Source organism: Candidatus Merdisoma sp. JLR.KK006 (assembly GCF_036941035.1).
In the GTDB taxonomy this organism is placed as follows: domain Bacteria; phylum Bacillota; class Clostridia; order Lachnospirales; family Lachnospiraceae; genus Laedolimicola.
The window spans coordinates 1-57,671 of record NZ_JAYMNS010000014.1; the positions used below are offsets into that span (position 1 = coordinate 1).

Genomic DNA, 57,671 nt, shown 5'->3' on the forward strand with positions numbered 1-57,671 from the left:
AACTAGATCGGAAATGCTTGAAAATAAGTGATGATTCTGCTATTATGATGACATCGCAACATATCTGTTTATTCTGAATCTTCAGATACGTTTTGATTCAACCGCTTATGGCCGGTCGCCATAGTTTTCATTCAAATCATAATAGCAGGATCATACATATGAAATATCATCTGCTTTGCAGACAATGCGATTCCATTGCAGCTATTTCTATTTGTGAATCCGGAAAAGGAGGGTAAGTGGGTAAGAATAGAACCCGGGACGAGAAACAGACAGATGAGAAGCTTTTAGAGGAAGAGAGCATGTTTCCGGATCAGCTTCCGGAGGAGGTACTTAGAGAACTGAACCCGGACATTCGGAGACAGTATTTCCTTTGGGATGAGATACTAAAGAGAGAGGTGGAGCTCTATCCATGGCTAATCTTGCCGCTGATAGAAGAAAATTTCCACAAAAAGTACCGAAAGAATACAAGGCTACAGCTACTTTCCACAGAATATACCGTAAGCCGTATTCACAAAAAGGGAGTGAAACTGCTGCATTCCATTCGTGCGGATTTACTGCTTCGGATTGGAATGGATCTGTACCATTTTGAATGTCAGATGAAAGCGGACAAAACCATGGCATTGCGGATGCTAGAGTATGATACTCACGTTGCTCTTGTACATGGGGCCGGCAAGAACCGGCTTACCTTTCCGAAATCCGTAGTACTGTATCTGAGCCACTCAAAAAACATGCCGGATTATGAGCAATGCACGCTTCATTTTCAAGATGGATCCAGTCATTTATATCAGGTGCCCGTAATGAAAGTGCAGAGCTATTCCCTGCACAGGATAGCGGAAAAACATCTGAACATTCTGATCCCTTTTTTGCCGATCCGTTTTATGAGACGTATAAGGACAGGGAAAGGAAAGAGCAGAAAAAGACTGAAAGAGGATTTGACAGAATTCCTGGCAGAATGTATCATGATATTGAATCATGAAAAGGAAAGCGGAGTGCTGACAGAGAATGCACAGAATGATATAGCGGAATTTTTGTATAAAGCATGTGAACATCTGTTGGCAGACGAACCGGAGCTGCTTGGGGAGGTGTTTGAAGCTATGGAGCCGGCAATTAAGTTGAATCGGGAAATTATAAAGGAATTGCAGGATGATAAGAAAGAATTGCAGAATGAAAAGAAAGAATTGCAGAATGAAAAGAAAGAATTGCAGAATGAAAAGAATGAATTGTGGCATGACAAAGAGCAACTTCAGCAAGATAAGATTCAATTAAGCAGACAGCTTCAAATCAAAGACAAGAAATTGGAAAAGGGAATTGTAAATTTGATTCAAAGAATCAAAAACGAGGGAAAAACACCAGCAGATGCTGAGTGCGCCCTGGAGGATGTGTTTTCTCTGGACAAAAAGGAAGCGAAAGATAAAGTGATGCTTTACTGGGAAAAGAAGTAAACATAAAAAGGCACGGTGCACTCATAGTACGGGAATAGGGCAGCCTATTCCCGATTTGCCGCAATAAAAAAGGATTTCGTTTAGACAGCAGAACTATTTTGGGAGTGACAAGAATGGCGTATAAAATACTGGCTGTTGATGATGACAGAGAATTACTGAAAATGCTGAAAAACTATTTTGAATTGAAAGGCTACCTGATGGATACCGCCCCAAATGGCCAGGAGGCGGTAGATAAGATTTGGAATGGCTATGATATGATTCTTTTGGATATTGCCATGCCTAAAATGAACGGCCTTGAAGTGTGCAGAAAAATCAGAGACAGTATAGACTGCCCCATCATTTTCCTTACGGCAAAATCAGAAGAGCAGGATAAGGTGAACGGTCTGCTGTCAGGAGGAGATGACTATATTGCCAAGCCCTTCAGTATATTAGAGCTGGAAGCACGTATGATTGCTCATTTAAAAAGAGAAGAACGTCATCAAAAACGGCAGAAGCTGGAGATGGGAATTGTCATAGATTATGTGAAAAAGGCTGTCTTTATCAATGGAAAAGAAGCAGATTTTACAAAAATAGAATATAAGATTATAGAATTTTTATCCATGAATCCCCAGCAGGTGTTTGACAAAGAAAGAATATATGAAGAAGTGTGCGGATATGACGGGGAGGGAGACAGCAGGGTGATCACGGAATTGATTTACAGAATACGGAAGAAAATGAAAGATTTGTCTATGGAGAACCATATTATTACCGTATGGGGAATGGGGTATAAATGGAAAAAATAAAAAATCTGTCTATCAGAAAAAGCATTGTTCTCTATATGGGCATAGCAGTGACTGCCAGTTTTCTGCTGTCAATGCTATGCATATGGTCCGCTCATAAAGTCCAGCAGAATATTTGGAGAAAGTATACGGTCCCGGAAAAAAACAAGCTGGAGCTTTACACGGATGATCCCGGACAAATCATCTATGATTTTCCCAGAACAGTAGAAAGAATCAGCGATGACGCCATGTCATCCTCCGATGCGTTTAAATCAAATATATGTGATTTTGTGGATACATGGTGTATTGCGTTTATTTCTATGGCATGTTGTGTGATATCCACATGTCTCTTTTATGGAAACAAAATAAAAGTGCCTTTAGAGCTTTTGGAAGATGGTTCTAAAAAAATATCTGCTCAATGTCTGGATTTTCAAATACGGTATGACAGAACAGACGAGATGGGAAGACTGTGTGCGGAATTTGAAGCAATGAGACAGGAATTGGAACATAACAATAAAAAGATGTGGAGGATGATTGAAAATGAAAAAACCATGCGTGGTGCAGTCACCCATGATATAAGCTCTCCCCTTGCAATTATAAAAGGATATCAGGAAACCCTTAAGGTTTTCATTCCCTTAGGCAAATTAAGCGAAGAAAAAATGCTGGAAATCGTAGAATCCTGCTTAAAACAGGTAGACAGGCTGGATCAGTTTGTAAAAACAATGAAGCAGTTATCTGGGATAGAAGAAAGAACCGTGAAAAAAGAAAAGATTTCCCTGAGCACTTTATGCAGGCATATGGAAGATACGGTAATCTTTCTAACCTCACCTGTGAGGATCGGGTATCAGTTTCTTCACGCCGGGGAAAGGGAAATATATGCAGATCAGAACATGATTTATGAAGTGTTTGAAAACATTTTATCGAATGCCCTCAGGTATGCGAGAAAAGAAATCACAGTCAAAGTAAATGCCAAGGATTGTGAATTGGAGATATATGTGGAAGATGATGGAGAGGGCTTTGGCGAGCATGCAAAAGAAATGGTAAAAGCATTTGCTCATGACGGCACCGGGGAAGATGGCGTTCATTTTGGACTGGGGTTATATATATGCGACGTATTCTGCAAAAGGCATGGCGGAGAGCTGTGTCTCAATAATTCTGAGAGTGGGGGAGCAGGTGTAAGAGCAAAATTTAAGGTTGATTAAATGAGCCGCCCTGCCGAATCCTTTCCTTCGGGGGCTGTCGGGAAATAAGACATCAGCCATTTCTATACCCTTAGCAATAAGGAATCCTCCCACCTTGTGGGTCCCTCCTTATTACAAGGTTCGGACGGTTTGTGTACATTCTGTCTGCTCTGTACGGACATTAAAAAGCAATATCCGTACGTATCAGACAGTCTGTACACAAACAGCCGGACACTGGGTATCAGAAAAGTCTTCTGTCTTATTTCCCGACAGCCCCTTTTTTAGTGTTTCGTTGATTTTGTGTTGATAAACGGGTGATATACTGAACCAAAAGGAACAGGAGCGTGAAAGGTATGGCAATGGTGGAGGCAAAGCATTTAACAAAGACATATCAGGCACATGGAAATCCGGTAAAGGCCGCTGACAATATTAACTTAGAGATAGAGAAAGGCGAATATGCGGCAATATGCGGACAATCAGGAGCAGGAAAAAGTACACTCATGCACTTATTAGGCGGGCTGGATGAGCCTGACAGCGGCGAAGTTATCATTGACGGCATTTCCTTTTATGCCTTGGATAAAGAACAGAAAGCTATATTCAGGCGAAAAAAGATTGGGTTTGTATTTCAGACCTTTCATCTGCTTCCCTATCTGTCTGTTTGGGAAAATATTATTTTACCCCTCAGTCTGGATCACAGAGAGGCAGAGCTTCCTTTTTTAGAGCATATCTTAAACACATTGGGACTTGAAGATAAAAAGAACAGCCTGCCAGAGGAACTGTCTGGGGGACAGCGGCAGAGGGCAGCGATTGCAAGGGCTTTCATAACAAGGCCATCCATATTGATCGCCGACGAACCCACCGGGAATTTAGACAGCAGGTCAGGTAAAAATGTGATGGATTTATTAAAGAAGTCACATGAAATATATGGGCAGACCTTACTGGTGGTAACACATAACGAACAAATCGCAAATGAAGCAGATCGGATTATCCGAATATCCGATGGGAAGATCTTAGGAGGCGGTTCATGAAAACAAAAATGAGCATTCCCTACTTGTCATGGAAAAGCATGAAATATAACAGGCAGAAAACAGTATTTCTCATATTGACGGTATCACTGGCAGTATGCTTAATGACAGTATTTTGGCAGTATCTGTACAGCAGCAGGCAAAGAAGTGCGGAAATTGCGGCATTGGAGGCAGGGGCTTATCATGCGGAATATGGAAATCTAAGCAATTGGCAGTTAAGCCGGTTAAATAATTGTAAAGCAATCAGGGAGGTAATGCCGGTACAAAGTAAAGACGGCGTAGATTATGTAAAAATTATATTGAAATCAAATATAAACTGTAAAAATACATTAAGGGACATTGAAAATAAATATGGGATTCAGGAAAATCAAATTCAATGGAATATCCCATATCTGGATTCAATCAACATAGGAATTGAGGAGATATTGCAGGCTTTTTGTATCATAGCAGGATTAATTTTTGTATCCGGTATTGTTGTTTACAATATCTATAATATCTACATGATTCAAAATATTCAGATATTGGGAGCTATGAAAGCAGCAGGATTTGACAGCAGGCAATTAAAATTATTTTTAAAAACGGAAAGCATAATCATCGGAATAACAGGGAGCCTGGCCGGGATCATATCAGGAGAATGTGTCAGCTTTCTATTGATTCCCATGCTGGGAAATGCGGAAAATATAAGCGTCGGCCTTAAGGTGCGGACAACGCCGGGGATTGCAGTACTCTCATTTGCAGTAGGGGTACTGATCGTGCTTCTTGGGATTCAAAAGCCTGTAAAAACAGCGGCGGAAAAATCAGTAATAGAAATGATACGATATGTTCCGGCATATAATCCCTGGCGGGCAGGGAGAAAGGACAATGGTAAAAAGCGGATTACCTTGTGGGATTTTTGCAAAATAAATTTGAATCGGAATCAGAAAAGAAACCGCTGGGTTGTGTTATCTTTGACAGTAACCGGGGTATTGTTTCTGGTGACAGCAAGCATTATTGACAGTATGAATATAGAGAATCTATTGAAATTAACCATTCAGGGAGATTACAGCATCGGGCTTAAGGATGAAGCCGGAAGAAATAAAAAATCAGGGATTCGTTTGGATGAACATATATTGGAGGAACTGCAAAAACAGGATGGAATCGAAGAATTGCATCCAATTATGTATGACAGACTGCTCTGGACAGAGGAAGATGCAAAAAAGTATGCCAGGATTACGGAGGAATTTCGGGAATTAGGAATCGGATATGAGGATATGGATTCCATCATTTATGGGTATGATGATGCCTATATGGAAAGGTGCCTTCAGTTAACAGGCAATGAAATATCATTAGAAGATATTAAGGAGCAGGATTATATCATCCTTGTCCAAAAGGGAATTTCTGAATTTCATGCCGGAGATACCATTCATTTTCAGATTGATAATGGAGCGTCAGGGGATGTAATCGAATTTAAAATTGCAGGCGTTTTGAAAAATAATATTACTTACAGAGGGTACAGCGGAGCCGGAAATGATTTTATTCTTCACCAAAAAAGATTCGAGGCATTTAATCTGGACAGCCGGATACAGAGGGTATCTGTTACCGTGAAAGAAACCGAAAAAGAAAATGTGGGAAGTTATCTGGAAAAACTGACGGAAAATAATCAAAATATGGAATTGGAGAGCTTTGATGAACAAAAAGAAGAATATACGGCTCAAAAAGAGGCATTGGAGAGGGGAAGCTATTCCGTACTGATATTTTTATTTTGCATTTCAGCCGTAAACCTTATAAATACCAGTTTAAGCAATATCTTATCACAAAAAAGAGAATTAGGCATACTGGAGGCTATTGGGATGACCAGAGGGCAGGAAAGCCGGCTGCTTCAAATGGAAAGTGCAGCCCTTACATTTTCCGGCGGGGCAATTGCCTGTCTCATTGGAATCCCTCTGGGATATATGGGATTCTGCCTGTTTCGCCAATCGGCTTCCTATGCGGTTTACAAAGCTCCGGTTATGCAGTGCTTTCTATTGATGATGGGATATATTGTTATTCAGGGGCTTATAGCAGCGATGATTCAATATGGGCTTGATAAAATCAGTATTACAGATAAAATCAGACAGTAGAGCCTGCGATATCATGAAGCTAAGCTTTAAAAGCTTACAAAGGCTTCTATCCTTTAGGATAACTCCTTAGCGGGGCGGCCCTCTTCCCTGCGTCAGTAATTTTCCGAAGCTTAACTTCATGATTTTGGCAGAGCTTATAAGGAGACGTAAAATGAAAAAAGTCAAAATTGTGCTGGGCAGCATATTCGTTATCATGGCAGGCATTTTTATAATTGGCAGGTTTATGCCGGAACCGTCAGAAGAAATGCTGGTCTATGAAAGCAAAGGGGCTATGGAAACGGTGATCGATCTTGCGATACAGGGACCGGACAATATCCTTTACCTGGGAAAAATAAAATTAGTAACGGATAATCCTACGGTTGGTGATATAATTCAGGCAGTTAATTCCAGTGATGAGGGTATCAATATAAAACTGGGGGAAAATGGGGAAATTGTACAAATCGGGGATTACCTGTCCGGCCAGCCGGAGCATTGGAATGTTTTGATTGATAACAAAGAAGCGGGTGAAACGAATGTATGGAATATTCCGGTAAAGGAGTATCAGGGAATTACATTTCTTTTTGAGCAAGAATGAAATTTACGCATAAAGCTGATTTCCATGGCATTCAGGGACAAAGAGAGCTATAATGTAAAAGATATGGAAAGGCACATGTTCATCCCTGTTGACAAATTGCCAACCATTCTTGGTAGCTTTTCAGTCTCCAAGATCCTATACTCACATCATCAAATAACAGCAGACCTCAAAACAGAGCCGGAATTATTTCAAACACTGTACTTGTGACCGGAACTTATTCTATATAAGAGTTAATCGGAAGAGGGCTGTAAAATTGGAATCCGCAATGTATGAACCATTGCAAAAATGGAATAGGAGGCATGGAAAATGAAATTTAATGAAAAGCTGTTGGATCTGCGAAAAAAACAGGGCTTATCCCAGGAAGAGCTGGGATTGGAGCTTAACGTATCCCGTCAGACTATCTCAAAATGGGAAGCAGGCCAGTCTTACCCGGATTTTCAGCGGCTTGTGATGCTCAGCGACTACTTTGGTATGTCTCTGGATGAACTGGTAAGAGATCTTGATGTGCGGGATGTAAGGGAGAGAAGCTTAACGGATGAAAGGGTAGCTTCCCTGTATTTTGATGCGGAGCGTGGAAAAGAGCTTTTGCAAAAATGCATCAAATGCATCTGCTACGCAGGTTTGTTTTTTCTTGCGTTTGTTGTGATCGCTTTTGTGATTCATCTGATTTTCCCGGAGATTACCTGGCTTTGGAGGACCTATTAAAAGGGCACGGGCTGTTTGACTTTCGGAAGTGTTCCATGTATAAGATACCGTAAAAACGCAGATTCTAACAAAAAATGAAAGAGGCGGTAAGCTTGAGCAATCGATTACAATATGAGACAAGTCCCTATCTTCTCCAGCACAAGGACAATCCGGTTGACTGGTACCCATGGTGTGAGGAAGCCTTTTTAAAGGCCAAATCAGAAGATAAACCCATTTTTTTGAGCATTGGTTACAGTACATGCCATTGGTGCCATGTGCTTGCCCATGAAAGCTTTGAAGATACGGAGATTGCGGGGCTGCTGAATCAATATTTTATCTCCATTAAGGTGGATAAGGAGGAACGGCCGGACATTGACAGCGTGTATATGTCGGTATGCCAGGCCTTTACAGGAAGCGGAGGCTGGCCCACCAGTATCTTTATGACTTGGGAGCAAAAGCCTTTTTTTGCGGGGACCTATTTTCCAAGAACCACCCGGGGCGGCAGGATCGGATTTAGAGAGCTTCTTATAACAATACATGAAAAATGGCAACAGGACCGTGAAGCCCTTTTGCAGCAGTCGGAGCGTATCGTGGAACATTTGAACAAATCCGATTTGGCAGACGGTGCAGCTTCACGGCAGCTTGTCCATTCCGCCGCAGAGAATTATGAGCATCTCTATGATTCAAAATACGGCGGTTTCGGCCAGGCACCCAAGTTCCCGACACCCCATAACCTGCTGTTTCTGCTTGGCTATTATGAGCGTTATAAAAAGGCTTCCTGCCTTAACATGGCGGAGCATACCCTTTTGCAGATGTATCGGGGCGGTCTGTTTGACCATATTGGTTTTGGATTTTGCCGTTATTCTACGGACAGGATATTTCTTGTTCCCCATTTTGAAAAAATGCTGTATGACAACGGGCTGCTGATTCTCGCCTACTGCAAAGGATATGTGGCGACTAAAAATAGTTTATATCTTGAAATAGCCGAAAAAACAGCAAACTATCTCATAGAAGAGATGGCAGATCCAAAAGGGGGCTTTTACAGCGCCCAGGATGCGGACAGCGATGGCGAAGAGGGGAAATATTACCTGTTTACGCCGGATGAGATTCTTAAGGTGCTGGGAAAAGAGAAAGGCGAGGCATTTAACAGGCATTATGGGATAAGTAAAAAAGGGAATTTTGAGGGGAAAAATATTCCCAACAGGCTGGCGGGATCTTTGGAGGATAAAGCCCTTGAAGCTTTTCTGCCCCAATTAAAGAGCTATCGGAAAAAGCGGCATACGCTCCATCTGGACGACAAGATTTTGACGGCCTGGAACAGTCTTGTGATTGGGGCACTGTGTGAACTATACCTTGCCGGTAAAAAGGAACAGTATCTTCAGGCGGCAATGGAAGCGGATGCTTTTATACAAAAATATCTGCTGGAAAAGGACAGCCTGTTTGTCAGCTTCTGCAAGGGAAAGCGTGGCGTCAGGGGATTCTTAGACGATTATGCAGGATATATTTTCGCACAGCTCGCCCTGTATAGGGCAACTCTGAAGCAGGAATATCTTAATCGGGCAGAAAGGCTGTGCCGCAAGGTCATGACTGATTTTAGCGGCAGCGGCGGCGGGTTTTATCTGTATAGCCGGGAAAGTGAGGAACTTATCCTGCATCCCAAGGAAACCTATGACGGTGCCATTCCAAGTGGCAATTCTCTGATGGCGTATAATCTTGTCAGAATGTCAATGCTTACAGATGATGAAAAATATCAAAAAGCGGCAGAGGAACAGTTAAATTTCCTTGGGACGGACGCAGAGCGGTATCCGCCCGGTTATGGCATGTTTTTGACGGCGTTTTTAGAGTATCTGGAGCCCCCAATGAAAGTGACAATCGTACCGGATGAGCAGGAAAATAGAGAAAATCTGCCTCTTACCATACCCCCGTATGCTGTAGCTGTCCTTTTACAGCATCCTACGGCAGAATACCCACTGAAAGACGGCAAAACCACTTACTATGTCTGCCGCAACCATAGCTGCCTGCCGCCTGTTCATGCCTTGACGGACGAAGTCCGCCAGCCCTGAAAGGGCATGAATTACGGTGTGCCCGTAGGGTATACCTTGACGGACGAAGTCTTTTCATAAATATCTTTTCTGGGGCTGAGGGAGGAGAGAGAAGTGCTCTCTTCCTCTGGCTTTGGAAGCTCTGATTTTGCGGACTTAAGTTCCCGGGAGATTTCTTCCAGCTTTTCTTCCAGAGCTTTCTGATTCTCCGGCGACATTTTGCTGCTGTCTGAGCCTGTGGATTTCATGAGAAGCAGGGTATTTTGAAGCTGCTGCTGTTTGCTCTGCAGTTCTTTTATTTTACCTGCCTGATCCCTTGTGCCTGCCGATGCCAGCCGGAGCTTCTGATTTCTGTTTGTGTTCATCATAGTTAAAGGGTTGACATAATTCTTTCTGATTTCCATAGACATTTGGTATACCTCCCATTTGGATTTCATAAATGTATGAAAGTTTTGTGTTATATAGGTATATCGCAAAGATGAGAGCGGAAAAGAAGACTTTTTGCGTGGGTGGCTGTTACTGCTTCGCAGACGGCCTTATGGGGGAACAAAGCAGCACGGTAATCCGAAAACGCCCGTTCTCTTTTTCAAATTCCACAGCTCCCTGATATTTTTCCGCAAGGATTTGGATATTGCGAAGACCAATGCCGGGGGTGACGGGGGAGGAAAAGGATGTAGTATTTGTTTCCTCAATAACAAGAAAATGGGCCTTAGTCCTGGTGGAAATGGATAGATGCCGATTTTCAGAAGATTCATTCATACAGGCATGAATGGCATTATCCAGAAGATTGGAGAAAATGACACAGAGATCCATGGGATCTGCAAAAAAGGTTTTGGGAACACGTACATGACACTGGACTTCAATGCCATTCTGCTTTGCAAAGCTTAACTTTTCACGAAGCAGAACATTAAGAGCGGGGCTTCCGGCATCAGGCGATATAAGAAATGAGTGATTCTTTTTGTACAGCTTTTTTGCGTATTTCCTCGCTTCTTTGTAGTTTTCCTCCTGTAGAAATCCCGTAAGAACTAAGAGGTGATTATCCAAATCATGCCGAAAGGAGGCATATTGCTCCTGACGCTTCTCTGCCTCCTGAATGTAAGCCTTTTGTCCCTCAAGTTCTTTGGAAAGTAATGCCATCGTCTGATTTTGTTCTGTCAGGGCAATCATTTTACCGAATACGCTTAGGATTAGGAGAAAAAGCAGAAAGGCTGCTGTCATGAGAAAGAGAATCGTATAAGCGGCATTTTTCCCGAAGGATGAGAGATATGACGCAAAGCCGGGGGTGTCCAGCCTTAATCCGTAACGAATGGACAGGACCAGAAAGGCACAGGGGAGAAGAAGAATGTACAGGCAGGAGGACAGAGGATGCCAAAGGGCTGTGGAATATTTTCTTTTTATACAGCTTAGCAGGACAAACAGCAGAAGCGGCGGCAGGGCGGAGAGAAAAATCTGAATCACAGTCCATTTTTCGTCTAATCTAAGATTTGAAGAGAGATAAGACAGAATTAAGGCTGAAAATCCCTCCAAAAAGGTATGGAGCGTAAAGAGTATGGCAATAGGAGCAGAGATAGTATTCCAGGAAAGCCTTAGGATGTATTTGGCGAAAAGCAGTAAAAGTACCATATGGAAGAAAAACATGCCTGATACATGGTTCCTGGTGGAAAACAGAGTAAGGCCGCTGGTAATGATGAGCCATGGAATGATAGAGCTTCTGTCGGGGCGGTTGGCAATACAAAGCAGAAAATGAAGCTCCAGGTAATGGGTACAGCCATTAATGATAAGCCACCAGCTATAGAAAAAGAAAGGTTCTGTTATCATAGGTATATGGATTCCTTTCCCATTGCTCAGGGCATATAAGGCCAAGAACAATTTTAAATTTAATCGTTGTCATGTCCATTTCCGTTTTACGGTTTATGAACAAATTATGGTATCAAAGGTGCTATACTCTGCAGGCATTTAAAAGGCGTCTGGTAAATTCCTGCTGTTTTCTTCGGGCAATGAGAACTTGATGTCCGCCGGTTACCAGGGCATATCCATCTGATTTATTAATAACAGCGTCCATATTTACAAGATAACTTCTGTGACAGCGGAAGAAACGGGCATCCAGTCTTTGCTCCAAAGCGTCCAGGGTATCAAAGAGCCGGAAGCTTTCATCAAGGGTATGGATAATAATTCTATGGTCAAATACCTCGCAGTAGAGAATTTCGCTCATAGGAATACGCAGGATTATTCCGTCCCTAGGCAGGAGAAGTGCCTTTTCCTGAACAGAATTTGTGCGTTTTACAGCCTTATCGAGAGCCATGAACAGCTTTTTGGTCCGTACTGGTTTTAAAAGATAGTGGACAGCGTCCAAATCAAAGGCATTTAAAGCATAGTCCTCATAGGAGGTAACAAAGATGACCTGTCCTTTCCTATTGGAAGAGTGCAGATGTTCTGTGATTTCCATACCGTTTTTTCCGGGGAGACGGATATCCATAAGAAGAATATCCGGCGACAGGCCGGAGTATAGAAGCTCTTCCCCAGTGGAAAATAGAAGGATTTGCCCTGCCAGATTTTTTTCTTTCAGATATTTGGAAGTCATTTTTTTCAGTTTTTCTGCAAAATAGGCTTCATCGTCACAGATTGCTATAAGAAGCATGGGAACGGCTCCTGTTCTTTTAATTTTGTAAAGGAAAGTGCTATTAGTTTAATTCTAGCAGAGATGAGAGAGAAAGGCTATTTCTGATTTCGCAGATGGTTGTTTTTACTGCGTGAATGGCAGGTCTGTAATACCCTCTAAACCACATAAACCACATCTAAACCAATGGTAGAATTATCCGCCTAAACCACAAAGCGGTTGTCATAACCGACACAATCTTTTATACTGATGATAGATGAAATGATGAAATCAGTATTTGCAAAGTGGGGGATAAGCCGATGGAAAGTGAATGGAATGGGAATGAAAAAATGGGAAGGTTCATTTCTGAGATGAGGAAAGAAAAGGGACTGACTCAGAAAGAATTGGCGGAGCAGTTGGGAGTTACGGATAAGGCTGTCTCAAAATGGGAGCGTGCTGTCAGCAGTCCGGATATCGGGCTTTTGATTCCGCTGGCAAAGATTTTGGGAGTATCCGCCGGGGAGCTGCTTGGCGGTGAGAGAGCGGAACACTCCGCAGAGAACATGGAAAAAGATACGGAGGATATGGTGGAAGAGGCTCTGAATTATTCTCACAGGACAAGCTTTCTTAAGCAAAGGAAGATGCAGGGTCTGCTTTTTGCGGGAGTGTCAGGTATCTTCTTGACAGCATGCATGGTGTGTTTGATTTGTGATTATGCTATTTCGAGAAAGCTCTCCTGGTCCTTGGTTGTGGCAGTGTCTTTATTTGCCGCATGGATTTTGCTGTTTGCGCTTTTTAGGGCAAAAGAATACCGGATTCGAAAAGGGCTGCTTGCATTAAGCGTGGAGATATTTCCTTATTTGGCAGTGCTGAGTATTCTTTTGCGGGTTCCGCTTCTTTGTACAATGGGGATGTGCATCGGGGCTGCGGCAGTTCTGGGGTTGTGGGGGCTTTACATTGTCATTATTCATGAGTGGAACAGCAGGAGGTATTTTGCATTTGGAATGATATGCTCCATTTTGGCTGCGGAAGAATATGGAATTAATCTTATTATATCCGGATTTTTGGGAGCTGCATCCACAGATAAATCATTTGCTTTCCTAAAATGCATGATTATGCTTTTGCTGGCAGCGGCTGGTTTTGGCATAAGCTGTTACAGGGAGTATAAAAAAGAATATAAAGTTTGAAGAGGAAGCCGTAAAATAAGCCTGTGAGGTTTGTTTTACGGCTTACTATTTTGCAAAAATAATCTACATGCGCCTCATTTCCGCACCATCATAAATCAAATTTGGCAGTGTCGCATGGGGCATCCATGAAATTAGTTTTTTGCTATGTACAAGAGGAACTTTTATGAGCGCACTTTCGAATGAAAATTTCTCTCACAGGTGTGTGCTGAAGTGACTTTACCCTTTCGTACCGCTGCGCAGCAACTTAATAAGGAAAGGCTTGCTTTAACCTGAAGGTTCATATACAATAGGAACATATTACAACAAATTACAAATGCAGAGCTTTATATTAGCAAAAAGAACCACAAAAAGAAAAGGGCAGGTGAATTCTTATGTATAATCCTCAGTTGGACACATTTCTGCGCATGGCAGATGCAGGAAGCTTCAACAAGGCGGCAGAGGATGCCTATATTACGCCGACGGCGGTGATTAAGCAGATCAATCTTCTGGAAGCCAGGATACAAAATACATTATCCAGTATTGTGAGGATTCCGTAGTTCGGGCCAGGAATGCCATGCAGGCGGATGGATTTGAGGTAATATGATAAAAATGTGAAAATATAAGGGAGATTATTGTAATGAGAGAAGGTGGAAGTACCAATGCGTTGCTGCATGCGGGTAGATCCCGAAGCAGCTTTTCCGGGAAAATGGGTTATGTTCTGGCGGTTGCCGGGTCAGCCGTAGGACTTGGAAATATCTGGCGTTTTCCGTATTTGGCGGCAAAATACGGCGGAGGAATTTTTCTTCTGGTGTATCTGATTTTAATGCTGACCTTTGGCTATGCGCTCATTATGTCAGAGACGGCACTGGGACGTATGACGAAGAAAAGTCCGGTGGGGGCATTTGGGACTTTTGGAAAAGGCATTGCTTTTCGGTTGGGAGGATGGATCAATGCGGTGATTCCCATGCTGATCGTACCTTATTACAGTGTTATCGGCGGATGGGTGGTAAAGTATCTCTTTGAATATCTGCGTGGAAATACAGGTATTTTGGCGGCGGATGGATATTTTACCGGGTTTATTGCAGAGGGTGTCAGTGCGGAGCTTTGGTTTCTGCTATTTAGCATAGCTGTTATTGCGGTGCTTTTTGCCGGAGTTAAGCAGGGGGTGGAGCGTGTCTCTAAGGTAATGATGCCGGTGCTGGTTATACTGGCTGTTTTTGTTGCAGGTTATTCTATGACCAGGCCGGGAGCTTTTGAGGGCGTAAAGTATTTTCTTGTTCCCAATTTTGAGAATTTTTCCTGGATGACAGTGGTGGCGGCCATGGGACAGATGTTTTATTCTCTGTCTATTGCGATGGGAATTTTGTATACTTATGGTTCCTATGTAAAGGAGGATGTTGATATTGAGAAGTCCACGAGCCAGGTGGAGATTTTTGATACGGCCATTGCCATGCTTGCTGGGCTTATGATTATTCCGGCGGTATTTGCGTTCTCCGGAGGGGATCCGGATACCTTGCAGGCGGGACCCTCCCTGATGTTTATTACGATTCCAAAGGTGTTTGCAAGTATGGGCTTTGGGACCGATGCTGGGATTTTGTTTTTCCTTTTGGTGCTTCTTGCGGCATTGACCAGTGCCATTTCTCTGGCGGAATCCGGTGTTTCTACCTTTGAGGATCAGTTGGGATGGAGCCGCCATAAGGCTGCGCTTTTGATGGGAGCCGTTATGGTTGTATTTGGCTCGGCTTCGGCTCTTGGTTTTGGGGTACTGGATTTTATTACGATACTTGGGATGTCCATTCTTGACTTTTTTGATTTTCTCACTAATTCTCTCATGATGCCCATAGCTGCGCTGGCTACCTGCCTTCTGGTTACCCGTGTGGTGGGGATTGATAAAATTGCGAAAGAGGTGGAGCAGTCCTCAGGATTTAAGCGTAAGGGGATGTATAAGCTGTTTATGAGGTATCTGGCTCCTGTCTGTATTGTGGTGATTCTGCTTAGTTCTGTTGCGAATGTGTTGGGGTGGATTTCTATGTAGAGGTGCTAAATAGTATAAATATTTGGTTTGCTGCCTCTTTTCTACAAGCAGGACCAGGTTAGTGCTGCTTCACACCTTAAGGTATAAAAAGATGAATAAATAGAAATTTCTGTTAATATATTCTTTTATTCCTGTGGGCAACGAGCCAAGCGGACGTGCTTGCACGTCCGTTTGGCGACTGCCGCAGGGGTCAAATACCCCACAGCTCTGCTGTGCTACAAGCTTGATGCCCCGCCAGCTTGCTGTGGGGTATTTGACATATACTGATACCAGAAAACCTGCTATTCCCATGCTATAAAAATTTTAGAAAAGAAGAAAATTTTATGGTATTTACAATATTGAACAATGGTATGAGGATGTTCCTAGAAGGCTTTGGGAGTGTTTCAGGTTTCCGGACTTTAGATTTGTGAGAAGTCCATGCTAGTAGTCCGTATCGGAAATATGCACAAGGATTTCCGGTACGGACTACTAGATGCTGCATAGCGGGAAAATTTATAATTAGTAGTCAAGAGACTTTATAAATTTAAACCTCGCAGCGTTCACAAAAAGAAATGTTAACGCATCTGCTTGGCTGATTGCTCACGGTAATCCCCTGAGAGAATATAGTTATAAAAATAGATTTTACAGGCATCCTATATTTGAATCATGGTAGTTGAGCAGGATTCAAATATAAGATGTCTTTATTTTGTGGCAGAAAATCTATAGTATGTTTTTTCTTGAAAAGTGGCACGATTAATATACGTTCTCAAAATCTATGTAAAATTTCAAAAATCCTATATATAGAATTAACATTCTTAATAAATCCAAAAGGGTATTGACAAAGATACCTGATAGGGGTATATTGAAAGCATAAGATACCCAATGGGGGTATTTAACCACGAAAGGAGTGAAGCATATGAACCAAGAGGTTACGCTGATTATAGAAGGCATGACCTGTGCATCCTGCAGCGCAGCAGTAGAACGCGTGACGAAAAAGCTGCCCGGCGTTGAGAGCAGTCAGGTAAACCTGGCCACCAACCGGGCAAGGATTGTATATGACCCGGAGCAGGTGAACATAGAAATGCTGTGCCAGAAGATTGAGCGGGCAGGCTTCGGAGCCCGGGAGGAGAAAAAAGCAGCCGCAGAGAATCAGGAGATTACCCTGAATATCGAGGGTATGACCTGTGCATCCTGCAGTGCGGCAGTGGAGCGTGTGACAAGGAAGCTGCCCGGTGTTATCAGCAGCGAAGTAAATCTTACCACCAACAAGGCACATATTGTCTACGACCCCTCTCAGGTGAAGCTGGCAGACATAAAGCTGAAGATTGAAAAAGCAGGCTTTGTACCAAAGGACATAGAAAAGGAAGACCGGAACGAAGAGCTTAATGAACAGATGGAGAAGCTGCGCAGGCAGAAGCAGAATCTGATTGTAACCATCTGTCTTGCCGTTCCCTTGCTCTATATTTCCATGGGACATATGATTCCCATTACACTGCCACTGCCGGATTTTCTTCATATGCACAGCCACCCGCTGAACTTTGCCCTGGCACAGTTGATTTTGACCGTGTTAATTCTCTGGCATGGGAGGAAGTTCTATGTTGTAGGCTTCAAGACTCTGTTCCGGGGCCATCCCAATATGGATTCCCTTGTGGCAATCGGAACGGGAAGCGCTTTTTTCTACAGCCTTGCTATGACCATTCAGATTCCCTCAAATCCCGCCAGTGTGGAGAATCTTTATTATGAGTCGGCAGCTGTGGTTGTAACCCTGATTATGCTGGGTAAGTATCTGGAAGCGAGAAGCAAGGGAAAAACCTCCGAAGCGATCCGGAAGCTGATGGAACTGGCGCCGGATACGGCAGTGCTTCTGCGTGAGGGACAGGAAGTAGAAGTTCGGGTAGAGGAAGTTGTTCCGGGAGATATCCTTTTGGTAAAGCCGGGAAGCAAGGTTCCGCTGGACGGAACAGTGATTGGAGGATCCAGCAGTGTGGATGAGTCCATGCTCACAGGAGAGAGCATTCCGGTAGAAAAGGAAGCCGGAGACACGGTGATTGGCGGCAGTATGAACTTCAACGGAGCTATGGAGGTCCGAGTGACCCATGTGGGCGCCGACACCACCCTTTCCAGAATCATTCAGATGATGGAGGATGCACAGGGGAAGAAAGCACCCATTTCCAAGCTGGCGGATACGGTGTCCGGGTATTTTGTACCTACGGTTATGGGAATTGCTGTTGTGGCAGCTCTAATCTGGGCTTTACTGGGCCATGATGCGGCCTTTGTTCTGACTATTTTCGTATCAGTTCTTGTAATAGCCTGCCCCTGCGCTCTGGGTCTGGCTACGCCTACGGCTATTATGGTAGGAACAGGCCTTGGCGCCAGCCATGGAATCCTGATTAAAAGCGGAGAGGCGCTGGAGACTACCCACAAGATCCAGGTAGTTGTATTGGATAAGACGGGAACCATTACCGAGGGAAAGCCCAGGGTGGTGGATGTGGTATCCCACGAGATGGAAGCGGATGAGCTTCTGCGTCTGGCGGCAAGCTGTGAGCGCTCCTCCGAGCATCCCCTTGGAGCGGCCATTGTGGAGGGCGCACAGGAAAAAGGCCTTGAGCTGGAGCAGACAGAGGGCTTCCAGAGTGTAACCGGAAAAGGCATCGAAGCAGTTCTTAAGGGACATTACTTCCATATCGGAAACCGACGGATGCTGGAGGGAAAACATGTGGAATTGGGAGCATACGAGGAAGCGGCAAAGACAGCGGCAGGCAAAGGGCAGACACCTATGTTTGTAGTTATGGATGGTAAGCTGTCCGGCATGATCTGCGTGGCGGATACCATCAAGGCAACCAGCAGGGAGGCCATTGCCCAGATGCGGAGCCTTGGCATCCGGGTGGTGATGCTCACAGGAGACAATCAGCTGACGGCAGATTACATCGGCAGCCAGGTAGAGGTAGATGAAGTGATTGCAGAGGTGCTTCCCGGCGATAAGTCTCAGGTAGTGTCCCGTTACCAGAAAGAGGGCTTTTGCGTAATGATGGTAGGGGACGGCATCAACGATGCACCGGCTCTTGTGCAGGCGGATGTGGGCGTGGGCATCGGAAGCGGAAGCGATATTGCGCTGGAATCCAGCGACATTGTACTGATGAAGTCGGATTTAAAGGATGTGTATAAAGCTGTCCGTTTAAGCCGGGCCACCATACGGAATATTAAGCAGAATCTCTTCTGGGCATTCTTTTATAACAGTTTGGGGCTTCCCATTGCGGCCGGATTGTTGTATGCTTTAGGTGGGCCTTTACTGAATCCTATCTTCGGAGGGCTTGCCATGTCCTTTAGCTCTGTGTCCGTAGTCAGCAATGCCCTGCGGTTAAAGAGGCTGAAGTTGTAGTGAGTGAAAGAAACTGGAATACAGCATCCTTTAGACAGTGCCAGATGGATTTACGGATGCAGAATTAAGCGGCCGGGAATCCGTCTAAGAGAAAGGTGCTGGAGAAAGGATGCGGAACTGGAATAAAAAAATATGGAAAATGAAAAGCGAAAAGTAAACTGCAGCTGTCAGGAGGGCTGCTGCGTAAAAACCAAGCATCGGGACAGCGACGAGTATAAGAGCCTGATCCACCGTCTGAACCGCATTGAGGGACAGGTCCGGGGGATACGGAGCATGCTGGAGGAAGAGCGCTATTGTGTGGACATTCTCACCCAGGTATCCGCCATTCAGTCAGCCCTCAATGCCTTTAATAAGGAGCTGCTGTCCAATCACATCAAAACCTGTGTGGTGGAGGACATCAAAAGCGGGGATGAGACAGTGGTAGATGAGCTATGTGACACCATCCGAAAATTGATGAAATAAGCTATTACAGTAAATTGCTGTTAAATATCAGATGCAAAATACACCTTGTCTCAAGACATGATAAGACAACGTGTATAGATAGAAGCAACTCAAAAAGCAGCGGAACCGGGGCAGTCCATGCACCGGTTTCCAAAAATCAAAAATTAAGGAGGAACAAAGAAATGACAGTATTAAAAGCAGAGGACATGCATTGCGAGAAGTGTGTGGAGCGCATCACAAAGGCCCTTACCGGAGCCGGACTGGATTTCAAGGTAAGCCTGGAGGATAAGACCGTAACCATCGACGGCTGTGAGAACTGCGTGGCAAAGGCAAAGGAACTGATGGATGAGCTTGGATTTGACACAGTTGAGGTATAAGCATGGAGACAAAAGCATATAAACTCAGAGAAAACTTTTACTGGGCTGGAATTTTGGACGATACCCTCCGGGTATTTGACATTATTATGTATACGGAATTTGGAACCACCTATAATTCCTATGTATATCGGGCAGGGGACAAAACCATCCTCTTTGAGACCGCAAAGGCGAAATACTTTGATGCCTACTTAAAGGAACTGGAAGAGATTGTGGATATAAAGTCAATCGATTATCTAGTGGTAAATCACACGGAGCCGGATCACGCAGGAAGCGTAGAACGGCTTTTGGAACTGAATCCGGGGCTTAAGATTATTGCAACTCCTACGGCCATTTCATTTCTGCAGAATATCGTAAATAGGGATTTCTGCAGTATCGCTGTGAAAGACGAACAGGAAATGAAGATAGGAAACCTTACCTTACGCTTCCTTCATGTTCCCAATCTTCACTGGCCGGATACCATGTACACCTATCTGGAGGAAGAGCAGGTGCTGGTGACGTGTGATTCCTTTGGTTCCCACTATTCATTCCCGGAGATTGTGTACAGCAAGGTAACGAATCAGGAGGACTACTGGAAAGCAACACGCTATTATTTCGACTGCATTATCGGACCATTTAAACCCTTTATGCTGAAAGCCCTGGATCGCATCCGTGATTTGGATATTTCCATGATCTGTACCGGACACGGCCCTGTTCTGGATTCCGGCATTGATCGGATGCTGAACACCTACCAGGAGTGGTGTACCGTAGTCAACCCCAATCCACGGAAAACAGTGGTAATCCCCTATGTAAGTGCTTACGGCTACACGGGAGAACTGGCAGAGCAGATCAGTAAAGGTATCAAAGACAGCGGGGACATTGATGTGCGCAGCTACGATCTGGTGACAGCAGACCAGGGAGAAGTGCTGAGCGAGCTTGGATTTGCAGACGGCATATTATTCGGAACACCTACCATTGTGGGAGAAGCCTTAAAGCCCATCTGGGATTTGACCACCTCCATCTTTGCGGGGACCCACGGAGGAAAGCTTGCAAGCGCTTTTGGAAGCTACGGCTGGAGCGGCGAGGGAGTTCCCCACATTATCGAGCGTCTTCGTCAGTTAAATATGCGTGTGGCAGAGGGCTTCCGGGTACGGTTTAAGCCCGGTGAGGTAGACCTTTTAAATGCCTATGAATACGGATACAACTTCGGCTGTACTCTTTTGGAGAAAGAAAATCCCAAGAAAGCAAAAGGGAAAACAACCCTTGTTAAATGCCTTGTCTGTGGAGAAATCTTTGATTCCTCTCTGGAGATTTGCCCGGTCTGCGGCGTAGGAAAGGAAAACTTCGTTCCGGTGGAAAGCGAGACAACGGAATACCGCAAAGATACCAACAATCTCTATGCCATTCTTGGAAACGGAGCCGCAGGACTGAATGCGGCCAAGGCCATTCGGGAACGTGACAAGACCGGAGGCATATACATTATTTCCAATGAAGAATATCCGGCCTACAACCGGCCCATGCTGACCAAAGCCTTGGTGTCAGGCCTTGACGGGGATCAGATAGGGATTCAGGATGCAGCCTGGTATGAGGAAAATAATATTGTCCAGATCCTTGGAAAGCAAATAAAAACCGTGGATACAAAGGAACGGGAGATTCTCACGGAGGACGGGGCCAAATTCAAATATACAAAGCTGATCTACGCCCTTGGATCCGAGTGCTTTATACCGCCCATTCCCGGTGCGGATAAGCCGGAGGCCGTGGCCATCCGCCGTTTGTCCGATACTCGTAAAGTGACGGAGCTTCTGCCCCATACAAAAGAGGCTGTTGTGATCGGCGGAGGCGTATTGGGACTGGAAGCCGCATGGGAGCTTAAGAAAGCTCACTGCAAGGTGACGGTTCTGGAGCTTGCCCCAAGGCTTATGGGGCGGCAGCTTGATGAGGGAGCCAGCCAGATGATGAAAAGCATCATTGAGGCCCAGGGAATTGCCGTACACACGGGCGTGCAGATTTCCGCTGTCGAGGGTGAAGAGCATGTAACGGGCGTTCGCTTAGGCGACGGGACTTTACTGCCGGCCCAGCTTGTGATTCTTTCCTGCGGCGTGCGCTCCAACATTGGAATCGCTAAGGAAGCGGGAATAGACACGGATCGGGCCGTGATAGTGGACAGTCATATGCTCACCAGCAATGAAGACATCTATGCCTGCGGCGACTGTGCCCAGTATGAGGGCATCAATTACGCCATCTGGCCCCAGGCAGTGGAGCAGGGTAAAGTAGCCGGAGCAAATGCGGCGGGAGAAAGCCTTACGTACACCACCGTTCCGGCGGCCCTTACTTTCCATGGTATGAATACGGCTCTGTTTTCCATCGGAGACAATGGCGGCAATCCGGATCTGGTTTATCGAACTGTGGAATTTAAGGATGTGTCCCGAAAGCAGTATGAGAAATACTACTTCCGCAATAATCACCTTTGCGGCGTGATTCTCATTGGAGATGTGTCAAAAATGGGAGAGATGAGCGACGCAATTGAACGCAGAGCCTCCTTTAAGGAGCTGTTTGGCAGATAAAAATAGTTTAAGCTTATCATAAAAAACCTCTTTTTGGAAATCCTGTAAAGAAAAGATTCTGCATGTTTCTCTCACAGAAAGCTTTTGGCGAGGGGACAGAGGAAGTACAGGAAGTTTCAAAAGCAATGTCATTAAGTCTTTACAAGCTTTCAATGTTTATCTTAGCGGCATTGCTTCCAAAAGGAGGTTTTTTAATGCTGATTCTTGGAGGCAGGATATATACCATGGAAAATGCAGTGTATGATCCTGGCTATATTAAGATTGAAAACGGAAAAATACTGAATTTGGGGACGGAGCGCAATGCTCCGGCGCCGGAGGAGAGAGAAAAGGTTCTTGAGGTAAAGGGCTCCTGGGTGCTTCCGGGGCTCATTGAAGCCCATGGGCATATCGGTATAACGGAGGAAACCAGGGGAGCCATTGCGGACGACTGCAATGAGACCAGTGAGCCGGTACAGCCTTATTTGCGGGCCATTGATGCCATAAATCCCATGGATCCGGCCTTTCATGATGCAATTATGGCGGGAATTACCTCGGTAATGACAGGACCGGGCAGTGCCAATGTGGTGGGCGGTCAGTTTGTATTTATGAAAACACAGGGACGTTGTATGGATCGGATGATTGTGTTAGAGCCGGCAGCTATGAAAGCAGCATTTGGCGAGAATCCCAAGACTGCTTATGAGTCTCAGGGAAAATGTCCCCTGACAAGAATGGGAACGGCGGCTCTTTTACGAGAAGAATTGTTTCGAGCCAGACAATATGGAAAACAGAAGGAAAACGGAAAGCTAAAGGAGGAAGACTTTCGCCTGGAGCCGTGGCTTCCCGTGCTGCGCCGGGAGATTCCTCTAAAGGCACATGCTCATCGGGCGGATGACATTTTGACAGCCATTCGGATAGCAAAGGAATTTGAGATAGATATTACCATTGATCACGGCACGGAAGCCCATCTCATTGCCGACGAGGTTGCGGCCTCCGGTTTTCCGGTGATTGTAGGAACGGATCTGACCTCCCGCTCAAAGCTGGAGATACAGAATCTCAATTTTAAAACCAACCGGATTCTTTATGAATCCGGAGTGACCATTGCCGTGACCACGGATCATCCGGTGGCTTTGATTCAATATCTTCCCTTGTGTGCCGGACTTGCGGTAAAGCATGGTTTGCCTATGGAAGAGGGGCTGAAAGCGCTGACCATCAATCCGGCCCGTATCTGCCGGGTTGAGGAACGGGTAGGGAGCTTGAAGCCGGGAAAGGATGCGGACATTGCCATATTTTCCGGGAATCCTATGGAGGTGTTTACGAAGACTCTTTATACGATTATTGACGGGGAGATTGTGTATGAGGATGGAGAGCAGGGAAAAAGGGAATTTTTATAAGTAAAAGTGTAAAAAGCAAAATAACAGATAATTATTCGGTGTTTGTTAAAAAAGTCTGTTTTTAACAATAAAAAAGGTCAATATAAAAAAAATAATTTTTTTTAAAAAAAAGCTTGCCAAATAAGGAATTATATTATATACTAAGCAAGTCGGCAGGAAAAGCCGGTATGGTTCCTTGGTCAAGCGGTTAAGACGCCGCCCTCTCACGGCGGAAACAGGGGTTCGATTCCCCTAGGGACTGTCAAAAACTCCGAAAGCAGATGAACAGGGGCTTTCGGAGTTTTTTGTGTTATATAAATGCAGGAGACTGGAAAGCTATATGAGAACCGGGACAAGCAGAGGAGAAGAGAGCCGTAAGAGACGGCTCTGTTTGCCGTTAAGTAGAAAAATCAGACAATGTTCAAAGCAGCAGAGAGCTCAGAGAATAGTTCTCTTGTTTGCGTTTCTGTTTCTTTGTATTCTGCCTGTTTGTTCACAGTACAATAAGACAGGTCCCAGAGAAATATGGATTGATGTGGAGCATGTGAAGAGAGGCTCTTTGATTCCCGTTCAATTTCGGAATATAGCTCCTTCAGAGGTAGAGGCCTGCACCTGGTATGTAGGAGAACGCCAGGTATCCAAAACAAAGGAGATTACTTCGTTTACGCCCAAAGAAGGAGATGAGGAACAATTTATCCGTGTAGAGGTTGCCTTTACAGATGGAAGTATTTGCGAAGATTCTTTTTACTACAGTATTCTTCCCGTACTTTATTTAGAAAGCGAAATGGGGTATAAAGACGTTTACTGGCAGGAGGGCATCTATGCTCAAATACGGCTTGCCGCAGGAGAAGGGTATCTGCCCACGGAAGCATATGAGGGGGGAGCCTTTATTCACCTGAGAGGCAATTCTACTAATGAATTAGATAAGCGGCCTTTTAAATTGAAGCTGGATAAGAAAAGCGATCTGCTGGGAATGGGAAAGTCAAAGCATTGGATATTACTGGCGAATGCGATTGATGCCACCCTGCTCCGCAATAGATTGATGCAGGAGTTTGCACGAGATATCGGAGCGGATGTCTGGATGGACTCGAAAAATGTAACCTTGATTTACAATGGAGAATATCAGGGTGTTTATGAGTTGTGTGAACAAGTGCGCATTGATGAGAACAGAGTGGATGTTTATGATTGGGAAGAAGTCTGTGAACAGGCAGCCAGAGGAATTGCAGGGGATTTGACAGAACAGGGGCTGGCGACAGAGGAAGAGAGACCATTTCTTGAAAAAATGATAGAAGCGGATTTGACCATGGATTTTTCATGGATGGAAGAGGCGGCATTTACATCTGATTTTTTGAATGACTTGAATGAAAGTACTGGAAGGAATCTTCCGGTTTCTTATGATCTGCATAAATTCATAGATATGCAGAAACTTCCGGAAGCTGTGGGAGGCGTACTTATGGAGATGAGCCAATATCATAAAAATGATGCGTCCCTTAAGACCAATTATGATATGCCCATCTATTTCAACAGGCCTTCCCAGGGAGCAACCTATAGGGAGCTTCTTGATTATATGCGGGAGTATCTTCAGACTTTGGAATATGCATTTCATGAAACTGATTTTACGTATCATGAGGATTCGCCTCATTATCAAATGTCTGATCCCGGATGGTATGATCAGGAGAAAAAAATGCGTTTGGGTGTGGAATATAAGCTGGCATCTTTTTCAGCAGAGGAGTATGACGGGCTTCATTATTCAGAGCTGATCGATTTTGACTCCCTTTTGATCAATTTTTTGATATGCGAATTTTCGGTAAATTATGATGGCATGAAAAATAGTGTTTTCTTTTATAAGGATGTGGATGGAAAGCTTTTTATCGGTCCGCCCTGGGATTATGACTGGGCATGGGGCAACAGCTACAGCGACCGTACCATACAAACCTGGTGTACGGATATCTGGCAGACTACAGATGAATATTTTGGAAGAGAGAACTATTACCAGAGCGTTCAGTGGAACCGCTGTCTCATTCGGGATCCTTATTTTGTGGCAAGAGTTTATGAAAAGTATTGGGAGATTCGGGAGACAGTTATAGAAGAAATGGTACGTGAGGGCGGTCTGATTGATACGTATGCAGCCGAGCTTAAGCCGGCGGCTGACGCCAACGATGCGAGATGGGGAGGAAGCATGGGGGATTATACAGGCAGAAAATTTAATGACTCCATTGCAGATGTGAAAAGCTTTCTTAAGCAGCGGATTTCCTGGCTGGATGAACAGTTTGCTTCTGTAGAGACCTTGTGTGCCTCTCTGGGGTATTACCAGGCATCAGATAACCTGACTGTGCAGAAGATTGACACAGCTTCCCGCAGAGGTATGACCAGGATACAGGTAAGTGTGGAGCTTCCGGAATGTAAAGAAGTGGCGTTTCAGATTAATGGCGCCTACATCCGGCGCTCAGAGGTGCAAAATGGCATTGCAGAGCTTTGGGTATCCAATCGGGAGCTTCGGACAGGGAAAGGAGAGCTGAATGCAGTTCAGGTACGGGCAGTGGATAAGCAGGGAGAATATATACGGAATTCGGAGGGCACAGTAGAGGGAGAGTATTGCAATGCTGTCTCTAATTATGGATGGTTTGTTTGGAATCCATAAGTTTTATAATCAAAAATCTTAATTGTTTTCCAAAACTTGTCCGGTGTGGAAACAAGGATGCTTCGCATACTAAAAATGAAAAGATACCCCCAAATATGGGCGAAACAAGGAGGTTTTCATGCATAAACGGTATGCGTTTTATTCTTTGTGTCTGATTTTCCTTTTGACTTTCCTGATGGCATCAGGTTTCCAATTAACAAGCACCAATTTTTCCGTTATCGGCAGCCGGGGCGGACGGCGGATGGCGTTTCTGCTGTGGGGGGCTTTGACAGGAAATTATTTTTATTTGTATACAAAGATGCTCATGGAGCTGGCAGACTGCCGGGATTGGATTATGGAGAGCTTTCTTTTGTGCGCCCTGCTTTTTTTTGTGACGGCTGTGGGAATTCCCTATATTCCGGAGCAGGTTCCGAGAATGTCCCGCCTGCATGTGGCGATTTCCTTTCTTGCTCCTTTATTTCTGGGACTGGCCCAACTGCGGTTTCTTCTCCTGCTCCAAAAGAAAATCAGCGGAAGCTTTCGGATGCAGTGGCTTCTTTTGTCTATTTTAGGCTTTGGTTCGGCCGTTCTGCTTTTAACCGTAGGCATTGTATCAAGTCTTCTGGAAATATTTCTTATCATTGGAATCTGTCTCTATCTTTTGCTTTTATATTGTAAATTAAATAAATTGATGAGTTTTGTATGAAATAATAGGAAAGAAATGTTTTACAAACTACAAACTCTTGTGCTATACTACCCCCAGTGGACAAGGGGACACACGGTTTTGCACCATGAATTTGCGATTCTGCTGCGTTACTGTCGCTCAGCGTACGTCCAGTACGCTTCGTTCCAGTGCCTTGCAGAATCACAAATTCATGGTGCAAAACTCCTTTGGACCCCAAGTACCGAATTTTGGTGGCTGGCAAGGCAATGGAATGAGGCGTACTGGACGTACGCCGATTGACAGTAACGCAGCCAGCCTCCAAAAGACGGCACTTGGGGCGTGTGTCCCCTTGTCCACTGGGGGTAGCTAAGACTGAAAAAAACAGAACATCCATTCGGATAGACACCATATAGGAACGAGGAAAATAGTGATGGCAAAGAAAAATACCTACGACGCAGACAGCATAGCAGTCCTGGAGGGCCTGGAGGCCGTGCGCAAACGCCCGGGCATGTACATTGGCAGCGTGTCACGAAAAGGTTTAAATCATTTGATTTATGAGATAGTGGATAACTCCGTGGACGAACATCTGGCAGGCTTCTGCTCAAAGATCTGGGTCACACTGGAGCGTGACGGCTCCTGTACCGTCAGCGACGACGGCCGCGGCATCCCGGTAGATCTCCACGCAAAGGGCATTTCCGCAGAAAGGCTGGTATTCACCACCCTCCATGCAGGCGGAAAGTTTGACGATTCCGCCTATAAGACAAGCGGCGGTCTCCACGGAGTAGGCTCATCTGTAGTCAACGCTCTGTCTACCTACCTGGACATAGAAGTGAGCCGTGACGGAGCCGTTCACCACGACCACTACGAGCAGGGCATCCCCACCATTGAGCTAAAGGACGGTCTGCTCCCCATACTGCGAAAAACAAAGGAGACAGGAACCCGGATCAATTTCCTGCCGGACCCGGAGATCTTTGAGAAGACAAGATTTCAGGCAGAAGAGGTGAAAAGCCGTCTTCATGAGACTGCCTATCTGAATCCGGAGCTGACCATTTATTTTGCAGATCGGCGGACAGAGCCGGCGGAGGAAGCAACTTTCCATGAGGAAAACGGAATCATCGGCTTTGTGGAGGATTTAAATAAGAAAAAAGAACAGATCCATGATGTGATTTATTTTAAGGGAGAAGCAGAGGGCATTATCGTAGAGGGCGCATTTCAGTATGTAAACGAGTTCCACGAAAATGTTCTGGGCTTTTGCAATAACATTTACAACGCAGAGGGCGGCACCCATCTGACCGGTTTTAAGACCGTATTTACCACCGTGATCAATAATTACGCCAGAGAGCTGGGCATCTTAAAGGAGAAAGACACCAACTTCACCGGAGCCGACGTGCGCAACGGCATGACGGCCGTAATCTCCATCAAACATCCCTCTCCCCGGTTTGAGGGTCAGACCAAGACAAAGCTTGACAATCAGGATGCCTCCAAAGCTACAGCAAAAGTAGCGGGAGACGAGATCGTCCGCTACTTTGACCGCAACCTGGAGACTTTAAAAGGCGTCATCGGCTGTGCAGAAAAAGCGGCTAAAATACGAAAAACCGAGGAACGGGCCAAGACGAACCTCTTAACCAAGCAGAAATACTCTTTCGACTCCAACGGAAAGCTGGCAAACTGCGAGAGCCGGGATGCCTCCAAATGCGAGATTTTTATCGTAGAGGGAGACTCCGCCGGGGGCTCCGCAAAGACCGCAAGAGATCGAAACTTCCAGGCCATCCTGCCAATCAGGGGAAAGATCCTGAACGTAGAAAAAGCCAGCATCGACAAAGTGCTGGCCAATGCAGAGATCAAAACCATGATCAATGCCTTCGGCTGCGGCTTCTCCGAGGGCTACGGCAACGACTTTGACATCACAAAGCTCCGCTACGACAAGATCATCATCATGGCCGATGCGGACGTAGACGGCGCACACATTTCCACCCTGCTTCTGACCCTCTTTTACCGCTTCATGCCGGATCTCATCTATGAGGGACACGTATACATTGCCATGCCGCCCCTCTATAAAGCCATGCCCCAAAGAGGAGAGGAAGAGTATCTCTACGACGATAAGGCCCTGGAGCGCTACCGGAAGCGCCACAAAGGAAGCTTCACCCTCCAGCGCTACAAAGGCTTGGGAGAGATGGATGCCGAACAGCTCTGGGAGACAACCTTAAACCCGGCTACCAGAATCCTGAAACGAGTAGAGATCGAGGACGCACGCATGGCCTCCAACGTAACGGAAATGCTCATGGGAACCGAAGTGCCCCCCAGACGGGCATTCATCTACGAACACGCCTGCGACGCAGAGCTGGACGTATAGACCTGAAGATACATTGTCATACCTTACCGAACGAAGTCCTATAGGAACATGCATTCATGCCTGCTCGCAGGGTATGAATAAAAAACAAACCTAAAATATAGATACAATATCAGCCGCCGGGAAACAGAAAATATCTTCTTTCCAGGCGTGTCAGCCCTGTGGGCGGAGCAGGGAAAGAAGATATTTTCTGTTTCCAGGCGGCGTCCGTTTACCAACACAATAAAACAAATCACACCCAAAGTAAAAAAATGCCATAAACAAAGCTAGGAGAAAATAGTAGAACAATGGAAAAGCAGATAGAAGAACAAATTATCCGCACCGAATACTCAGATTTAATGCAGAAATCCTACATCGACTACGCCATGAGCGTAATCATAGCCAGAGCACTCCCGGACGTAAGAGACGGCCTGAAGCCCGTACAGCGGAGAACCCTCTACGACATGTACGAGCTGGGTATCCGTTTCGACCGCCCCTACCGGAAATGCGCCCGTATCGTAGGTGACACCATGGGTAAATACCACCCCCACGGCGACAGCTCCATCTACGAAGCCCTGGTAGTCATGTCTCAGGACTTCAAAAAAGGCCTCCCCCTGGTAGACGGCCACGGCAACTTCGGATCCATTGAGGGAGACGGAGCCGCCGCCATGCGTTACACAGAAGCCCGTCTGGAAAAAGTGGCCCAGGAAGCCTTTTTATCCGATCTGGACAAAAACGTAGTAGACTTCGTTCCCAATTTCGACGAAACAGAAAAAGAACCCTCTGTACTGCCGGCAAAGTTTCCCAACCTGTTGGTGAACGGATCCGACGGAATCGCAGTAGGAATGGCCACCAGCATCCCGCCCCATAATCTGGGAGAAGTCATAGACGCGGCCAAAGCCTATCTGAAAAATCCGGAGATTGCCACAGAAGCCCTACTAAAGCTGATGCCCGGTCCGGACTTCCCTACAGGCGGCATTGTAGTAAACAAAGACGAGCTTCCAGCCATCTACGAAACGGGAGCCGGCAAGATCAAAGTCCGGGGCCGCATAGAGGTAGAAAAAATAAAAGGCGGCAAAGAACAGTTAGTCATCACAGAGATTCCTTATCCCATGATAGGAGCCAACATCGGAAAATTCTTGAATGACATTGCCACACTCATCGAGTCTAAAAAAGCGCCGGAGATCGTTGACATCTCCAACCAATCCTCCAAAGAGGGCATCCGCATTGTACTGGAGCTTAAGAAAGGATCTGACACTGAGAACCTGAAAAATATGCTCTACAAAAAGACCCGCCTGGAGGACACTTTCGGCATCAACATGCTGGCCGTCGCAGACGGAAGACCGGAGACCCTGGGCCTGAAACAGATCCTGGAATACTACATTGAATTCCAATACGAGCTGGCTACAAGAAAATACCAGACTCTTTTAGCCAAGGAGCAGGAAAAGCGGGAAATACAAGAGGGACTCATAAGAGCCTGCGACGTTATAGACCTTATCATCGAAATCCTCCGGGGCAGCAAAAACGTCAAAGACGCCAAAGCCTGTCTCATAGAGGGAAAAACCGAAAACATCCGTTTCAAATCAGAGGCATCAAAAAAAAGGGCTTCCAAGCTGCGCTTTACAGAGCGTCAGGCCTCGGCCATCTTAGAAATGCGTCTCTACCGACTCATCGGCTTAGAGATTGAGGCTCTGATGGCAGAAAACGCCCAAACACTGAAAAACATAGTCACTTATGAAGACATCCTGGAAAACCATGCCAGCATGACAAAGGTCATCATCAAAGAAATGGATGCCATCAAAAAAGCTTACGCAAGACCAAGGCGGACCTCCATAGAAAACGCCGCCGAGATCGTATTTGAAGAAAAGAAAATCGAAGAAATGTCGGTCATGTTCCTGATGGATCGCTTCGGTTACGCCAAAACCATAGATTTGGCCGCCTACGAGCGCAACAAAGAAGCGGCAGACAGCGAAAACAAATATGTCTTCTCCTGCATGAACACCGGCCGCATCTGCGTATTTACCGACACCGGCCGCATGCACACCATCAAAGTCCAGGATCTGCCTTTCGGCCGGTTCCGGGACAAAGGCGTCCCCATAGACAACTTCAGCAACTACAACAGCGCCGAAGAGCAGCTGGTGGGAATCGGAAGCATGGAAACCCTAAAAGTCCAAAAACTAATCTTCGCCACCAAAGACAGCATGCTGAAAGTTGTAGACGGCAGCGAATTTGAAACCAGCAAACGTACCGTAGCCGCCACAAAACTAAGCGAAAACGACAAAGTCCTATTAGCAGAACCCACAGACGGCAGCGAACAAATCGTCCTCCAAAGCAAAGAGGGCTATTTCCTGCGCTTCCCAATATCCGAAGTCCCGGAAAAAAAGAAAGGAGCCGTAGGTGTCCGCGGCATGCGCCTGGGAAGCAATGACCACCTGGAAGCCGCCTATATCTATCAAACCGGCAAAGAACAAATCATCACCTACAAAGAAAAGCAGCTAATCCTCAACAAACTAAAATCCGGAAGCAGGGACACCAAAGGAGTAAAAGTAAGAACATAATCTTGCCAACCCCCACCCGTTTATGATATGATTTTCCCAATTACAAGTAACATACAGAAACATCTGTACACGAGGAGGAAGTTATGGAAACCGAAGTAATCAGCAAAAACTTTATAGAACAAATGATAGATAAAGATCTGGCAGAGGGCGTCTACGAAACCGTACACACCCGTTTCCCTCCGGAGCCAAACGGCTACCTGCACATCGGACATGCCAAAGCAATCCTTTTAAACTACGGCCTTGCCCAAAAATACAACGGCAAATTCAACATGCGCTTCGATGACACCAACCCCACCAAAGAAAAAGTGGAGTTCGTAGAGTCCATCAAAGCCGACATCAAGTGGCTGGGCGCAGACTGGGAAGACCGCCTGTTCTTTGCTTCCGATTACTTTGAAGCCATGTACGAAGCGGCGGTCAAGCTCATTAAAAAAGGAAAAGCTTTCGTCTGTGACTTGACGGCGGAAGAAATCCGATCCTACCGTGGAACCCTGACGGAGCCGGGCAAAGAAAGCCCTTACCGTAATCGAAGCGTAGAAGAGAACCTGGAGCTTTTCGAAGCCATGCGTGCCGGAAAATACGCAGACGGAGAAAAAGTACTCCGTGCCAAAATAGACATGGCATCCCCCAACATCAACATGCGTGATCCCGTCATCTACCGGGTAGCCCATATCTCCCACCACAACACAGGAGACAAATGGTGCATTTACCCCATGTATGACTTCGCACATCCAATAGAGGACGCTATTGAGGGCATCACCCACTCCATCTGCACCCTGGAGTTCGAGGATCACCGTCCCTTATACGATTGGGTCGTAAGAGAACTGGAATATTCCGTTCCGCCCCGCCAGATCGAGTTTGCCAAGCTCTATCTGACCAACGTAGTAACAGGAAAACGCTATATTAAAAAGCTGGTAGAAGAGGGCATCGTAGACGGCTGGGATGATCCCCGTCTGGTATCCATCGCAGCGCTTAGGCGCAGGGGCTTCACTCCGGAATCCATCCGCATGTTCGTGGACCTCTGCGGCATTTCCAAGAGCCAGTCCTCCGTAGACTATGCCATGCTGGAATACTGCATCCGGGAAGATTTAAAGCTGAAGAAACCAAGGCTGATGGCAGTTTTGGATCCCATCAAGCTCATCATAGACAACTACCCCGAGGACCAGGTAGAATATCTGGACGCAGCTAACAACCTGGAAAATGAGGACCTTGGAAGCCGAAAGATTCCGTTCTGCCGGGAGCTGTACATTGAACGTGAGGACTTTATGGAGGAGCCGCCCAAGAAATACTTCCGTCTCTTCCCCGGCAACGAAGTGCGCCTGATGCATGCCTATTTTGTAAAATGCGAAAGCTTCGTAAAGGATGAGAACGGCCGGATTACGGAGATACACTGTACCTACGATCCCGAGACCAAGGCAGGCAGCGGCTTCACGGGCCGGAAAGTAAAGGGAACCATCCATTGGGTGCCGGCTCCCTATGCAATGACTGCCCAGGTGCGGTTATATGAGAACATCATTGACGAAGAAAAGGGCGTATACAATGAGGATGGAAGCCTGAACTTAAATCCCAATTCCCTGACCGTAGTAGAGCAGGCATATCTGGAACCGGGCTTTGAGGGAGCCAAGCCCTATGACAGCTGCCAGTTTGTGCGCAACGGCTTCTTCTGCGTTGATGCCAAGGACAGCACGGAGGATAAGCTTGTCTTTAACCGAATCGTGTCATTGAAGAGTTCCTTTAAGCTACCAAAAGCATAAAAAGAAAAGAGCAAGGGTCAAATAGCCCGCAGCTTGCTGCGTTACAAGCTTGCTGCGGGGTATTTGACTGAATGACATCTGACGTAAGAAGCTTTCGTTATATTTTTTGAATCCGGAAAGTGTGTGAGCTTATGCGTGAACTGACAATCAGCTTAAATCCCAAAAGCAAAACCCCTTTATACGAACAAATCTACAATTACATCAAACAGGACATTCAAAAGGGCCGTATTAAGGCAAAAGAAAAGCTTCCCTCCAGCCGTTCCCTTTCCGCATATCTTGAGGTCAGCCGCAGTACCGTGGATTTAGCATACGAACAGCTCCTGTCAGAAGGGTATCTGGAGTCCGTTCCCTGCAAAGGCTACTATGCCTGCCAGATAGAAGAGCTCTATCATTTTTCTCCTGACAGGTCGGTGAAAGAAAAGGCGGTTTTTCAGGAGAAAAACTCCTATCCCTATGATTTCACTCCCCGGGGGATCGATCTGGACAGCTTTCCCTATGGCATATGGCGCAAAATCACACGGAACATTCTTCTGGATGACAAAAAAGAACTTTTCCAGCTGGGCGATCCCATGGGAGAGCGGGAACTAAGGGAGACCATCTGCAGCTATCTTTATCAGGCCCGGGGTGTAAACTGCCGTCCAAAGCAGGTGGTAATCGGGGCGGGAAATGACTACTTGCTGCTTCTGTTATCAACAATCCTGGGGAAAAATCGAAAAATCGCAATGGAAACGCCAACCTATAAGCATGCTTACAAAATTTTTGAGCAGCTTGGCTGCTCCCTTTGCACCATCCCCATGGATGCCCAGGGAATGCAGGTATCAATGCTTCAAAGCTCGGGAGTGGATATAGCCTATGTAATGCCCTCCCACCAGTATCCATTGGGAATCGTAATGCCTATCAAACGCCGCCTGGAGCTGCTTTCCTGGGCGGCCGAAGAGGAGGGGCGCTATATTATCGAGGATGACTATGACAGTGAATTTCGTTACAAGGGAAAGCCGATTCCGGCCTTGCAGGGAACAGATCAGAGAAACAGCGTGATTTACATCGGCACGTTTTCCAAATCCATTGCCCCGGCAATCCGGATCAGCTACATGGTGCTTCCGGATCGGCTTTTGCAAAAATGCGAACATCAAATTCTTCGTTTTTCCTCCACGGTGTCCAGAATCGATCAGATGATCCTGAATCAATTCTTAAAAGACGGATATTATGAACGCCATCTGAACCGGATGCGCATTATCTATGGAAGAAGACACGACATTCTTTTGGGAGAGCTGAAAAAAATACCGGGCTGCCGTATAACGGGGGAGAATGCCGGCGTGCATCTTCTGGTAGAATTTATAAATGGCATGACCGAAAAAGAAGCGATAGAAAAGGCGGAAAGGGAGGGGATAAAGGTATATCCCCTGTCCGAATACGAGATTGGAGAGCAGGAGAAAGACATAACAGGAGAACAGAAAAAATGTACGGTAATACTGGGATATGCCACCCTTTCGGAACCGGAGATCCTGGAAGCGGCCCGCAGGCTTAAGAGGGCCTGGGACCGGCAATAAAGAGTGGCATTAAAATAAGAATGGAGAAGAGCCATTTTTCATAAAGGAGCAAATCCCTATGGAGCAGTCGCTTTTAAAGCAGCTATCAGTCATTACGGAAGAAGAAAAAGAAATATTGGCGGGAAGAGACGGAATCGACAGAAGCCTTTATATGGCAGGGGATTCCTATGAGATTGACAGCAGCCTGCTGCTGGAAAAGGGAAAGCTTATTACTCTGCGTCCCCACACCCGGTTTGTCTATTTCCCAAAGCACACCCACAATTATATGGAAATGATATATATGTGCAGAGGAAAGACAAGGCACCGGATTAATGGGATTGATCTGCTTTTGCAAGAGGGAGAGCTTCTGCTCTTAAGCCAGGGTGCGGTACAGGAGGTATTTCCGGCAGGAGAGGAAGACATAGCGGTAAATTTCATTATCTGGCCCCAGTTTTTTGACATGACCCTTAAGATACTGGGGGAGGAGGAAAATCAGATCCGTGATTTCCTGGTAAATTGCTTAAAAAGCAAAGATGCCGGAACCGGATATCTGCATTTTAAAGTGTCGGATGTTCTGCCCATTCAGAACCTGGTGGAGAATCTGATTTGGACCCTTACAAGTGAGGGTGCTAATAAAAGGAGAATCAGCCAGTGGACCATGGGCCTGCTGTTTCTGCAGCTTGTGAATCATACGGAGAACCTGTATACGGATCCCAGATTTTCCGAGCAGCAGCTTATGCTTCGGGTCCTCCGCTACATTGAAGAGCATTACTGTGACGGGGAGCTTCGGGACCTTGCGAAAGAGCTTCACTACGAGATGACCTGGCTGAGCAGGGAGATAAAGAAGCAGTCCGGAAAGACATTTACGGAGCTTCTCCAGGACAGACGCATGAACCAGGCAGTCTTTTTGCTGAAGACGACAAAAATGAACGTGGCGGAGATCAGCGAAAGCATCGGATATGAGAATTTCAGCTATTTTCATCAGCTCTTTAAAAAACGGTACGGTACCTCGCCCCACAAGTACCGGCATGCAAATAACGACAGTTTTTTGAACAACCCACCCTCTTTTTTTCCCCAGTGAGGAAGTTATAATAAAAGGCAGAGTGTTAATTTAAAAACTATTATGTATGCCGATAATCCGTATACTGGCACCTTGGAATCAGATGAACAGGAGCGTGTCATTACACCGGACGGCGGAAAGGAGATTTATATGTTAGTAAAGACAAAAGCAAAGGTAGGGGTTTTCTCCATCGCATTGGGAGCGTATCTGCCCCAGTTCCCGCAGCTTGTACCGGAGTTCGAGAGCCAGTTTGAAGCTTTTAAGAAGACTCTTCCCGATACGGTAGAGGTGATTGACGGCGGCATGGTGACCACAAAGGAGCAGTCCCAGGCGGCAGGCGATTTGTTCCGGGCGGCAGACGTTGATCTGGTATTCCTGCAGCTTTTGACTTATGCCACATCCTACAATATGCTTCCCGCAGTAAAGGATCTGGACGTTCCAGTAGTCCTTGTGAACATTCAGAAGCTGAAAGCCCTTGACTATGATCACACGGATATTGCATCCTGGCTTGGAGAGGGCTATGCCTGCGGCGCCGTGGGTGAGATGGTAGCGGATCTTGAGAGATACGGAAAGAGACATGCCGTGATCACAGGCGTAGTAGAGGGCGGTGATCCGGGCGTGCAGGCAGAGATTGAGGACTGGTGCAAGGCAGCCCAGACCAGAAGACGCTTCCGTGACACCAATCTTGCACAGGTAGGAAGACCTTATCCGGGCATGATGGATCTTTACATAGACGAGTCCAATCTGTACAGAAGAATGCATCTTTACACCAAGCAGTTTGACTGGGAGAAGATGTGGGTAATCGCAGACAATATTACGGACGAGGAAGCGATCCGTGCAAAGGCCCAGGACATTCTGGATACCTTTGACATTGAGGGCGGCGGAACCATCGAGAAAGTATGGGATATGGCAAAATATGTAGTAGCTTTCGAGAAGTGGTGCGAGGATGAGAAGCTGGGACTTATCGCATCCCACTATGACGGCTTTGCAAAGGGTCAGGCAGGCGTTCTTGACAGTATGCTGATTCCGGCATTCTCCATGCTGATTAAGCAGGGCGTGGCCTGTGCGGTAGAGGGTGATATCAAGGTTGCCATGGCTATGAGCATCTTAAAGACCATCTCCGGAACGGGACAGCTTGCGGAGATGTATTCCATTGACTTTAATGATGATATTGCCATTATCGGCCACAGCGGATCCGGAGATGCGGATATCTCCGACAAGAAGCCGACCATGAAGATCGTGGAGGTATTCCACGGAAAGACAGGCGGCGGCTATCTGACACAGTTTTATCCATATACCGGCCCGGTTACCTATCTTGCAATTACCCAGGACGGAGACGGTCACTTTAAGTTTATTGCGGCAGAGGGCATTAACGAGGAGGGCAAGATCCTTTCTTTCGGCGATACCAACATGAGAACCCGCTTCACCTGCGGCGCAAGAGAGTTTGTGAACCGCTGGAGCGAGTGCGGACCGACCCACCATTTTGCGGCGGCTGCAGGCAGGCATATTGATACCATTTTGAAAGTTGCAAAAATCTTTAATGTACCGGTAGAGATTGTTACCAGATAAGGATAAAAGAAAGCTGCGGTGGGGCTGCCGGGAAATGGCTGATGGCTTATTTCCCAGCAGCCTCATATATATGTGTTGAAAATCTGAATCAGTAACGCTATATTAAGATAAGCCTGGTTTTGTGTAAATAGCACAAAAACCAGGTTTTGTTTTTTGTATCTGAATCGAGTTGCACAATTACAACTGAGATAAGTGAAATTAATTTCAAAAACCATGCAAATAATTGACGAAGTTTCATTTGTACCTTATGATGATCCTAACATGCATGGGACAAAAGAAATACTGAAAACAAAGGAAAGGGTTTACAGGGTACAAAAGAGTACTCTACACAAGAAAGTAGGGAAGAGATGAATATTATAACAAACATTTGGAACGTGATGTTCAATAATATCCTGTCGCAGCCGGCGATTTTTATCGGCCTTATCGTTGTTGTGGGATATATCCTGTTAAAGAGAAAATGGTACGAGGTTGCAGCCGGATTTATCAAAGCTGTGGTCGGATATCAGATCTTGCAGTTAGGCGCTTCTTCGCTGAAGAATACCGTAGACCCCCTGCTGAAAGGAATTCAGCTCAAATGGTCTGTGGAAGCGGTGGTCATTGATCCGAACTTTGGGCTGACGGCCGCAAACAGTGCTTTGGAGAGCATCGGCGTTACTACCTCATTTGCCATGATTACACTTCTGATTGCGTTTATCTGGAACATTGTGCTGGTATTTTTTCGCAAATACACCAAGGTGCGGACCCTGTTTACCACAGGCCACATTATGGTAAAGCAGTCCACCGTAGCCACCTGGATTATTTTCCTGCTGATTCCGGAGCTTCGGAATATGGTCGGAATCATATTGATTGGCCTTTTGTGCGGAACCTACTGGTCTGTATTTTCTAACCTGACCGTAGAAGCCACCCAGGAGCTGACGGAAGGTTCGGGCTTTGCGGTAGGCCATCAGCAGATGCTTGGCGTATGGTTTGCCTACCGGTTCGGCGGACTTTTTAAGGGGAAAGACAAAAAAGAAGAGAGTAAGGAATTAAAGCTTGGGGGCGCATTAAAGGTTCTGGATGACTATGTGGTATCCACTACGCTGATTATGCTGCTGTTCTTCGGTGTGATCATGGTTATCCTGGGACCGGAGATGATGAAAGAGGTGGATGCGGGCAATTTCGGAAGCCTTGCTTTTCCGGTATACATATTCCAGAGATGTACTTCCTTTGCCGTATCGTTGGTTGTATTAAAGACCGGCATCCGGATGTTTGTAGGAGAAATGGTAGAATCCTTTGAGGGAATTTCCGGTTCAATCCTGAAAGGCTCCCTCCCTGCGGTAGACTGTGCGGCGACATACTCCTTTGGAGATCCCAATGCGGTTACCTTAGGCTTCCTCTTCGGCGCCGTAGGCCAGATTATCGCCATTGCAGGTCTCTTGATCTTCAAGTCCCCGCTGATGATTATTCCGGGCTTTGTACCTTTGTTCTATGATAATGCCACCATTGGGCTTTACGCAAATATGAAAGGAGGCTTTAAGGCGTTGGTTGCCTGCTGCTTAGGATCCGGCCTTATTCAGATATTGGGAAGCGCCGCAGCCATAATGCTGTTTCAGATGGGACCCTTTGGCGGATACGTTGGAAACCTGGACTGGGCGACCCTGTGGCCGGCTATGGGAGCATTGATGAAGTATCTGACCGTTCCGGGAGCGGTGATCTGCATCATCGGAATGCTCGTGATACCTCAGATACAGTATCGAAAGAACAAAAAAGATTACTTTACTTTGGGCATGGAGGAATGAAAACAGTAACGCTTGAAAGGTGCACAGAAGAATTTACAGACACATGCATCTGCAGCTGGAAATTCTTCTAGGAGAAGGTGTACATTTCAAATGTTACGGAACTAAAACAGTAACACTTGAAAGGTGCACAGAAGAATTTACAGACGCATGTATCTGCGGCTGGAAATACTTCTAAGAAGAGGTGTATCTTTCAAGTGTTACGGAACTATAAATAAGAAAGGAAATTGAAAATTATGATTAAAGTATTAGTTGCATGCGGATGCGGAATGGGAAGCTCTCAGTTATTAAAGAAAAATTGCTCTACGGTATTAAAAAATCTCGGCATTGAACACACGATTCATCATACCAGCATTGACGAGGCAAAGTCCACGGCACATGATTACGATCTGATTGTAGTAGGAGAAAACTTTGTGAGCCATTTGAAAGTAAAGGACGACACAACCGTAATCGGCCTGAAAAACCTGATGAACAAAAAAGAATTGGAGACCAAGCTCAGAGAAAGCGGAATCGTAGAAAACTAAGAACGGGAATGGAGAAAGAACAATGAGACAGATGGATGAAGATGAGCTGGCAGTGATTGCAGAGGTGGCAAGAATGTACTACATAGAGGGAATGTCCCAGCTTGACATAGCCAACATGCTCTTTTTTTCCAAGGCAAAGGTGTCTCGGGCTCTTCGGATTGCACGGGAGGAGCACATTGTAGAATTTCAGATCAACTATCCCTTAAAACGCTCTCTTGCGCTGGAGGCAGAGCTCAGGCGCAGGTTCGGGCTAAAGGAAGCGTTGGTGGTTACGGATCTCTATGACAACCAGAACACGGATATTTCCATCAAACGAATCGGAGAGATGGCGGCAAGTTATCTGGATGAGATCTTGAAAGACGGAGATTCCATCGGCGTGTCCTGGGGAAGAACCATGTACCAGGCGGTACGGCAGCTTAAGCCCTCTTCCCCCAGGAGGATCCAGGTGCTTCAGCTTATGGGCAGCTGCATGGATGATTACAATCTGGACATTGATGTGACAACCCTGACGGAACGAATGGCTCAGGCCTTTCAGGGAACAGCGGTCCGGCTGTATGCGCCTATGCATGTAAAGAGTGACATTGTTAGAAAAGAACTTTTGCGGGAGCCTATTATCCGCAAAACCATGGATAAGATACACTCCGTGGACTATGCCCTGACAGGAATCGCCGATGTGTCTCTGGAGCGGCCAAGAAGCACTTGGGCAGGATATTTGACAGAGAATAAGAAACGGGAACTTATAAGAAAAGGTGCGGTTGGATATCTCTGCGGTTATTTTCTGGATAAAAACGGAAATAAGCTTTCGGATCCCATCAATGACAAAATTATCGGCATTTCCTTTGAGGATTTGAGAAAAATATCCCACGTGATTGCCGTAGCCGGAGGCATTGACAAAACCCAGGCTATTTATGCCGCATTGAAAGGAAATTTAATTCATTGCTTAATTACAGACAGCCGGATAGCGGAAAAGCTGCTGGCGATGAGGGACAGCTAAAAAAGAGGCTGTCCGGAGAGGAGAATATATGACAGAAAGGATTTCTTACAGCTTCAGTGAAAGTCTGCCTGCAAGACAGGCTCAGGCGGAAGCGTCCATGCTGGAGGAATTTGCAGCAGGCGCCTATACCCTGGAAAAGCCCTTTCTCAGAGTGAATCCTTATTTGATAAATCCGCTGTCAGCGGTCGTGGCCTTTCGTACGGAAGAGGAAACGGCAGTGACAGTTACCATATTCGGAAAAGAAGAACGGGGAACCATTGTACACACTTTCCCAAAGGCGAAGGAGCATATGCTTCCGATTCTCGGCCTTTACGGGGACTATGACAATCAGGTGGAGCTGCGGCTTTATGGGGGACGAGCCCATACCCTTACCATTCGGACAAAGCCCCTGGATCCGCAGGTCCCGGCCCTGCTTTCCATGAAGACGGAGCCGGAATACACAGGGCAGGACTTAATCTTTGTGACCCCATCCCTCAATGCGTGCGCAACGGCCTTTGACTATAAGGGCGACGTGCGCTGGCATCTGACCGTCCCTGTTGTCTTTGAAATGGCACAGCTGCGCAACGGAAATTTCCTCATAGGAACCGAGCGTGTGATGCAGATGCCTTACTATATGTCAGGTCTTTATGAGATGACCATGATGGGGAAAATTGTGAAAGAATATGCAATTCCCGGGGGCTACCATCACGATCAGTGCGAGATGGAGGACGGAAATATTCTAGTACTCACAGAGGATCCCGGCTATGAGACGGTGGAGGATGTCATTGTGCTTCTGGATCGGGAAACCGGAGAGATAAAAAGAACCTGGGATCTAAAGGACTGCCTTGTTCCGGGGGAGGGCCCCTCCGGCGGCTATACGCCTAAGGACTGGTTCCACAACAACGCCCTCTGGTATGATAAGCATACCAATTCCATTACCCTTTCCGGCAGGCATGTGGATGCCATCATTAACATAGACTATGACACCGGAAAATTAAATTGGATTCTGGGCGATCCGGAAACCTGGCCGGAGGATAAGCAGAAATACTTCTTTACCATAAAAGGAGAGGGCGATTTTGACTGGCCCTACGAGCAGCACGGATGCATGGTTACGCCAAACGGCGGAATCATGTGCTTTGACAACGGACATTACCGTTCCAAGCTTCGTGAGAAGTTCCTCCTTAACAGAGACAGCTTTTCCAGAGGCGTGCTCTACCAGATTGACCGGGAGGCCATGACCATTGAGCAGCGTTGGCAGTACGGCAAGGAGCGGGGAGAGGAATTCTTTTCCTCCTATATCGGAAATGTGGAATGGTATGGGGAAGACCATTACCTGGTTCACTCCGGGGGAATTCAGTATTATGGGGAGCATGCTTCTGAGAAGCCGGCAGCCCTGCTTAAAGGGGATCCCAATGTTCGTGCGGAGAGCATTACGGTGGAGGTGCTTCGTGGAAAGGTCATTATGGAGATGAAGATAGAGGGGAACTTTTACCGGGGAAAGAAGATGTCCCTTTATCATGAACAGGATAACCTGCCCCTTGGAAAGGGAATTTGCGTGGGGCAGATGGGCATAACACCGGAATTTGACACTCTGATTCCCATGGAAGCCTGCGGGGAGCTGCTGCCCTACCGCTATGAGGCCGGCCTTACGGAGGAAGCGGATCGGTTTGTGTTCAAAGCCATTTTCGAGGGCGGACAGCTTGTAATGCTGATGCTGGAAAATGAAAAAGAGGAGCACGGATACTTTATTTCCACTTCCAAAAACAAGTTTAACGCCCTGTGCTGCGGCACATTTATTGAGAAAGATCCCAGAAATATTACCTTAAATGTGAACAAAGCAGGACTTTCCGGCGTCTTCGATGTGCGGGTAATTGTAGATGACAAAAAGTATGAGACAGGCATCCGAATCACCTGCTGATTACAGGAGGGATAAGTGAAAATGGCAGATTATGATTTGATTATTATAGGCAGCGGCCCGGCGGGGATGACGGCGGCCATCTATGGAGCCAGAGCCAATCTGTCCGTTCTGATGCTGGACAGGCTGGCGCCCGGCGGAAAGATCATCAACACCAGCGAAATTCAGAATTATACGGGAATGGGGACTGTGGAGGGTGCGGATCTGGCCATCCGCATGTTCCGGCATACTCAGGAGTTAAATGTGGAGTTTGATTACAGGACCGTTCTTAAGGTGCAGGACAAGGGAAAGGAAAAGCTTGTCGTTTGTCAGGAGGAAGATAAAACCTACACGGCTTATGGGGTAATATTAAGCACCGGAACCAGTCCCAGAATGCTGGAAGCAGCAGGGGAAGAGCGCTATGTGGGAAACGGCATAAGCTGGTGCGCAATCTGTGACGGGGCAGGGTGCCGGGATAAGGATGTAGTGGTAATCGGCGGCGGAAATTCCGCTGTGGAGGAAGCTTCCTATCTGGCCGGATTTGCAAAATCCGTAACCGTAGTGGTGCGCTCTAAGCTGTCTGCGGATCCAATAGCTTGTGACAAGCTTCTTGGTCAGGAGAATGTGAAGCTTTATTCCGGACATGATGTGCTGGAATTCTGCGGTGAGAAAAAATTAGAGAGCGTCAGCCTGCGATCCAAAGAGACGGGAGAGGTATTTTCCGTAAGCTGCCAGCAGGTTTTTGAGTATATTGGACAGATTCCGGCCACGGATTGTTTTCAGGAGCTGGGGGTGTTAAATGCGGGAGGATATGTGGAGGCAAACAACCGGATGGAGACGGCAGTGCCGGGAATCTTCGGAGCCGGGGACTGCATTGCCAAGGAACTGCGGCAGGTTGTTACTGCCTGTGCGGACGGGGCAATTGCGGCCCAGAGTGCGGCCCATTATATACAGAATTTAAAATGAAAATAGGAGATGGATTTATGTTGAGAGAAGTAATGGAAGAAGAATTTCGCCGGTCCGTAAAAGAGGGACTCGTACTTGCGGACTTTTATTCCGCCACCTGCGGACCCTGTAAGATGCTTTCCTTTGTGCTGGCGGATGTGGAAAAGGCCTGCGGGGACAAGGTGAATATTATGAAAGTCGATTTTGATAAAAACAAAGTTCTCGTAGAAGAGTATGGAGTATCCGGATATCCCACCTTGATTTTTATGAAAGACGGGGAGGAATTAAAGCGGCTGACAGGTCTTCAGCAGAAGCCGGCTATTATCAAAATGATTGAGGAAGCGTTATAAGGATATATCAAAAAAGGGACCGGTGCGGTTGTGCGTCGGTCCCTGACACTAAACCTTAGCCATTATTCCTCAGCAGTCTCTTCCTCAGCAGCTTTTTCTTCCTCATTCTCTGCTTCCTCAGCCGTGTCTTCCACAGGGCTTAAAGACACATAGCCTCTTTCCGATGCTTCTGCTTCTTCCAGGTCATCATCCAGATCGTCGTCCAAATCATCATCAAAGGGATCGGCTGCAAAGAACTTCTTGTAAGCAAAGATACCTCCGGCGATGGTTCCGCAGACCAGTGCGGCAGAGCCTAAAAATTTAAAAAATTTCTTCATATCAGGTAAAACTCCTTTCTTTTACTTTTTAAATGTTCTTTTGGCTTTCCCTAACGCATACCCCTTTTGGATGGGCAGACTTCGTCAGGCAAGGTATACACAGGAAACATTTTCTCTATTGTAATACGAAACAAGCAAAAAGAAAAGCAAAAAAATTGAAAAATTTTATTGTCAAGGGAAAAAATATATATTACTCTATATAGAGATAAACGAATGCAAAGTCTGGAAAAAATTTTCCGGATTTATCTACATGACACAGTAAATGGGTCGGAAAGAGGAAAAGATGAAAAACAGAGTTTCAAACGTAATATGGGGTCTGATTTTGATTCTCATCGGAATCGGATATGCAGGAGGAAATCTTGGTTTCTGGGACTTTCATATATTCTTTAAGGGCTGGTGGACTTTATTTATTCTGGTGCCCTGTGTGATCAATCTGATACAGCATGGGCCCAACGGCGGCAATATAGCTGGTCTGTGCGTGGGAATAGCCCTTCTTCTTACTGCTCAGGGATTTTTGGAAATTTCCCTGATTCGCAAGCTTTTGGTTCCGGCTATTTTGATTCTTATCGGTCTTAGCATTATGCTCAGCAATACAAAGCGGAGAATTGTCGATCAGCAGGGGAATCAGATTCCCTTTGAAAAGACCGGGAGGGGCGGCTCTGATGTGTCAGGGGTTTTTGACGGAAGAAAGGTTCAGTATGACGGACTGCTCTTTGAGGGAGCTACGGCCAGTGCGGTATTCGGCGGCGTGGAGATGGATCTGAGGATGGCGAGGATTGAGAGAGACGTGCGGATTGACGCAACGGCAATCTTCGGAGGCATCGAGATCTATGTGCCCGCTAACGTAGTAGTGAAGGTTATGTCAACTCCGGTGCTGGGCGGCGTGTCCAACAAGGCCATGGCTCCTACGGAGGTTCCCTGCCATACCTTATATATCAACGCAACCTGTGTATTCGGAGGAGTAGATATAAAATGAAAAAGAAGCTGATTTTAGCCTCTGCCTCTCCCAGAAGAAAGGAGCTTCTGGAGCAGATGGGACTTGTGTTTCGTGTATGTCCTGCCTGCGGGGAGGAGGAAAGCGTTCACCGGGATCCGGAGAAAATGGTGCTTGAGCTGGCTCTAAAAAAAGCCCGGGAGGTTGCTCAAAAGACAAAAGAAGATGCGCTGATAATCGGATCGGATACGGTGGTTGCTTTTCAGGGAGAGATTTTGGGAAAGCCTGCGGACGAGGAAGATGCCATTCGGATGCTGAAAGGTCTTCAGGGCGCCTCCCATATGGTATATACGGGCGTTGCCGTGGTAGATGCCCGGACAGGAAAGGTGCTTCTGAACTTTGCGGATGGAACGGAGGTTTCCATGTATCCTATGACAGAAGAATGGATTCGCAGGTATGTCAAGACGGGGGAGCCTATGGACAAGGCAGGAGCTTATGCCATACAGGGCGGCTGTTCCTTGTGGATTCGGGGAATCAGGGGAGCCTACTCTACCGTAGTGGGATTTCCTGCTGCCCGGTTTTATCAGGAAATGCTGGGGATTGGAATTGATTTGTTGAAATGAGAAAGGACGGATAAGGATGTATCGAGCCTGTATTTTTGATTTGGACGGGACACTGTGCGACAGTGTGGAGTCCATTGCTTACTGCGCCAATCATGCCCTTCGGGATCTTGGAATGAAGGAGGCATCCTTAGAAGACTATAAGATCTTTGTAGGGGACGGAGTGGATATGCTGGTTCGCCGGCTTTTGCGCTTTAACGGTGAGGAGTCAGACAGGCAGTTTGACGTATTGAAGGAAAAGTATATGGGGTATTTTCTGGATGGATGTATGTACCATGTGGTGCCCTATCCGGGAATACCGGAGGCCCTAAGAGAGCTGAAAGGGCTGGGGGCAAAGCTTGGGGTAATCTCCAATAAGCCTCATGCCAATACCCTGAATGTGATTGAGCAGGTGTTCGGGGAGGGTGTTTTCGACTGGGTGCAGGGGCAGACCAAGGATATGCCCAGAAAACCGGATCCGGCCGGGGCCTTGTATACGGCCAAAAAGCTTAAAGTTTTGCCAGGGGAGTGTCTCTACGTGGGAGATACGGACACGGATATGAGAACCGGAACCGCAGCCGGGATGCATACGGTGGGAGTTCTGTGGGGCTTTCGGGACAGAAAAGAGCTGGAGGAAACAGGAGCTAAAGAGATAATCGCCGAAGCCGGGATGCTGCCTGGGATTTATGCTGATACACAATTATTCCCTGACGGACGAACAGGAGAAAGAGGAGCATTATGATTAAATTAGTTGCAAGCGACATTGACGGTACATTGCTTCCGGAGGGGACCGATCAGATTAATCCGGAGATGTTTGAGGTGATTCGAAAGCTGAAGGAGAAGGATATTCTCTTTGCAGCAGCCAGCGGAAGGCATTATTCCGGCATGTCCCGACTTTTTGAACCTGTGAAAAAAGATATGATTTTCATTACGGAAAACGGAGCTTATGTAAACTGTCGCGGATATACCATGCTGGATCAGACGCTGGACTGGAAGGATGTGCAGGACTGGGTACATGAGGTGCGCAAGATTCCGGGAGCCAGCTTTACCATGGATACGAAGGAGGGATTCTATACGGAGAGCCGGGATCCGGAATTTCTGGATCTGGTGCTGAAGGGGTATAAGAGCGCTATGTCTGTGGAGGAAGATGTGCTGACACAAAAGAGAGAAGTCAACAAGGTAGCTCTTTATCACAAGACAGACATTCAAAAGATTGCAGCAGAGATGACCCCACGGTGGAACGGACGCATGCACTGTACATTGTCGGGTGAAATCTGGCTTGATTTTCTGAACAAGGAGTCCAACAAGGGCAATGCCATCCGGGGCATTCAGAAGATCCTGGGAATCCGCCCGGAGGAAACCATGGTATTCGGCGATAATTTCAATGATATCGAGATGTTTCACAGCGCAGGAGAGAGCTATGCGGTGGGCAATGCGGCGGAGGCGGTAAAGCGTGAAGCAAAATATGTGGCGGATACCAATGTAAATGACGGGGTGCTTAAGGTTCTTAGAACCTTATTATAAAATTAAGATCAGGAGGATTGCTGTATGAACGAGTATTCGGAAGAATGTCTGGAGATTTTTTTGAGAAAGCAGGGCCGGCTTTTTGATGAGCCGGTGGCAGAAACTCTTGAGGAGGCAGAGGAATTTCTGGAGGACTGCATGGCAGTGGTGGTAAATTCTCTCAAAGAGGTTCAGGAGTATTTTGAGGAGAGCGGCATGGATGTATCCGGCTTGTCCTATGAGGAGCTGGAGGAGATGTCGGAGGTGTTCCCCATAGGCGATGGAGCCTACCTGATTGTAGAGGCATAGTATGAGGAAAAAACTAAAAAGAGGATTGATTGCGTGCCTGTGTGCCTGCCTGTTAGCAGGCGGTGCCACAGGCTGTAGTCGTTTTGAGAATACAGAAATTGTGCTGACCACCGGCCTTACGGAAAATCAGCTTTTTAAGGTCGGAAGCAGCGTATGCACACTGCCGGAGGCAATGATCTATGTGATGGATTACCAGAGACAGTATGAGAGCGTCTATGGGGTAGAGATGTGGGAGCATGATTTCGGCGGCATTACTTTGGAGGAATATGTAAAAAATATCATTGTGTCCCAGCTGGCGGCCATGAAGGCTGTGACCCTTCTGGCTAAGGATTATGAGATTGACCTGACAGAGTCAGAGACGGAAAATGTGAAAAAGGCGGCAAAGGAATATTATTCGTCTATGGGCAGTGATGCGGTGAAATATATGGGACTTGCCCAGGAGGATGTGGAGAACCTTTATCGGGATCATGTATTGTCCAGGAAGGTTTACCATGAGATTACAAAGAATGTGAATACAGAGGTCAGTGACGATGAGGCACGGATTATTACGGTTCAGCAGATTAAGATGGATTCCGTGGAAAGTGCAAAAAAAATTTTGGAGGATTTAGCGGAGGGGAAGGAATTTATGACACTGGCATCTGCTTATAGTCAGGACAGCCAGATTACTTACACCTTTGGGCGAGGAGAAAAGTCTTCCGTTTATGAGGAGGCTGCCTTTGCTTTGGAAAATGACGGGGTCAGCGATATCATAGAGGAAGAGGATGGGTATTATATTCTTAAATGTGTGAATAATTTTGATCGGGAAGCTACGGAGGCTAATAAGATTACTATGGTGGAACGCCGCAGGGATGAGATCTTTAGTGAGGTTTATGAGGATTTGGTGGCAAATACGCCTTCGGAGTTCAATACACGCATTTGGGAGCAGATACATTTTGAGGATTGGAAACGGGAGATTCCGGAGAGTTTTTTGGAGGTTTATAGTAGGTATTTTGAGGAGGAGTAGGGGGTGGACGAGGAACTGCAGCAAAATACGCCGGCTTTTCCATATCCGTGTTCGGACGGTTCACGTACACTCTGTCTGCTCTGAGCGGACATTACCCGGAAGTTTTTTACAGTATTAAGATGGTGAGGGTAATATCCGCTCAGAGCAGACAGAGCGTTCGTGAACAGCCGGACACTTGATATTGGAAAAGCCGGCGTATTTTGCTGCAGTTCCTCTGTCTTTGGGGGTGGCAGTATCTTTTTTTGTTATAGCAGTTCTTTCATGCAGGCTAATAGTGCGTCGTTTTGGGCGGGGGTCATGAAGCAGAAGCGGATGTAGCGGTTGTCTAAGAAGGGGAAGGTGGAGCAGTTGCGTATCATCATTTTTTGGCGGATGGCGTGTTCGAATAGGGCTTCTGCGGTAACGCCTTCTTTTTCTATACGGACTAGGACGAAGTTGGCAAAGGAGTCGTATACTTTTAGGGTTCCCCAGGTTTTGAGTTCCTGGCAAAGTCTTGTCCGCTCTTTGGCGGTCAGTTCCCGGGTTTGAGTGATATAGTTTTTGTCTGAGAACATCAGTTCTCCGGCTGCGGCGGCCAGACTGTTGATGGTCCAGGGGTTTTTTCTGGAATTCAGTCCCTTCATTAGATCTTCGTTTCCGGTTATTGCATATCCCAGACGCAGGCCGGGGGAGGCGAAGAATTTGGACACGCCCCGTAAAATGATCAGGTTGTTGTAATAGCGTGTAAGGGGAACAGCGGTTATGGCTGCATAATCTGGGGCAAATTCTACATAGGTTTCGTCTATCATTACATAGATATCGCAGCGTTTGCAGGTATCCAGGATCTGCCGCATGGTTTGCTGGGGAATGGCAGAGGAGGTGGGGTTGTTGGGATTGCAGATTACCAGCAGGTTGAGGCTTTCATTTAGCTGTGCCTGGAAATCTTCTGCATCCAGGACGAATCCATTTTCTTCCTTAAGGGGATAATAAAGGGAGGTTCCGCCTCCTAAGGAGATTTCACGTTCATATTCTGAGTAGGTGGGGCCTAAGATGAGGGCCTTTTTTGGATGCTCAAGCTGGATAAAGAGGGAGATTAATTCTGTAGAGCCGTTGCCCACCAGAATGTGCTCCAAGGGAGCGCCGGTGTAAGCCCCAATCTGCCGCCGCAGGGCCGTGTATTCCCGATCCGGGTAGGAGGTAATGCAGTCAATGCGGTCAAGGAGAGCCTGCCGCATGAGGGGGGAGATGCCCAAGGGATTTACATTGGCGCTGAAGCTTACAATATCTTCCTTTTTGATGCCATATACCTGCTCTATTTTTTCCAGGTCACTGCCATGAAAATGATCTACATGTTTTAACATTGGAAAACCTCTTTTCTTGTACTTTATTTTAAATAATGTTATACTATAACTAACCATGCGGAGTGTAAAATGAATGGCGTTTTCTACCATTATAATGCTATTTTAAAAAAATGCAATGGATAACATTGTTTCCCTTTTGGCAGAAATTGCTGATGAATCTGCAAAATGGAATAAGAAAGGACAAAAGAGATATGAGGGCGAAGATTGAGCGGATAGCAGCAGGGAAATTTGAATATGAGAAGTGTCCTGTGATTCTGTCGGAGCCCTATATTCAGTTCCGCTGCAATCCCGGAGGCCGTCATGAGGGAAGCTTTACCCTTTCCTGCAGGCGCTCCATTAAGGGAATTGTCTATGCATCTTCCAGTCGGATGTATTTGGAGCACCCAAGCTTTCACAGCCGCAACGTACGGATTGTCTATGTGTTTGACAGTCGGGGCATGTGGGGCGGAGAGGAAGTGGAGGGCGAGTTCTGCATTGTTACGGAGGCGGGGGAATATACCCTTTCTTACCGGATCCAGGTGGATGAGCACCGGGATCCGGAGGAGGACAGCTATGCTTATTTTATCTCTGCGGATCCGATTGAACCTCTTCCGGAGAAGATAGAGCGGCAATCGGATACGGTTTTGGAGATTATTGATGATTTTAAGGAAGAGGCGATGACGCCGGATGAGGCTGTGCGCCTTACGGAGCTGATTTTAAAGAGCCGCCAGCCTACAGACAGTCAGCTTGCCAGGCTGAAGACGGCATATCATAAATACGGAGGACAGGAGATGCTGAGCGGCATCTGCTCCATTCTCATTAAATGCGGACGCACCGATGAGGAAAGCTTTTTCTGGTATCAGAGGGGCGTGCGGATGGAGCTTAAGATTACCAATCTGTTTGAGTATTTTATAATGTCTGTGCCTGAGAATTATCAGGAGCAGCTTCCAAGGAACCTGCTCTTGTATTTTCAGATGGAGAATACCCTGAATAATAAGCAGAAGGCATTTCTCTATGCAAATATTATCCGGTATCAGGACAGGACTTCGGATATTTACCGTCAGTATGAACGGGAGATCCAGTCCTTTATGCTGGAGCAGCTTTTGGGTCGAAAGCTCAGTGAGGATCTGGCTCTGATCTATGAGCGGTTTCTGGTGGAGGAACTTTTGACGATTGATTTTGCGGAGGCTTTGGCGGATATTATGTTTCTCCGTCAACTTACCTGTACAGATCCAAGGATTCGCCAGGTACAGGTGCTCTATGAACCTCTTAGGCAGCGGATTACAGTGCCCTTAATCGGTGGAAAGGCACTGGTGCCTGTCTACACGCCGGGGGCTGTGATTCTTCTGGTGGATGAACAGGGAAATTGTTATACTTCCAGTGTGCCTTACAGTATGCAGCGGCTTATTAAGGAGCAGCAGTATGTGGAGCGGTGCAGAGAGCTTCTTCGATATCATCAGGGTTTGTATCTGCATCTTTGTGACGGGACCTCCCGTTATCATGTAATTACCAGAGAAAATGTGGAGAATTATAAGCGGATTCTCAAGATTAGCGGCCTGACAGCCCGGTACAAGCAGGAGGTTCGTCAGGAGATTCTTCAATATTACTATGCCAACCACGAACTGGAGGAGCTGGATCGGGAATTTTTTGTTACAGAGACTACATATATGATGCCTAAGGATCGGGCCAGATTTACAGAGATCCTGATCTTAAGGGGGCTCTATGAGGAAGCTTGGGACATGGTAAAAAAGCATGGCTATTCCATGGTTCGGGTCAATCTGCTGATTAAGTTGGCTGCATGGGCGATTCGGGAGCTGGAGTATGAGGAAGATGAATTTCTTTTGAAGCTCTGCCTCTTTATCTTTCAGAGCCATAAGTACAATGAGAGTATTTTGGAATATTTGGCCGGCTATTACTATGGTTCCTGTGAGATGATGGAGTCTATCTGGAAGGCGGGGGCGGAATTTGAGCTGAATGTGTTTGATTTGGAAGAGCGGCTGTTAAGTCAGATGCTTTTTACCGGGAAGTTTTTGGATTCGGCCTTTGCTGTCTTTCAGGATTATCACCGGCTGGGAGGAAAGGGAATTGTCAGCAGGGCTTATTTGACTTGGCTGGCTTATGAGGATTTTGTACTGGGGGAAAAGATACCAAAGAAAACCTATGATTACATTGAACAGGGCATTGTCTGGGAGGAAAATCTGGCAGATGTATGCGGTCTGGCTTACCTTAAGTATTTGTCCGGACAGGCCCAGTTATCGGAGCATCAGCGGATTCGAGCAGAACGAATGACTATGGAATACATACAGCGGCGGCTGCGCTTTGGATTTATGAAGGAGCTGCTTGCTCAGGTCGGAAAGCCGCAGCTTTTGGAGGACAAGACCTTTGTGGAGTACCGGACGAATCCCAATCATAAGGTGGTGATTCACTATGTAGTCGAGACACCAAGGGAGAGGCAGTGCAGTTATGTGGCGGAACGGCTTTACCCTACGGAGGTTGGAGTCTTTGTAAAGGAGTTTACGCTTTTTTTTGGAGAGCGTCTGACCTGGTTTGTGACGGAAACCATGGAGGACGGAACGGAAAGCTCCACGCCGGATCACAGTCTTGTGGAGAACCGGGAGGAAGAGCTTGTGACCGGAACTAAGTATGCGGCTCTCTATGAGATGGCCCGCACTCTGGAAGAACGGGATATGCGGCTTCTGGAGCAGCAGATGGAGCAGTACGGACGCAGGCAGTTTTTGGTGGAGCGATTCTTTTCATTGAAATAAAACAGTATCATGCAAAACTATAATAGGAGGACGAGATGGGTCAGTTTGCGGCAGGCTTTGACTTGGGAAATGATTATTCACAGATATGCTGCTGGAATGCAGATTCCGGCGGTCCGGTATCCATATCCGTTGTGCCGGGAGCAGAAAAGTACCGGATTCCCACCGAGAGTCTGGAATTGTTTTTGAAAAAGGCTCTGCGGCTTTTGAAGCCATACGGCAGAATTCATGAGGCTATGGCAGTCGTTTTTTCTGTGGACACTCTGGAAGAAGGACTTGTGGAGCGGATTAAGCAGGCGGCTATGCGGACTATGGGTGTTCCGGAGAGCCGAATTTATGTACAGACTCGTCAGGAGAGTTTCTGCGCCTATGTGCTGAATCAGCCAAAGGAGATCTGGCGCCATCAGGCAGTGCTTTTTGACTATGAGGGGGAGGAGCTTCAGGGAATGGTGCTGAATGTGAATCCCCGGACGACACCGTTTTTGGCAAGGGTAGAGCGAGAAGAGGGTTGGAGCCGTCCCATTTCGGGGCTGCAGCAGACGAATAAGAATGAAGTCTTTCAGGAGTTGATACGAGAGATTTTTTCCGGCCGCCCGGTTTCGACGGTTTATCTGGTAGGAGACGGGTTTGAGGAAAACTGGTATGAGGATTCCCTGAAGCTTCTCTGCAATGGACGGAGAGTGTTTGCGGGCAATAACCTCTATGCAAAGGGCGCCTGCTATCGGGCCATGCGTGCGGCAAGTCGGAACGAGGCTGCATCCTATGTGTTTTTGGGAGCAGACAAGATCTCTTATAATGTGTGCCTCCGCACACCGGGTATAGGGAAGAACAGCATGTACACGCTTCTGAATGCAGGGGAGAGCTGGTATGAAGCCAAGGCCGGCTGTGAAGTGCTTCTCTATGATGAGCCGGTGGTGGAATTCTATTTTCAGCCCATGCAGGGACCGGAGGGACTGAAGGAGAGCCTGCTTCTGGAAGGATTGCCGGATCGCCCCTCCCGGGCATCCCGCCTTCGGATTGAGGTGGAATTTGTCAGCGTGGAACGCCTGCAGATCACAGTCCGTGATATGGGCTTTGGAGAATTGTTTCCTTCATCCGACTTGTGCTGGGCGGAGGAAGTAGATTTATCTTAGAAAGGAACTTAAAACAGCAGTATCTCGTGTAACGCCAGAAGAATTTTTGGATGCATGCATTTGCAGCCGGAAATTCTTCTAAGAAAGGGGTGTTGTTAGAGATACTGCGGAAGTTAAATAGAGGTAGTAACATGGGAGCAGTACTGATATGCAGCCAGGAACAGGCGAAAACCCCTTACTATATTGAAAGTATGGGAATCCGGCTTTACTCTATGGAGGAGTTGGCCTATTTCCTGTACCAGAATATTTATCTGGTGGACAAGCAGATGCTTGGTGTGCGGCTCTGGGACTGGATCCGCACAGAGATTGGAAACGGAGAGCTGGCGGAGCGTCTGAAGAAGGGCGCAGAGGCGGGAAGCAGCTTGCAGAATATGGTTCTTACAATTCTTCGGAATGTGGACTACTACACGCCGGAGGAACTGGAGCAGCTGTCTTCCAAAATGAAGATTTTAAACACCTATCAGGAACAGGAGCGTTTGAAGCTTCGTGCAGATGAATACTTTATCAATGGAAATTATCAGGCTGCGGTGTATGAGTATGAGAAGATTCTGAATATCCGTCAGAGCGAGCGCTTGGGAGTAGATTTTTATGCCCATGTGTGGAACAACCTGGGCGTGTGCTGTTGCAGGCTGTTTCTCTTTGGCCGGGCGGCGAAGGCTTTTCGAACCTCCTACCAGTATCGAAAGGATCCGGAGGTGTTAAAGGAATATGTGTGCGCCATGCGTCTGGGACTTTCGGAGGAAGATTTCGATGAGGCTATGGGGCTTCAGAACATTCGGGGGGAGCAGCTTAAGTCTCTGACAGAAGAATATGACCGTCTGATGGAAGAATCATCAGAGCATCTTAAGGTGCCGCAGGATCTGCCGGGACGGCTTTATGAGCTGGAGAGAGAGTACTATCGGAATACGCGGTATGCATGAAAGACAGAAATGTGACAAATAAATTCTGGAGGGAAAGAATATGAGGACGGAGTAGAAGAAATTAGAGATAATGTATCCGAGAACTTTCCGGTATTCTGCAAATTATCAGGCTCTTGCATACAAAGGGATGTTGTTCTTCAATCTGCCGGAGGGCATAAATTCCATGCATGAGCTGGAGCAGATGGGCGGTATGGGGGATACTGCAGCTTGAAAGCATTCGGATCTATGCAGGAGAGGCGGCAGGGGAAGCTGGATCGGAGGAGTGATTCAGATCCCCATTTCTTCAATAATGGTCTTCAAATGCTGCCAGTCGGCGATCATCTCTTTTAAACGTATCTGCCCCTGTTCCGTAATGCGGTAATACTTCCGGGTGGGGCCGCCGCTTGTAGTTCCCGTAAAAGTTGTTGCGGCCCCATCCTTATGAAGCCGGCGCAGGATGGCATAGAAAGCGCTCTCGCCCACTTCCGGGAAATAAACATGCATCCGCTGAATTATATCATAGCCATAGAGGGCTTCTGCGGCTATGCACTGGAGTATACACATTTCTAGGATTCCTTTTTTTATTTGTGTGTCCATAAGCTTACTCCTTTGTCTGGAATTTATGAATTTTGCCTGGTTTTAAAAGAAAAGCGAACAAAAGAGCAAGAAGCAGTCCGATGCCATACCAGCAGAGAGGCAGCAGAAATTCCCGGTGAACAATCTCTAGGTTATGAAAATCCAGATCCATGCGGTGAAGAATAGAACGTGTATCTAAAAGAAAAAATATGGTGCCCAGAATGTGGACAACTCCAGGGTAGTACCGGATGGAGCGAGTCCGTATCTGGAACAATGTCCAAATGAGCAGAAGGACAAGAAGAAATACAAGTGAACACAAAACTGTATTTATCACAGGCCCTATGCGCCATACGCCTATGGCAGTCGGAATAGATTCCGGCGGTTGAACCAGAAGCTTCTGCATGGCGTACTCGGTCAAAGATGTAAGAACCAGAGGCAAAAGCTGCAGAAGCCAAAAGCTTCGTCTAAGCAAATAAGCTCCCAATTGCTGTTCCAGAACGGCTCTGGCTCTGCCGTGAAGCAGGGCAAATAAGGACAGGGAAAGGATTCCCATAAGAGGAACATAGCAGGGAAGCGATTGATAGCATAGATATAGAGTGAACAGTAAAACTGCGCCCCATCCTCCGGTCCACAAAAGGAAAAAGCGTCTGCCTTTTGGCATTTCATTAAGAAGTTCCTTGAGGATGCCTGTTGGGTTTTTTAACTCCTGCAAAAGCCCTTCCGCTGAGGTTCCCCGTTCTCTTCCAAGGGACAGATATTCCTGGTAGTCCGCCAGAATCTCCTGAACCTGCGAGAGAGGAAAAAATTGCAGAAGGTGTGCTCCCAGGCGGTTTAGACAGAGGGTTTCGGAAATGATATTTGAAGATTGAGGTTCTGTTTTACTCATAAGTGTCCTCCCTTTTTGTTGGTTGTTGATTCTAAACTAGTGTTTATTAAACAGTAGTTTAGAATTACTATACTCCCAAGTATGATTTATGTCAATAGCGGAAAAGAAAAAAGCTGGGCAATTGACTTTTTTTACCCTTTATGGCATGCTTATGCACAGCAAAATATAAAATACATTTTGGATAAGGACGGATACCTATGAAAAATCAATACAATAGAACAATAGCTGCCTGCTTTACAGGATATATCGTTCAGGCGGTTGTAAATAATTTTGCGCCCCTTTTATTTTTGACCTTCCAGCGCACCTATGGGATTCCGCTGTCTCAGATTACCATGCTGGTGACTGTTAATTTCGGAGTGCAGCTTTTAGTAGATATTTTGTCTGTTGGATTTGTGGATAAGATTGGGTATCGGGCGTCAATGGTGATGGCTCATGCTTTTGGGGCAGTCGGACTAATATCGCTTCCTTTGCTTCCGGAGCTGTTCACCCATCCCTTTGCCGGAATCCTGGCAGCTGTCGTTCTTTATGCCATAGGCGGGGGACTTTTAGAGGTGCTGGTAAGTCCGGTGGTGGAAGCCTGCCCTTCCGATAATAAAGAGAAGGCTATGAGCATGCTCCATTCCTTTTACTGCTGGGGCCATGTGGGAGTAGTGGCGTTTTCCGCCCTGTTTTTTCAAATCTTTGGGATAGACAACTGGAAAGTCATAGCATTTATATGGGCCCTGATTCCCCTGTGCAATGGAGCAGTATTCATAAAAGTGCCGATTCCCTCTCTGATGAAGGAGGGGGAGAAAGGCCTTGACATAAGAGAACTTTTTTCCACAAAGATATTTCTGGTATTATTCATTATGATGGTATGCGCAGGTGCAAGCGAGCAGTCTGTGAGCCAGTGGGCTTCAACCTTTGCGGAAAAAGGTCTGGGCATTTCAAAGACAGCTGGTGATTTGGCAGGCCCTATGTCATTCGCAATACTGATGGGGCTTTCACGGGCATTTTATGGGAAATATGGAGACAAGATCAATCTGGATCGGTTTATGATCTACAGCAGCGCACTATGCATTGCGTCCTATCTGTGTATTTCTCTGGTACCGATGCCGCAGATTAGCCTGATGGCCTGTGCTGTCTGCGGACTTTCTGTGGGGATTATGTGGCCGGGAACCTTTAGCCGTGCATCCGCATCTATTCCCCGGGGAGGCACGGCTATGTTTGCTCTGCTGGCATTA

General features: G+C 46.5%; 48 protein-coding genes and 1 tRNA gene (1 of these 49 running past the window's edge). 42 read left to right on the forward strand and 7 right to left on the reverse strand.

All coding sequences use genetic code 11. From position 1 onward, the window contains the following. Window positions 1-236 precede the first annotated feature (236 nt). The 8 genes from VSQ61_RS12000 (at window position 237) to VSQ61_RS12035 (ending at window position 9,826) form a co-directional block, all read left to right on the forward strand. On the forward strand, window positions 237-1,442 hold the full coding sequence (locus tag VSQ61_RS12000) for a hypothetical protein (RefSeq protein WP_334344665.1): 1,206 nt from the start codon (window positions 237-239) through the stop codon (window positions 1,440-1,442). 113 nt (window positions 1,443-1,555) lie between these two features. After that, window positions 1,556-2,224 (forward strand): response regulator transcription factor, encoded by a 669-nt coding sequence (locus VSQ61_RS12005; protein ID WP_334344666.1) that lies wholly within the window; start codon window positions 1,556-1,558, stop codon window positions 2,222-2,224. Beyond that, window positions 2,212-3,402 (forward strand): HAMP domain-containing sensor histidine kinase, encoded by a 1,191-nt coding sequence (locus tag VSQ61_RS12010; protein ID WP_334344667.1) that lies wholly within the window; start codon window positions 2,212-2,214, stop codon window positions 3,400-3,402. The genes VSQ61_RS12005 and VSQ61_RS12010 overlap by 13 nt, the downstream gene beginning before the upstream one ends. A 332-nt stretch (window positions 3,403-3,734) precedes the next feature. Next, a complete protein-coding gene (locus tag VSQ61_RS12015; protein ID WP_334344668.1) occupies window positions 3,735-4,409 on the forward strand; it encodes an ABC transporter ATP-binding protein in 675 nt (224 codons plus the stop codon). Next, window positions 4,406-6,505 (forward strand): ABC transporter permease, encoded by a 2,100-nt coding sequence (locus VSQ61_RS12020; protein WP_334344669.1) that lies wholly within the window; start codon window positions 4,406-4,408, stop codon window positions 6,503-6,505. The genes VSQ61_RS12015 and VSQ61_RS12020 overlap by 4 nt, the downstream gene beginning before the upstream one ends. Before the next feature lie 151 nt (window positions 6,506-6,656). Continuing rightward, complete coding sequence (locus tag VSQ61_RS12025) at window positions 6,657-7,079, forward strand: hypothetical protein (RefSeq protein WP_334344670.1); 423 nt, start codon at window positions 6,657-6,659, stop codon at window positions 7,077-7,079. 306 nt (window positions 7,080-7,385) lie between these two features. After that, window positions 7,386-7,784 carry a helix-turn-helix domain-containing protein gene (locus VSQ61_RS12030; RefSeq protein WP_334344671.1) on the forward strand — a complete coding sequence of 133 codons (399 nt, stop codon included), beginning with the start codon at window positions 7,386-7,388 and terminating at the stop codon, window positions 7,782-7,784. Between the two features lie 92 nt (window positions 7,785-7,876). Then, window positions 7,877-9,826: a thioredoxin domain-containing protein gene (locus VSQ61_RS12035; RefSeq protein WP_334344672.1), complete on the forward strand. Its 1,950-nt coding sequence runs from the start codon at window positions 7,877-7,879 to the stop codon at window positions 9,824-9,826. A gap of 11 nt (window positions 9,827-9,837) precedes the next feature. Here the strand turns inward: VSQ61_RS12035 and VSQ61_RS12040 are convergent, their stop codons facing one another. The 3 genes from VSQ61_RS12040 to VSQ61_RS12050 all read right to left on the reverse strand — a co-directional run bounded on the left by VSQ61_RS12040 (window position 9,838) and on the right by VSQ61_RS12050 (window position 12,443). Beyond that, window positions 9,838-10,215: a hypothetical protein gene (locus tag VSQ61_RS12040; RefSeq protein ID WP_334344673.1), complete on the reverse strand. Its 378-nt coding sequence runs from the start codon at window positions 10,213-10,215 to the stop codon at window positions 9,838-9,840. Window positions 10,216-10,321: 106 nt separating this feature from the next. Further along, complete coding sequence (locus VSQ61_RS12045; protein ID WP_334344674.1) at window positions 10,322-11,623, reverse strand: sensor histidine kinase; 1,302 nt, start codon at window positions 11,621-11,623, stop codon at window positions 10,322-10,324. 121 nt (window positions 11,624-11,744) lie between these two features. Continuing rightward, entirely contained in the window at window positions 11,745-12,443 is a 699-nt protein-coding gene (locus tag VSQ61_RS12050) for a LytR/AlgR family response regulator transcription factor (protein WP_334344675.1), read from the reverse strand. 278 nt (window positions 12,444-12,721) lie between these two features. Between VSQ61_RS12050 and VSQ61_RS12055 the strand changes: the two genes are divergently transcribed. The 23 genes from VSQ61_RS12055 to VSQ61_RS12165 all read left to right on the forward strand — a co-directional run bounded on the left by VSQ61_RS12055 (window position 12,722) and on the right by VSQ61_RS12165 (window position 44,208). Next, window positions 12,722-13,588, forward strand: a complete 867-nt coding sequence (locus tag VSQ61_RS12055) for a helix-turn-helix domain-containing protein (protein WP_334344676.1) — start codon at window positions 12,722-12,724, stop codon at window positions 13,586-13,588. Between the two features lie 371 nt (window positions 13,589-13,959). Next, window positions 13,960-14,124, forward strand: coding sequence for a helix-turn-helix domain-containing protein (locus VSQ61_RS12060; RefSeq protein ID WP_334344677.1), 165 nt, complete (start codon window positions 13,960-13,962; stop codon window positions 14,122-14,124). A gap of 80 nt (window positions 14,125-14,204) precedes the next feature. Beyond that, window positions 14,205-15,602, forward strand: a complete 1,398-nt coding sequence (locus VSQ61_RS12065) for a sodium-dependent transporter (RefSeq protein WP_334344678.1) — start codon at window positions 14,205-14,207, stop codon at window positions 15,600-15,602. A gap of 895 nt (window positions 15,603-16,497) precedes the next feature. Then, a complete protein-coding gene (locus VSQ61_RS12070; protein WP_334344679.1) occupies window positions 16,498-18,960 on the forward strand; it encodes a heavy metal translocating P-type ATPase in 2,463 nt (820 codons plus the stop codon). A 132-nt stretch (window positions 18,961-19,092) separates the two neighbouring features. After that, window positions 19,093-19,422: a metal-sensing transcriptional repressor gene (locus VSQ61_RS12075; protein ID WP_334344680.1), complete on the forward strand. Its 330-nt coding sequence runs from the start codon at window positions 19,093-19,095 to the stop codon at window positions 19,420-19,422. Window positions 19,423-19,583: 161 nt separating this feature from the next. Continuing rightward, the gene (locus VSQ61_RS12080; protein WP_334344681.1) at window positions 19,584-19,778 is read left to right on the forward strand and encodes a heavy-metal-associated domain-containing protein; all 195 of its coding nucleotides are present in this window, start codon (window positions 19,584-19,586) and stop codon (window positions 19,776-19,778) included. 2 nt (window positions 19,779-19,780) lie between these two features. After that, a complete protein-coding gene (locus VSQ61_RS12085; protein WP_334344682.1) occupies window positions 19,781-22,318 on the forward strand; it encodes an FAD-dependent oxidoreductase in 2,538 nt (845 codons plus the stop codon). A gap of 194 nt (window positions 22,319-22,512) precedes the next feature. Further along, window positions 22,513-23,688, forward strand: coding sequence for an amidohydrolase (locus VSQ61_RS12090; protein WP_334344683.1), 1,176 nt, complete (start codon window positions 22,513-22,515; stop codon window positions 23,686-23,688). A 169-nt stretch (window positions 23,689-23,857) separates the two neighbouring features. Further along, a tRNA-Glu gene (locus tag VSQ61_RS12095) sits at window positions 23,858-23,929 on the forward strand. A 78-nt stretch (window positions 23,930-24,007) separates the two neighbouring features. Next, window positions 24,008-26,308, forward strand: coding sequence for a CotH kinase family protein (locus tag VSQ61_RS12100; RefSeq protein ID WP_334344684.1), 2,301 nt, complete (start codon window positions 24,008-24,010; stop codon window positions 26,306-26,308). A 118-nt stretch (window positions 26,309-26,426) separates the two neighbouring features. Beyond that, complete coding sequence (locus tag VSQ61_RS12105; protein WP_334344685.1) at window positions 26,427-26,993, forward strand: hypothetical protein; 567 nt, start codon at window positions 26,427-26,429, stop codon at window positions 26,991-26,993. 388 nt (window positions 26,994-27,381) lie between these two features. Continuing rightward, on the forward strand, window positions 27,382-29,304 hold the full coding sequence (locus tag VSQ61_RS12110; RefSeq protein ID WP_334344686.1) for a DNA gyrase/topoisomerase IV subunit B: 1,923 nt from the start codon (window positions 27,382-27,384) through the stop codon (window positions 29,302-29,304). Window positions 29,305-29,588: 284 nt separating this feature from the next. Then, the gene (locus tag VSQ61_RS12115; protein ID WP_334344687.1) at window positions 29,589-31,838 is read left to right on the forward strand and encodes a DNA gyrase/topoisomerase IV subunit A; all 2,250 of its coding nucleotides are present in this window, start codon (window positions 29,589-29,591) and stop codon (window positions 31,836-31,838) included. Between the two features lie 83 nt (window positions 31,839-31,921). Continuing rightward, window positions 31,922-33,589, forward strand: coding sequence for a glutamine--tRNA ligase/YqeY domain fusion protein (locus tag VSQ61_RS12120; RefSeq protein ID WP_334344688.1), 1,668 nt, complete (start codon window positions 31,922-31,924; stop codon window positions 33,587-33,589). 131 nt (window positions 33,590-33,720) lie between these two features. Next, the gene (gene pdxR, locus VSQ61_RS12125; RefSeq protein WP_334344689.1) at window positions 33,721-35,139 is read left to right on the forward strand and encodes a MocR-like pyridoxine biosynthesis transcription factor PdxR; all 1,419 of its coding nucleotides are present in this window, start codon (window positions 33,721-33,723) and stop codon (window positions 35,137-35,139) included. A 58-nt stretch (window positions 35,140-35,197) separates the two neighbouring features. Beyond that, a complete protein-coding gene (locus tag VSQ61_RS12130; protein WP_334344690.1) occupies window positions 35,198-36,199 on the forward strand; it encodes an AraC family transcriptional regulator in 1,002 nt (333 codons plus the stop codon). A gap of 129 nt (window positions 36,200-36,328) precedes the next feature. Then, complete coding sequence (locus tag VSQ61_RS12135; RefSeq protein ID WP_334344691.1) at window positions 36,329-37,747, forward strand: arabinose isomerase; 1,419 nt, start codon at window positions 36,329-36,331, stop codon at window positions 37,745-37,747. Window positions 37,748-38,094: 347 nt separating this feature from the next. Continuing rightward, entirely contained in the window at window positions 38,095-39,525 is a 1,431-nt protein-coding gene (locus VSQ61_RS12140; RefSeq protein ID WP_334344692.1) for a PTS sugar transporter subunit IIC, read from the forward strand. Window positions 39,526-39,758: 233 nt separating this feature from the next. After that, window positions 39,759-40,046: a PTS sugar transporter subunit IIB gene (locus tag VSQ61_RS12145; protein WP_334344693.1), complete on the forward strand. Its 288-nt coding sequence runs from the start codon at window positions 39,759-39,761 to the stop codon at window positions 40,044-40,046. A 22-nt stretch (window positions 40,047-40,068) separates the two neighbouring features. Further along, window positions 40,069-41,040: a sugar-binding transcriptional regulator gene (locus VSQ61_RS12150; RefSeq protein WP_334344694.1), complete on the forward strand. Its 972-nt coding sequence runs from the start codon at window positions 40,069-40,071 to the stop codon at window positions 41,038-41,040. 28 nt (window positions 41,041-41,068) lie between these two features. Beyond that, the gene (locus VSQ61_RS12155) at window positions 41,069-42,937 is read left to right on the forward strand and encodes an aryl-sulfate sulfotransferase (protein ID WP_334344695.1); all 1,869 of its coding nucleotides are present in this window, start codon (window positions 41,069-41,071) and stop codon (window positions 42,935-42,937) included. A 21-nt stretch (window positions 42,938-42,958) separates the two neighbouring features. Continuing rightward, window positions 42,959-43,879, forward strand: a complete 921-nt coding sequence (locus VSQ61_RS12160) for an NAD(P)/FAD-dependent oxidoreductase (RefSeq protein ID WP_334344696.1) — start codon at window positions 42,959-42,961, stop codon at window positions 43,877-43,879. 17 nt (window positions 43,880-43,896) lie between these two features. Then, complete coding sequence (locus VSQ61_RS12165) at window positions 43,897-44,208, forward strand: thioredoxin family protein (protein ID WP_334344697.1); 312 nt, start codon at window positions 43,897-43,899, stop codon at window positions 44,206-44,208. Window positions 44,209-44,270: 62 nt separating this feature from the next. On the opposite strand, the gene VSQ61_RS12170 is transcribed toward VSQ61_RS12165, so the two are convergent. Further along, on the reverse strand, window positions 44,271-44,525 hold the full coding sequence (locus VSQ61_RS12170) for a hypothetical protein (RefSeq protein WP_334344698.1): 255 nt from the start codon (window positions 44,523-44,525) through the stop codon (window positions 44,271-44,273). Between the two features lie 283 nt (window positions 44,526-44,808). On the opposite strand from VSQ61_RS12170, the gene VSQ61_RS12175 reads away from it, so the two are divergent. The 6 genes from VSQ61_RS12175 to VSQ61_RS12200 are packed head-to-tail and all read left to right on the forward strand — an operon-like array spanning window position 44,809 to window position 48,873. Further along, window positions 44,809-45,501 (forward strand): LiaF transmembrane domain-containing protein, encoded by a 693-nt coding sequence (locus VSQ61_RS12175; protein ID WP_334344699.1) that lies wholly within the window; start codon window positions 44,809-44,811, stop codon window positions 45,499-45,501. After that, window positions 45,498-46,082: a Maf family protein gene (locus VSQ61_RS12180; protein WP_334344700.1), complete on the forward strand. Its 585-nt coding sequence runs from the start codon at window positions 45,498-45,500 to the stop codon at window positions 46,080-46,082. The genes VSQ61_RS12175 and VSQ61_RS12180 overlap by 4 nt, the downstream gene beginning before the upstream one ends. A gap of 16 nt (window positions 46,083-46,098) precedes the next feature. Beyond that, entirely contained in the window at window positions 46,099-46,800 is a 702-nt protein-coding gene (locus VSQ61_RS12185; RefSeq protein ID WP_334344701.1) for an HAD family hydrolase, read from the forward strand. Then, entirely contained in the window at window positions 46,797-47,582 is a 786-nt protein-coding gene (locus VSQ61_RS12190; protein ID WP_334344702.1) for an HAD family hydrolase, read from the forward strand. The genes VSQ61_RS12185 and VSQ61_RS12190 overlap by 4 nt, the downstream gene beginning before the upstream one ends. A 24-nt stretch (window positions 47,583-47,606) precedes the next feature. After that, complete coding sequence (locus tag VSQ61_RS12195; protein WP_334344703.1) at window positions 47,607-47,870, forward strand: glyoxalase; 264 nt, start codon at window positions 47,607-47,609, stop codon at window positions 47,868-47,870. Between the two features lies 1 nt (window position 47,871). Beyond that, entirely contained in the window at window positions 47,872-48,873 is a 1,002-nt protein-coding gene (locus VSQ61_RS12200) for a peptidylprolyl isomerase (RefSeq protein ID WP_334344704.1), read from the forward strand. 245 nt (window positions 48,874-49,118) lie between these two features. On the opposite strand, the gene VSQ61_RS12205 is transcribed toward VSQ61_RS12200, so the two are convergent. Further along, entirely contained in the window at window positions 49,119-50,213 is a 1,095-nt protein-coding gene (locus VSQ61_RS12205) for a pyridoxal phosphate-dependent aminotransferase (protein WP_334344705.1), read from the reverse strand. A gap of 191 nt (window positions 50,214-50,404) precedes the next feature. On the opposite strand from VSQ61_RS12205, the gene VSQ61_RS12210 reads away from it, so the two are divergent. The 4 genes from VSQ61_RS12210 to VSQ61_RS12225 all read left to right on the forward strand — a co-directional run bounded on the left by VSQ61_RS12210 (window position 50,405) and on the right by VSQ61_RS12225 (window position 55,218). Then, the gene (locus tag VSQ61_RS12210; RefSeq protein WP_334344706.1) at window positions 50,405-52,957 is read left to right on the forward strand and encodes a DUF5717 family protein; all 2,553 of its coding nucleotides are present in this window, start codon (window positions 50,405-50,407) and stop codon (window positions 52,955-52,957) included. A 35-nt stretch (window positions 52,958-52,992) separates the two neighbouring features. Then, window positions 52,993-54,087, forward strand: a complete 1,095-nt coding sequence (locus VSQ61_RS12215) for a DUF5716 family protein (protein WP_334344707.1) — start codon at window positions 52,993-52,995, stop codon at window positions 54,085-54,087. A gap of 131 nt (window positions 54,088-54,218) precedes the next feature. After that, entirely contained in the window at window positions 54,219-55,007 is a 789-nt protein-coding gene (locus VSQ61_RS12220) for a hypothetical protein (RefSeq protein ID WP_334344708.1), read from the forward strand. 70 nt (window positions 55,008-55,077) lie between these two features. Continuing rightward, window positions 55,078-55,218 (forward strand): hypothetical protein, encoded by a 141-nt coding sequence (locus tag VSQ61_RS12225; protein WP_334344709.1) that lies wholly within the window; start codon window positions 55,078-55,080, stop codon window positions 55,216-55,218. A gap of 56 nt (window positions 55,219-55,274) precedes the next feature. Here VSQ61_RS12225 and VSQ61_RS12230 read toward each other — a convergent pair whose 3' ends face one another. After that, entirely contained in the window at window positions 55,275-55,583 is a 309-nt protein-coding gene (locus VSQ61_RS12230) for a PadR family transcriptional regulator (protein ID WP_334344710.1), read from the reverse strand. A 4-nt stretch (window positions 55,584-55,587) separates the two neighbouring features. Continuing rightward, window positions 55,588-56,448: a DUF1700 domain-containing protein gene (locus tag VSQ61_RS12235; RefSeq protein WP_334344711.1), complete on the reverse strand. Its 861-nt coding sequence runs from the start codon at window positions 56,446-56,448 to the stop codon at window positions 55,588-55,590. Between the two features lie 197 nt (window positions 56,449-56,645). On the opposite strand from VSQ61_RS12235, the gene VSQ61_RS12240 reads away from it, so the two are divergent. After that, window positions 56,646-57,671: the 5' portion of an MFS transporter gene (locus VSQ61_RS12240; protein ID WP_334344712.1), read on the forward strand. The gene runs 159 nt beyond the window's last position; 1,026 of the gene's 1,185 nt are visible here — the first part of the coding sequence; its start codon is at window positions 56,646-56,648; its stop codon lies off the right edge, out of view.

Excerpts from the sequence above, each read along its gene's own strand:
- VSQ61_RS12210 (WP_334344706.1), top strand. The coding sequence starts at position 50,405 with ATGAGGGCGAAGATTGAGCGGATAGCAGCAGGGAAATTTGAATATGAG.
- VSQ61_RS12220 (WP_334344708.1), top strand. The coding sequence starts at position 54,219 with ATGGGAGCAGTACTGATATGCAGCCAGGAACAGGCGAAAACCCCTTAC.
- VSQ61_RS12225 (WP_334344709.1), top strand. The coding sequence starts at position 55,078 with ATGTATCCGAGAACTTTCCGGTATTCTGCAAATTATCAGGCTCTTGCA.
- VSQ61_RS12055 (WP_334344676.1), top strand. The coding sequence starts at position 12,722 with ATGGAAAGTGAATGGAATGGGAATGAAAAAATGGGAAGGTTCATTTCT.
- VSQ61_RS12005 (WP_334344666.1), top strand. The coding sequence starts at position 1,556 with ATGGCGTATAAAATACTGGCTGTTGATGATGACAGAGAATTACTGAAA.
- VSQ61_RS12085 (WP_334344682.1), top strand. The coding sequence starts at position 19,781 with ATGGAGACAAAAGCATATAAACTCAGAGAAAACTTTTACTGGGCTGGA.
- VSQ61_RS12230 (WP_334344710.1), bottom strand. The coding sequence starts at position 55,583 with ATGGACACACAAATAAAAAAAGGAATCCTAGAAATGTGTATACTCCAG.
- VSQ61_RS12090 (WP_334344683.1), top strand. The coding sequence starts at position 22,513 with ATGCTGATTCTTGGAGGCAGGATATATACCATGGAAAATGCAGTGTAT.
- VSQ61_RS12175 (WP_334344699.1), top strand. The coding sequence starts at position 44,809 with ATGAAAAACAGAGTTTCAAACGTAATATGGGGTCTGATTTTGATTCTC.
- VSQ61_RS12060 (WP_334344677.1), top strand. The coding sequence starts at position 13,960 with ATGTATAATCCTCAGTTGGACACATTTCTGCGCATGGCAGATGCAGGA.
- VSQ61_RS12130 (WP_334344690.1), top strand. The coding sequence starts at position 35,198 with ATGGAGCAGTCGCTTTTAAAGCAGCTATCAGTCATTACGGAAGAAGAA.
- VSQ61_RS12105 (WP_334344685.1), top strand. The coding sequence starts at position 26,427 with ATGCATAAACGGTATGCGTTTTATTCTTTGTGTCTGATTTTCCTTTTG.
- VSQ61_RS12050 (WP_334344675.1), bottom strand. The coding sequence starts at position 12,443 with ATGCTTCTTATAGCAATCTGTGACGATGAAGCCTATTTTGCAGAAAAA.
- VSQ61_RS12080 (WP_334344681.1), top strand. The coding sequence starts at position 19,584 with ATGACAGTATTAAAAGCAGAGGACATGCATTGCGAGAAGTGTGTGGAG.
- VSQ61_RS12165 (WP_334344697.1), top strand. The coding sequence starts at position 43,897 with ATGTTGAGAGAAGTAATGGAAGAAGAATTTCGCCGGTCCGTAAAAGAG.
- VSQ61_RS12115 (WP_334344687.1), top strand. The coding sequence starts at position 29,589 with ATGGAAAAGCAGATAGAAGAACAAATTATCCGCACCGAATACTCAGAT.
- VSQ61_RS12235 (WP_334344711.1), bottom strand. The coding sequence starts at position 56,448 with ATGAGTAAAACAGAACCTCAATCTTCAAATATCATTTCCGAAACCCTC.
- VSQ61_RS12200 (WP_334344704.1), top strand. The coding sequence starts at position 47,872 with ATGAGGAAAAAACTAAAAAGAGGATTGATTGCGTGCCTGTGTGCCTGC.
- VSQ61_RS12140 (WP_334344692.1), top strand. The coding sequence starts at position 38,095 with ATGAATATTATAACAAACATTTGGAACGTGATGTTCAATAATATCCTG.
- VSQ61_RS12150 (WP_334344694.1), top strand. The coding sequence starts at position 40,069 with ATGAGACAGATGGATGAAGATGAGCTGGCAGTGATTGCAGAGGTGGCA.
- VSQ61_RS12040 (WP_334344673.1), bottom strand. The coding sequence starts at position 10,215 with ATGTCTATGGAAATCAGAAAGAATTATGTCAACCCTTTAACTATGATG.
- VSQ61_RS12160 (WP_334344696.1), top strand. The coding sequence starts at position 42,959 with ATGGCAGATTATGATTTGATTATTATAGGCAGCGGCCCGGCGGGGATG.
- VSQ61_RS12185 (WP_334344701.1), top strand. The coding sequence starts at position 46,099 with ATGTATCGAGCCTGTATTTTTGATTTGGACGGGACACTGTGCGACAGT.
- VSQ61_RS12205 (WP_334344705.1), bottom strand. The coding sequence starts at position 50,213 with ATGTTAAAACATGTAGATCATTTTCATGGCAGTGACCTGGAAAAAATA.
- pdxR (WP_334344689.1), top strand. The coding sequence starts at position 33,721 with ATGCGTGAACTGACAATCAGCTTAAATCCCAAAAGCAAAACCCCTTTA.
- VSQ61_RS12145 (WP_334344693.1), top strand. The coding sequence starts at position 39,759 with ATGATTAAAGTATTAGTTGCATGCGGATGCGGAATGGGAAGCTCTCAG.
- VSQ61_RS12065 (WP_334344678.1), top strand. The coding sequence starts at position 14,205 with ATGAGAGAAGGTGGAAGTACCAATGCGTTGCTGCATGCGGGTAGATCC.
- VSQ61_RS12180 (WP_334344700.1), top strand. The coding sequence starts at position 45,498 with ATGAAAAAGAAGCTGATTTTAGCCTCTGCCTCTCCCAGAAGAAAGGAG.
- VSQ61_RS12070 (WP_334344679.1), top strand. The coding sequence starts at position 16,498 with ATGAACCAAGAGGTTACGCTGATTATAGAAGGCATGACCTGTGCATCC.
- VSQ61_RS12135 (WP_334344691.1), top strand. The coding sequence starts at position 36,329 with ATGTTAGTAAAGACAAAAGCAAAGGTAGGGGTTTTCTCCATCGCATTG.
- VSQ61_RS12170 (WP_334344698.1), bottom strand. The coding sequence starts at position 44,525 with ATGAAGAAATTTTTTAAATTTTTAGGCTCTGCCGCACTGGTCTGCGGA.
- VSQ61_RS12015 (WP_334344668.1), top strand. The coding sequence starts at position 3,735 with ATGGCAATGGTGGAGGCAAAGCATTTAACAAAGACATATCAGGCACAT.
- VSQ61_RS12020 (WP_334344669.1), top strand. The coding sequence starts at position 4,406 with ATGAAAACAAAAATGAGCATTCCCTACTTGTCATGGAAAAGCATGAAA.
- VSQ61_RS12190 (WP_334344702.1), top strand. The coding sequence starts at position 46,797 with ATGATTAAATTAGTTGCAAGCGACATTGACGGTACATTGCTTCCGGAG.
- VSQ61_RS12010 (WP_334344667.1), top strand. The coding sequence starts at position 2,212 with ATGGAAAAAATAAAAAATCTGTCTATCAGAAAAAGCATTGTTCTCTAT.
- VSQ61_RS12045 (WP_334344674.1), bottom strand. The coding sequence starts at position 11,623 with ATGATAACAGAACCTTTCTTTTTCTATAGCTGGTGGCTTATCATTAAT.
- VSQ61_RS12030 (WP_334344671.1), top strand. The coding sequence starts at position 7,386 with ATGAAATTTAATGAAAAGCTGTTGGATCTGCGAAAAAAACAGGGCTTA.
- VSQ61_RS12195 (WP_334344703.1), top strand. The coding sequence starts at position 47,607 with ATGAACGAGTATTCGGAAGAATGTCTGGAGATTTTTTTGAGAAAGCAG.
- VSQ61_RS12120 (WP_334344688.1), top strand. The coding sequence starts at position 31,922 with ATGGAAACCGAAGTAATCAGCAAAAACTTTATAGAACAAATGATAGAT.
- VSQ61_RS12155 (WP_334344695.1), top strand. The coding sequence starts at position 41,069 with ATGACAGAAAGGATTTCTTACAGCTTCAGTGAAAGTCTGCCTGCAAGA.
- VSQ61_RS12025 (WP_334344670.1), top strand. The coding sequence starts at position 6,657 with ATGAAAAAAGTCAAAATTGTGCTGGGCAGCATATTCGTTATCATGGCA.
- VSQ61_RS12100 (WP_334344684.1), top strand. The coding sequence starts at position 24,008 with ATGAGAACCGGGACAAGCAGAGGAGAAGAGAGCCGTAAGAGACGGCTC.
- VSQ61_RS12215 (WP_334344707.1), top strand. The coding sequence starts at position 52,993 with ATGGGTCAGTTTGCGGCAGGCTTTGACTTGGGAAATGATTATTCACAG.
- VSQ61_RS12075 (WP_334344680.1), top strand. The coding sequence starts at position 19,093 with ATGGAAAATGAAAAGCGAAAAGTAAACTGCAGCTGTCAGGAGGGCTGC.
- VSQ61_RS12110 (WP_334344686.1), top strand. The coding sequence starts at position 27,382 with ATGGCAAAGAAAAATACCTACGACGCAGACAGCATAGCAGTCCTGGAG.